The organism is Rhodococcus sp. 06-418-5, assembly GCF_002258285.1.
GTDB lineage: Bacteria > Actinomycetota > Actinomycetes > Mycobacteriales > Mycobacteriaceae > Rhodococcoides.
The window spans coordinates 115,344-173,014 of record NZ_NOYE01000019.1; the positions used below are offsets into that span (position 1 = coordinate 115,344).

Here is a 57,671-nt window from a genome sequence, read left to right on the forward strand (position 1 = left end):
TCGTTCGCGTCGAGCGAATACTGCTGCACCATCCAGGCCATCTCGTTGACGACGGCTCGGTGCGACACCGCAACGCCCTTGGGTCGTCCCGTCGATCCCGAGGTGAAGATGACGTAGGCGGTGTTTCCCGGGCGCACCGGTGCCAGTCGATCGGCGTCGGTCAACGCACCGGTCGCGTGAACGGTGAGGTCGAGAGTGTCGAGTTCGAGAATCGGGAAACGCTCGGGTAGACCCGCCCGATCACCACTGGTGGAGAGGACGACGACCGGCTCCGCGGTGTCGAGGATGTACTCGATTCGATCCGAGGGGTGGTCCGGATCGATGGGCACGTAGGCACCACCGGCTTCGAGGACGGCATAGATGCCGACCATGAGGTCGATCCCGCGCCGCATTCCGAGTGCGACGAGCGATTGCGGCCCGACACCGAGAGACACCAGGTGTCGCGCGAGGCAATTGACTCGATTCGAGAAATCCGCATACGTGACTGTCGTGTCCTCGAACACCACTGCCGGCGCATCCGGATTCGCGACCACTCGGGCCCGGAACTGCTCGGTCAGCATGACGCCTGCGTCGACCTCGTGCGCGGTGTCGTTCCAGGTCTCGATCACGCGGGTTCGTTCTCGAGCCCCGAGTAGATCGATGTCGCCGACCGCGACCGTGGTGTCGGATACGAAGGTCTCGAGTATGCCGACCAGGCGTGCCAGCACGGAGTCGATGTACGCGGGATCGAACAGATCACTGATGTACTTGAGCGTGAACGAGATTCGGTCCTCGGCCACGACGAGCAGCGTCAGCGGGTAGTGGGTGTTGTCGTTGGAGCTCACGCCCTCGACGGTCATGCCGTCGATGGCCGCGGCCTGTTGCGTCAGCTGCGCTTCGTCCACCGGGTAGGACTCGAAGATGGTCAGCGTGTCGAACAGATTGCCGACGCCGATCGCCCGCTGGATGTCGACCAGCCCCATGTGGTGATGGTCGAGAAGATCTGCTTGTTCACCCTGGATCCGGCCGAGGTACGACTCCACCGTCTCCGCCGGGTCGAATCGCACTCGGACCGGAATGGTGTTGATGAACAGCCCGATCATCGACTCCACGCCCGGCAGACCTGCGGGGCGACCGGAAACCGTCGCACCGAACACGACGTCGGTTCGTCCGGTGATGTGAGCGACCAGCAGACCGTACGCCGCCTGCACCAGAGTGTTGACGGTGACGCCGAGCCTGCCACCGAGCGCTACGAGAGCCGCAGTGGTCTCGACATCGGTCGACGACTCCGCCTCGGCCGATCTCGACGAGATCTCTCGTCCGACACTCGGCGGAGCGACGAAGGTCGGTTCCTCGACACCGTCCAGTGCCCGAGTCCACGCGCTCAGAGACGCAGCCGGGTCCTGTTGATCGAGCCACGCCAGGTACGAGCGATACGTCCGCACCCGAGGCAGCGACTCGGTGGAGCTCTGCGCCGCGTACAGGTACAACAGTTCCTTCATCACCAGCGGCAACGACCATCCGTCGAGCAACACGTGATGATTGGTCATCGCGAGCTTGTACGTGGACGGCGTGATCCTGACGAGCAGGAATCGCAACAGCGGCGCGGTGGAGACATCGAAGTGTCGACGCTGATCCGCGGCCAGAGCGTCGGCCACGGCAGCGTCGCGTTCGGGTCCGTCGAGATGGGACAGATCGATCGTGTTCCAGGGCAGCCGAACATTCCGCTGGACGATCTGCACCGTCTCGCCGTCCGCGGTCGCGGTGAAGGACGTCCGTAGATTGTCGTACCGGTCCAGGAGTGTCTGCGCCGCGCGGTGCAGGCGATCGTCGTCGACGTCACCGGCGAGGTCGAGCACCACCTGCATCGTGTAGACGTCGATCGACGCGTCCGCGAACAGTGCGTGGAAGAGCAGTCCCTGCTGCAGCGGCGACAGAGACCAGATGTCCGTCAGCTCCGGGTACCGCGCCTCGAAGGACGAGATGTCGGGTTGTGAGAGCCGAACCAGCGGCACGTCCGACGGCGTCAGGCCACCCGAGCCGGGGGCCTCGGAATGCGCTGCGAGCGCGGTCAACGCGTCCGACCACAGCTGTGCGAGCCGCTCGACGGTCGCCTCGGTCACCGCTCCGGTCGGGAATGCGAACGACGCACTCAGTACGCCGCCGTCGTCGGTGTCGAGGACGATGGCATTGATGTCGACGGTCTTGTTGGCAGCCATGTCGGCGTCACCGGCCGCCGACAGCTCGTTGTCCGCTGCGGGTAGCCATCCGAGCGACTTCATCTCGTCCGGCACCTCGCCGGTGTTGACGCGTCCGAGGTAGTTGAAGCTGATCTGGCCGGTGCCGAGTTCGGAGAGCTCCGCTGCGGTCTCGGGGTTGAGGTACCGCAACAGTCCCCAGCCCATTCCTCGCTCGGGCAGCTCCAGCATCTGCTCCTTGACCGCCTTGACTGCCTCGCTCAATTGCCGGCCACCGGCGAATGCGGCATCGACGTCGATACCGGTGAGGTCGAGGCGCACCGGGAACAGGCTGGTCAGCCAGCCGACGGTGCGTCCCAGATCGGCTCCCGGCACCACTGCTTCCTCGCGGCCGTGCCCTTCGAGCTGCACCAGCGTGGCCGGTGCCGACATTCCGTGCTCCGCACGCAGTTTCGTGACCGCGAGCGCCAACCCGGCGAGCAACCCGTCGGCGACGCCACCGCGGAATATCTCCGGCACGGTCGTCAACAGACTGCGGGTCACCTCGGGTGTCAGTTCGACATCGACCCTGTCGAGGGTGGCAACGACGTCGAGTGCAGGATCGAAGGGACGCTCGCCGAGAACGGGGTCCTCGGTGTCGGCGATCCGACGCCACATCGGCAGTTCCGCCAGGCGCGCCTGGCTCGAGGCCGCATCGACCAACGCATGCGTCCACCGCCGCATCGACGTTCCCACCTCGGGAAGAGCCGGGTTCGCTCCCGCGGACAACTGTGCCCACGCGGAGACGAAGTCGGGAATCAGGATTCGCCAGGACACGCCGTCGATCACGAGGTGATGGGCGATGACGGAGAGCGTGCCTGCTTCGGTGGGGCCGTGATCGACCCATACGAAGGCGAGCATGCGCCCGGCCTCGGGGTCGAGGGTTCCGACAGCGGAATCGAATGCCGTTGCAGCGGAATCCGTGTCGGCCACGGTCAGCAACGAGCCCGCGTCGACACTCCCCGGTGCCGCAGCGTCGAGCCCCCACCCACGGTCGTCGTGGACCAGGGTGGAGCGCACCACGTCGTGTCGATCGATCACGGCGTTCAGCGTCGCGAGAATTCCGGCTCGGTCTATGCCGATCGGCAGTTCGAGCGTGACGGCCTGATGGAACCGCGACCGGCCCCCACTGCGCTCCATCAGTGCGGCACCGAACGGCGGCAACGGCATCCAGCCGATTCCACCGCCGTCGAGTTCCTCGAGCACGACCACGTCGCTGCCTTCGCCGACGGTCACCGCGATCTCGGCGAGACCCGCGACGGTCTTGCGCTCGAACACATCTCGTGGCCCGAATTGGATTCCCCGTGCCTTCGCGCGGGAGACCAGCTGGATGGAGACGATGCTGTCGCCCCCGAGCGCGAAGAACGAATCGTCGACGCCGACGGTGTCGAGTCCGAGCACGTCCGCGAAGACCTCCGCGATGATGCGTTCGGTATCGGTACTGGCGGTGCGGTATTCGGCGTCGCTTCCGAACTCCGGTTCCGGTAGCGCTCGTCGGTCGAGCTTGCCGTTCGGGCCGAGCGGCAAGGCGTCGAGAGTCACGAGACCGGCGGGAACCATGTACTCGGGCACCGATGCGGCGACGGCAGCGGTGACCGCGTCGGCGTCGATCGTCGTCCCGGCAGCGGGCACGAGGTAGCCCACCAGGATTTCACCGGCCGACGGCGTCCGACGCACGAGGACCACGGCCTGGTCGACGGACGGGTGTGCCGTCAGCGCGGCCTCGATCTCGCCCAGCTCTATCCGCAGTCCGCGCAGCTTGACCTGGAAGTCGGTGCGACCGAGGTATTCGAGCTCACCGTCGGCGGTCCACCGAACCAGGTCTCCGGTGCGGTACATCCTCGACCCGGCAGTGCCGTGCGGGTCGGCGACGAACCGGTCCGCGGTGAGGTCCGCACGCCCCAGATATCCACGGGCGAGTTGAACCCCGGCGAGATACAGCTCCCCGGGTACCCCGACCGGAACCGGGTGCAGGCGTGCATCGAGCACGGTGACTCGGGTGTTCCAGACCGGAGCGCCGATGGGGACCGACGCGATGTCGGCCGGCACCACGCGGTGGTAGGTCACGTCGACTGCGGCCTCGGTCGGGCCGTACAGGTTGTGCAGCTCGGTGGTCGGCAGTGCAGCGCGCAGGGCCGAGGCGACCGAGGCAGGCAGCGCCTCGCCGGAGGCGAAGACCGCACGCAAACCGGTGCACTTCGAGACGCCGTCGGCGGCGGCGAACACCGCGAGCAGCGAGGGCACGAAGTGGGCAACGGTGATACCGCGTTGCGCGACGGTGTTCACCAGGTAGATCGGATCCCGATGGCCGTCGGGTTCGGCGATCACGAGCTCGGCACCGATCTGCAACGGCCAGAACAGCTCCCACACCGACACGTCGAACGTGACCGGCGTCTTCTGCAACACCTTGTCGCTCTCGGTGAGTGAGTACTCCGCCTGCATCCACAGCAATCGGTTGACGATCGACTCGTGGCTCACCGCGACACCCTTGGGGCGACCGGTCGATCCGGACGTGAAGATGACGTAGGCGATGTCGGCGGGCCGCAGCGGTGCGATCCGCTCGGCGTCGGTCATCGGTGCAGCGGACACACCTGTGGTGTCGACGGCGTCGACCAGGATTCGGGTGACATCGGATCGGAGTCCGGTGCCGTCTCGCTCGGTCGTGAGCAGGACCACCGGTGCCGCGGTGTCGAGGATGTACCCGATTCGTTCGGCGGGCAGATCCGGATCGACCGGAACGTAGGCACCACCGGCGGTGAGCACCGCATAGATGCCCACCAGCATGTCGACCGATCGCCGCATGGCGGTCGCCACGACGGTTTCCGGGCCCACTCCTTCCGAGACGAGAACTCGCGCCAGTGCGTTCACGCGGTCCGAGAACTCGCGATAGCTCACCCGTTCGTCGCCGAAGCTCGTCGCGATGTTCTCCGGGCTCGCCGCAACCCGGGACTCGAACAGAGACACCAGCGTCGCCGCGGCATCCACCTCGTGCCCGGTCGCGTTCCACTCCTCCAGAACGCGCGAGCGCTCGCCGTCCTCGAGAATGTCGACGTCACCGACCACGCGATCCGGGTCGTCGACGAGAGTGCCGAGGACGCGCACCAAGCGACGCGCGAGCGAACTCATGGTCGACTCGTCGAACAGATCTGTGGCGTAATCGAATTGGACGTCGATACCGGCGGGAGCGCCGGATTCGTCGACGTTCTCCCACAGCGTGACCTGCAGATCGAACTTGGCGAACGCGCTGCCGAGGTCGATCCCCTCGACAACGAGCTCGGGCAGCGTCAACGTCTGCCGTTCGAGGTTCTGGAAGGTCAGCATGACCTGGAAGATCGGATGCCTGGCCTGAGACCTGTCCGGTGCCAGCTCGTCGACGAGCCGCTCGAACGGCACGTCGGCATGCCCGAAGGCACCGAGATCGGCGTCTCGGACGAGCGCCAGTTGCTCGCGCAACGACGCCGCCGGGTTCACCCCGGTACGCAGCGCGAGCGTGTTGACGAACATGCCGACGAGTCCGTCCAGATCGGCGTCGCCTCGGCCTGCCACCGGGGTTCCGATCGTGACGTCGTCGGTTCCCGCCATCGAAGACAGCAACACGGCCAGGGCGGTGTGCACCACCATGAAGTCGGTCGCATTGGCGGATCGAGCGAGGCGGGCGATGTTCGACTGCAGGGCCGCATCGATCGAGAAGTTGTACGCCGCACCACGATACGACGCCACGGCGGGCCGTGGACGGTCGGTGGCCAGATCGAGCTGCGCCGGCGCTCCCGCGAGGACCGCCGTCCAGTACGCCAACTGAGCTGCCAGTGGCGACTCGGGGTCGTCCGCCGAACCGAGGACGTCCCGCTGCCACAGGGTGTAGTCCGCGTACTGCACGGCAAGTGGTGCCCACTGCGGACTCTCCCCCGCTACGCGGGCGGTGTAGGCGAGCATGACGTCCCGGGTCAGCGGCCCCATCGAGAATCCATCCGCGGCGATGTGGTGCGCCACGAACGCCAGTACGTACTCGGACTCGCTCAGCCGCAGAATCCGGACCCGAACCGGAACGGCACGGGTCACGTCGAATCCGGCCGAGACGAAGGTTCGCAGGACCTGCTCCACGGAGCCGGCATCGACGTCGTCGACGGCCACCGTCACGCCCGCCTCGGCGGTACCGAGAACCACCTGACTGCCTCGTCCGTCGACCTCCGGGTAGACGGTGCGCAGAATTTCGTGGCGTGCGATCACATCGAGGACGGCACTCGACAGAGCATCGGCATCGATATTGCCGGACAACCGAATTGCCACCGGAATGTTGTTCACGGCAGAGGTCGGATCGAACTGGCTCAGGAACCACATGCGCTGCTGCGCCATCGACAGCGGAACCACGTCGGGCCGCGGACGTGCCGTGAGGGCCCGTCGTGCACCGGTGCCCACCTTGGATTCGACGGCACGGGCGAGCGAGAGAACGGTCGGCGACTCGAATATCGATCGCACCGGCACCTGAGTGTCGAGCGCGGCTCCCAGTCGGGAGACCACCTGGGTCGCGATCAGCGAGTTGCCGCCGAGCGCGAAGAAGTCGTCGTCCAGACCGACGCGTTCCACCGAGAGCACCTCGGCGAACACCGTCGCCACTGCCTCTTCGACCGGGTTGGTCGGTGCGCGGAACTGTACGGTCTCGAACTGCGGCTCCGGCAACGCTTTTCGGTCCAGCTTCCCGTTGGCGTTGCGAGGCAATGCATCGAGGATCACGAAAGCCGACGGAACCATGTACGACGGCAGCCGGCCGGACAGAGCCGAGCGCAGCCCGTCGGGGTCCACCGTGGCACCGGCAGCGGGCACGACGTAGGCCACGAGCCGGGCGCCGAGTCCGGTGTCGAGTGCAAGCACCGCAACGTCGCCGACCTCGCTCAGCGACCCCAGTGCAGCATCGATGTCACCGAGTTCGATGCGGAATCCACGGATCTTGACCTGGAAGTCGGTTCGGCCGACGTACTCGAGTTGGCCGTCCTTGCGCCAGGTGACGAGGTCGCCGGTGCGGTACAGCCGTCCGCCCGGAGTGAACGGGTCGGCCACGAAGCGCTCCGCGGTCAGGTCCGGCCGAGCGACGTAGCCCTCGGCCAGCTGCACGCCCGCGAGATAGAGCTCGCCTGCCACGCCAACCGGTACCGGTGCCAGGCGCGAGTCCAGGACGTAGACCCGGGTGTTCCATTCGGGTCCACCGATGGGTACGGAGGTGCCGGTCGTCCGGGCGACGCGATGTGCGGTCACCGACACAGCGGCTTCCGTCGGGCCGTACAGGTTGTCCAGTCGCGCGGTGGAGGCACGCAGTGCGCGGTCTGCGGTCGCCACCGGAAGCGCCTCACCGATCGCCAGGATCCTCTTCAGACTCTCGGGAAGTGATCCCGCCGACGCGGCGACGAGGGCGTCGAGCACGGAGGGCACGGTGTGCAGCGTGGTGACCGATCGTTGGGCGATCAGGTCCACCAGATAGGCCGCATCACCCTGTGCACCGGCCTCGGCGATCACGACGGCACCGCCGGAGATCGTCGCCACCCAGAATTCCCAGACGGACAGGTCGAACGTCGCTGCGGTCTTGAGCAGCACCCGGTCGGTGCTGTCGATTCCGTAATGCTCTGCCTGCCAGAGCAACTGGTTGACGATCGCGCGGTGGCTCACCGCGACGCCCTTGGGTCGACCGGTCGATCCGGACGTGAAGATGACGTACGCGGTGTTGGCGGCGCGCAGCGGAGCGATGCGCTCGGCGTCGGTGACGGGCGCATCGGACCACGCCGCATCCGAATCGTGCAGCCTGGGGTCGGTGTCGATCGACACGACCGGCACCGTTGCGGTGTCGATGTCGACACCGGCGGTGCTGAGCACCAGCGCCGGAGCGGCGACCTCGAGGATGTAGGTGTTCCGCTCCGCGGGCTGATCGGGGTCGATCGGCACGTACGCGCCGCCGGCCTTGGTGACTGCGTACATGGCCACCAGCAACTCGACGGACCTGCGGATTGCCAGGGCCACGGTCACCTGGGGGCCGACCCCCGAAGCGATCAGGACCCGCGCAAGCCGGTTGATCCGTGCGTCGAACTCACGGTAGGTCAGCGATAGCCGCGCGTCGATCAGCGCGATCGCGTCCGGGTCCGCCTGCACCCGACGGTCGAACAGTGCCGCCAGGGTCGGATCGGAGTCGACCGGATGCGCGGTGTCGTTCCATTCGTGCACGATGGTGTTGCGTTCGGTCGCTGTGAGGACATCGAGATCCCCGACGACGACCGAGGGGTCGTTCGCCACGGCCCGCAGCACCTCGACGAATCGCTCGACGAAACCGTCGATGGTCGATCGGTCGAACAGGTCTGTGGCGTAACTGAATTCGGCCGCCAACTCGGCCGGTGAACCGTCCGATTCGTACTGGTCCGATATCGACAGCTGCAGATCGGTCTTGGCCGTCGTCGTGTCGGCGTCGACCGCACTGACCGTCAGCCCGGGGAGCTCGAACGTCGAATCGGCGAGGTTCTGGAAACTCAGGCCGATCTGGAACAACGGGTTGCGGGCGGTCGAACGGACCGGGTTGAGCACCTCGACGAGGCGCTCGAACGGCACGTCCGCATGCGCGAATGCGGACAGGTCACGCTCGCGCGACTGCGCGAGCAGCTCCTCGAACGTCATCGACGGCTCGACCGTCGACCGGAACACCAACGTGTTGACGAACATTCCGATCATGGGATCGAGGGCACGCTCGCCGCGGCCGGCGATGGGGCTGCCGATGGCGATGTCCTCGGAACCGGAGAGCTTGGCCAGGAACACCGCGAACGCCGAGTGCACGACCATGAACAACGTGGACCGATGTGCGCGTGCAAGTTCGGCGAGACCCTGGTGCAGTCCCGCGTCGACGGTGAAACGCACCGTGTCGCCACGAAAGCTCTGGCTCGGCGGGCGTGGGCGATCGGCGGGAAGCGCCAGCTGATCCGGCAGCTCGGCCAGAGCCTGCTTCCAGAACGAAACCTGCCGGGCGGCAAGTGAATCGGGATCGGATTCGGAACCGAGTACGTCACGCTGCCACAAGGCGAAGTCGACGTACTGCACGGGGAGCGGTTCCCAGTCCGGCGCGCTACCGGTCGAGCGCGCGGTGTACGCAGTCATGATGTCCACTGCCAACGGGCCCATCGAGGCACCGTCCGCCGAGACGTGGTGGACGACGAATGCCAGAACGTACTCGGCATCGGCGACGCGGAACAGTCGGGCATCGACCGGCACCTCGGCGGTGACGTCGAAGCCGCGTCGGAAGAATTCCCCGACGACCGCCGCGACATCGTCCTGCTCACCGGCGGACAGGTCGCGGACGGTCAGGTCCAAGGAGACCTCGGCGGCCGGAAGTACCTGCTGGTACGGGCCTTCGGGCGAATCGGGGTACTGCGTCCGCAGCGATTCGTGACGTTCGAGAACGTCGAGAACGGCCGAGTGCAACGCCGCGACGTCGAGGTCACCCGACAGCCGCACCGCGAACGGGATGTTGTCCACCGACGACGTGGTGTCGAACCGGTTCAGGAACCAGTAGCGCTGCTGGGCCGACGACAGGGGCGGGCGTTCCGGACGCGGTCTCGGTGCCAGTGTCGCCCTGGAACCGGACCCGACGGCTGTCTCCACGTGCGCCGCCAGCGCCGCAACGGTCGGGCTCTCGAACAGGGCCCGTACCGGCACCACGGTGTCCAGAGCCGCGCCGAGCCGCGAGACGACCTGCGTTGCGATCAACGAGTTTCCGCCGAGTGCGAAGAAGTCGTCGTCGAGCCCCACCCGGTCGATACCGAGCACACCGGCGAACACATCCGCGACGGTCTCCTCGACCGCGGTGGTGGGTGCCCTGAACCGACCGGCCTCGAACACCGGGGCAGGTAGTGCGGTCCGGTCGAGCTTGCCGACCGGGGTCAGCGGGATCGCATCGAGAACCACGATGGACGCCGGAATCATGTACCCCGGCAGTGACTTTCCGACGAAGGCGGCGAGTTCCTCGACATCGATCACGCTGCCGCGCACGGGCAGAACGTAGGACACGAGAGTCGTGACGCCGGAGGGAAGCAGATGACCCACCGTCACTGCGAAATCGACGCTGGGATCGGCTGCGAGCGCCGAGTCGATCTCGCCGAGCTCGATGCGGAATCCGCGCACCTTCACCTGGAAATCGGTGCGTCCCACGAACTGCAGCTGCAGGTCGTCCGTCCACCGCACCACGTCGCCGGTGCGGTACATCCGTGCGCCGTCGATGCCGTACGGGTTGGCCACGAAGCGCTCGGAAGACAGACCGGGCCTTCCGAGATAGCCGCGAGCGAGCGCACCGCCCGACAGATAGAGGTCACCCGCGACACCGGTCGGAACCGGTTCGAGTCGGGAATCGAGGATGAGCACGGACATGCCGTGGATGGGTCGACCGATGGTGATCGGTTCGCCGGGCGTCAACTCGGCGAAGCTCGAGATGATCGTCGTCTCGGTCGGCCCGTATCCGTTGAAGTACTTTCGGCCCGGTGCCCATCGGGCGAGCAGTTCGGGAGTGGTCACATCGCCGCCGACCGAGAGCACTTCGAGCGAGTCGATACCGTGCGGATCCATCGTGCCCAGAACTGCCGGGGTGATGATGGTGTGAGTGACCTTCTCCGCCTTCAGCAGTTCGGACAGCTCGGTGCCGCCGAGAATCGACGCAGGCACGACCACCAACGTCGCACCGACGGAGAACGCTGCCATCCACTCCAGGACCGAAGGATCGAAGTTGGGCGAGCAGACGTGCAGGAACCTCGAGGCCGGTTTCAGGTGGTACAGGTCGGTTGCTGCGTCGAGAACACCGCCGAGTCCGGCGTGCGTGACGACGACGCCCTTCGGCTTACCCGTCGAGCCGGAGGTGTAGATGACGTAGGCCGGGTTCTGGAACGTGACGGGCCGCAGTCGGTCGGCGTCGGTGACCGGCTCGGCGGACCGGGTGCGGACCTCGGCCACGAACTCGTCGTCGTCGAGGCTCGACCACGGAAGACTCGGGTGTCCGGCGGACAGCGCATCCGAATGCGCGCTGGTGGTCAGACCGAGCATGGCACCGGAGTCGGCGATCATGTGCCCGATTCGGTCCTCCGGATACGTGGGATCGACGGGCAGGTGGGCCGCACCCGACTTCGCCACCGCCCACACCGCCAGCACCATGAGGTAGGAGCGTTGAAATGCGAGTGCCACAACGGATTCGGGGCCCGCACCGCGTTCGATGAGAACGCGGGCGAGCTGGGAGGAGGTCGCGTCGAGTTCGGCGTAGGAGATCGATCGTCCCTCGTACCTGATGGCCACGGCCGACGGATCGAGGGCGGCTCCGGCCGTGAGTATCTCGGCCAGGGTGCCGCCGGCCAGCACGTCGTCACCGTGCACGTGTGTGAGGCGGTCGTACTCGTCGTCGTAGAGAATCGACAGGTCGCCGACCGGAACGTCCGGTGTGGTGGCAACCGCGTCGAGCAACCACCGGAATCGGCGCGAGAACACTTCGATCGTCTTCTCGTCGAACAGATCTCGCGCATAGACGAAGCTGGCCGCGAGACCGGCTCCACCGGGCTTCTCGTGCAGGGTCAACGACAGGTCGAACTTGGCGGTGTCGACCTCGACGTCCACTGCGGAGACCGTGAGTCCCGGAAGCTCGAAGTGGCTCGGCGGGAGATTCTCGAAGGCGATCGCCACCTGGAACAGCGGATGGCGCGCCGTCGACCGTTCGGGCTCGAGCAGATCGACCAGTCGCTCGAACGGGATGTCCGCGTGCGCGAACGCCTCGAGGTCCACGTCACGGATCTGTGCCAGCAGTTCGGTGAATCCTCGGCTTCGGTCGACCTTCGTGCGCAGCACCAACGTGTTGACGAACATGCCGATCACGTCGTCGAGTACTGCCTCGCCTCGTCCGGCCACGGCCGTACCGACGGCGACGTCGTCGGAGGTCGACATCCGCGCCAGGAACAGGGCGAGGGCCCCGTGGACGACCATGAACAACGTGGTTCCGGTCGACTTGGCCAGCTCGGTCAGCGACTCGTGCACCTCGGCATCGATGTCGAACTGGAATCGCCCGCCCTCGTACGACTGCACCGCCGGACGTGGCCGGTCGTACGGCAAGGTCAGCTCGCTCGGCAGATCCGCCAGTGCCGTACGCCAGTAGTCGGCCTGCGTTGCCATCAGGCTGCCCGGTTCGGTGTCGTCTCCGAGAACGTCACGCTGCCATACGGCGAAGTCGGCGTACTGCACCGCCAGTGGTGCCCACGCGGGAGAGTCTCCGGCCACTCGGGCCACGTACGCAGTCATGACGTCGCGGGTCAGCGGCCCCATCGACCAACCGTCGGCGCTGATGTGGTGTACCACGAACACGAGCACGTACTCGTCGTCCGAGATTCGGAAGAGCTTGGCGCGCAACGGAGCCGACTCCGTCACGTCGAAGCCCTCGGACGCGAAGGCGACGAGGTCGCCGATCACCTGTTCCGCCGAGGAGGCGATCGGGGTCAGGTCCGGTGCGACGGACGCGGCGGACAGGACCACCTGGTGCCCGGTGCCGTCCACGCTCGGGTACACGGTGCGCAGCGCTTCGTGTCGGTCGAGGACATCGGTGACGGCGGACTGCAGCGCGGAGACGTTCAGCGCCCCGGAGAGCCGGATGGCCACCGGAATGTTGTTGACGGCGGATTCGGGCTCGAAGCGGTTCAGGAACCACATCCGCTGCTGTGCCAGGGAGAGCGGGATCTGCTCGGGGCGCTCCTGCGGCACCAACGGTGCCGAAGTCCCGGTTCCGACATGGCTTTCCAATGCTGCCGCCAGGGCCGCAACGGTACTGGCCTCGAACATCACGCGGACGGGCACGGTCGTGCGCAACTCGGTACCCAGCCGCGAGGCGACCCGGGTTGCGACGAGCGAGTTTCCGCCGAGGGCGAAGAAGTCGTCGTCGACGCCTATGCGGTCGATGCCGAGAACGGCAGCGAACACCTCTCCGACGATCTCCTCCATGGGATTCGTCGGAGCCCGGTACTCGGTCGCCTGGAAGTGCGGATCCGGCAGCGCTTTCCGGTCGAGCTTGCCGCTGGCACCGAGTGGGAACTCGGCCAGTTCGACCAGTGCGGCCGGAACCATGTACTCGGCCAATCGTTCACGCAGCGCCCCGAGGACCTGGCTGTGGTCGACCGGTCCGTCGGCGGGAACGACGTAGCCCACCAGCTGGTCTCGACGGACCAGCACCACCGCTTGTTCGATGCCGGACAGTTCCAGCAATGCCGATTCGATCTCGCCGAGTTCGATGCGCAGGCCGCGCAGCTTCACCTGGAAGTCCGACCGACCGATGTACTCCAGTTCACCATCGGGAAGCCACCGCACCACGTCACCGGTGCGGTACATCCGAGAACCCCCGGGTCCGAACGGATCCGCGACGAAGCGGTCCGCGGTCAGGTCGGGGCGTCCCACGTAGCCGCGGGCCAGCTGAGTGCCTGCGAGATAGAGCTCGCCGGTCACCCCTGCCGGTACCGGAACCAGGTGCGAGTCGAGCACGTAGACAGAGGTGTTCCACACCGGCGCACCGATGGGCATGACTTCCGAGTCCTCGTCCGTGACCGCGTGATAGGTCACGTCGACCGCAGCCTCGGTCGGGCCGTACAGGTTGTGCAGTGACAGTTGTGGCAGGGCAGCGCGCAACGCATGCGCTGTCGTGGGGGGAAGCGCTTCGCCGGAGGCGAAGACCAGGCGGAGCGATTCGGCAGCGTGCGGTGCGCGCCGAGCTTCGGGTACGAACACCGACATCATCGACGGCACGAAGTGCACCACCGACACATGCTCACGAGCAATCACATCGAGCAGATACAACGCATCCCGATGACCATCCGGAACAGCGATGGCCACCGACGCACCGTTCTGCAACGCCCAGAAGAACTCCCACACCGACACATCGAACGTCGACGGAGTCTTCTGCAACACCACATCCCCGGCGCTCAACCCGTACTCGTGCTGCATCCACAACAACCGATTCACGATCGCCTCGTGCGACACCCCCACACCCTTCGGACGACCCGTCGAACCCGACGTGAAGATCACGTACGCGAGATTCGACGCCCGCAACGGTGCCGTGCGCTCGGCATCGGACAACGGCAACGGCGACAGACCCGACACATCGACAGTGTCGATATCGACCGTCTCGACCCCCGCGAACTCCACATGATCACGCGTCGTCGACAACACCCGAACCGGAGCCGCCGTCGCCACGATGTACTCGTTGCGATCCGCCGGCTGCGACGGATCGATCGGCACGTACCCCGCACCGGCCTTCACGATCGCATACATACCCACGAACAGGTCCAGACTCCGCCCGATCGCGAGCCCCACCAGCGAATCAGGACCAACCCCCACCGACACCAGAAGTCGCGCAAGACGATTCGCACGCCCCGCGAACTCCGCATACGTCAACCGCTCACCCTCGAACACCAACGCCTGCGCATCCGGAGTCTCGGCCACCTGACGATCGAACAGGTCGACCAGCGTTGTGCCCGAATCGATTTCGGACGCCTCTCCGGCACCGAGCGCGAGAACAGACGTGCGCTCGGCCGGGTCGATCAGGTGGATGTCACCGATCGTGGCCGTGGGCGAGTCGGTGATCGCTGCCAGAATCCGCTCGAACCGCCGACCGAATTCGGCCATAGTGGATTCGTCGAAGAGGTCGGCGGCGTAGGTCAGCGCCACGGTCAGACCCGACGGCTCGCCTTCTGCGGCAATCGAATTCCACAACGTCACCTGCAGGTCGAACTTCGCCAGATCCGCCTCGTAGTCGAGTGCGGCAACGCGAAGACCCGGGATCTCCACCGAGGTCTGGTCGAGATTCTGGAACGTGAGCATCACCTGGAACAGCGGATGGCGGGCCTGCGATCGCGCCGGAGCCAACGCGTCGACCAGCTTCTCGAACGGCACGTCGGCGTGCGAGAACGCCGCGAGGTCGACGCCTCTCACCTCACGCAGGAAGTCCTCGAACGTCGCGTCCGATTCGACGGCGGTGCGCAGAACCAGGGTGTTGACGAACATACCGATGACGTTGTCGAGCACTGCGTCGCCACGTCCGGCCACCGGTGTTCCGATCGAGATGTCCTCGCTGGCAGAGAGTTTGGCGAGCAGAATCGCCAGTGCGGCGTGCACGACCATGAAGGTGGTCGCACCGTGTGCGCGGCCGAGCTTCTCGAGCGAGAGAACCAGGTCTGCATCGATCTCGAACTTGTACGTGCCACCTCGGGTGGTGGCGACGGCAGGACGGGGCCGGTCGGTCGGCAGTTCCAGTTGGTCGGGCGCTCCGCCGAGGCGTCCGCGCCAATATTCCTGCTGAGCCGAGAGCACCGACTCGGGGTCGTCCTCGTTGCCGAGAACCTTTCTCTGCCACAGCGTGAAGTCGGCGTACTGCACCTCGAGCGGCGTCCACTGCGGGTCGTGGCCGTTCGAGCGGGCAACGTAGGCCGTCACCACGTCGCGAGTGAGCGGACCCATGGAGAATCCGTCGGCGGCGATGTGGTGGACCACGAACGCGAGCACGTGCTCGGTGTCCGACAACGCGAGCAGCAATGTCCGGAAGGGTAGCTGCACCGACAGGTCGAACGGGCGTAGAGCGAACTCGAGCAGGGTGGCGGGAAGCTCCGCCTCGTCCGCCGCCGAGATCTCCAGTTCGACTGTTGCCGAATCGGATGCGAGTACGTGCTGGTAGCCGACGCCGTCGCGGTCCGGGAACACGGTGCGCAGCGACTCGTGCCGATCGAGAACGTCGGCGAGCGCGGCACGCAGCGCCGTGAGGTCGAGTGCACCGGACAGGGTCAGGGCCACCGGGATGTTGTTGACGGCGGATTCGGGCTCGAATCTGTTGAGGAACCACATGCGCTGCTGAGCCAGCGACAGCGGGACGTGGTCGTGATCCGGCTGCGCGGTCAACGGAATGCGGTGGCCGGTCGAATCCGACGCGTCCACGGCCGCGGCGAGTTCGGCAACGGTCGGAGCGTCGAAGAAGGCACGGACGTCGACGGCCGAACCACGTTCGGCGTTGACCCGCGCGATCACGCGGGTGGCGTTGAGGGAGTTGCCGCCGAGTGCGAAGAAGTCGTCGTCGACACCGATGCGTTCGATACCGAGCACGGTCTCGAAGATCGAGACCAACGCGGTCTCGGTCTCGGTGCTCGGTGCGCGGTATTCCTGCACCTGCGATGCGAAATCGGGCGCAGGCAGCGCTTTTCGGTCGAGTTTGCCGCTCGCGTTCAGCGGAAACTCGTCCAGGACGACGAACACCGACGGCACCATGTATTCCGGCATGCGCCGTCGCACCGCGTCCGCGAGGCCGTCGTGATCGAGATCGGGATCGGTGCTGACGACGTATCCGACGAGCTGCTGTTCCGACTGCTCGGACGAATGGAGCAGCACGGCCGCCTGAGTCACCTCGGGCTCGGCGAGCAGCGCCGATTCGATTTCGCCCAGCTCGATGCGCAGGCCGCGCAGCTTGATCTGGAAGTCGGTGCGCCCGATGTACTCGATGAGGCCGTCGCCGCGTCGGCGCACCAGGTCACCGGTGCGGTACATGCGGTCACCCGGCTCACCGAACGGGTCGGCCACGAACCGGTCGGCGGTCAGGTCGGTGCGTCCGAGGTATCCGCGAGCGAGCTGCACGCCCGCGAGATAGAGCTCACCCTCGACTCCGCGGGGCGATCGCCGCAGTCCTTCGTCGAGCACGTACAGGTCGGTGTCGTCGACGGCAGCGCCGATGGGAACCGAGGCTTCTTCCACCTGTTGGGTTCGGTAGTACGTGACATCGACGGCCGCTTCCGTCGGCCCGTACAGATTGTGCAGTTCCGCGTTCGAGATGGAGTGGAACGCGTTGACGGTGCGCGCCGGGAGTGCCTCGCCGGAGGCGAACACCATTCGGAGCGAATCGGCCTGCGCAGCAGTGGGTTCGGCGACGTACACCGAAAGCATGGACGGGACGAAGTGCGTCACGCTCACGCTGCGCTCGCCGATGACGCGGGCGAGGTAGGCGGGGTCGCGGTGGCCCTCGGGCTCGGCAATCACGAGCGTGGCACCGATCTGCAACGGCCAGAAGAACTCCCACACCGATACGTCGAACGTGAACGGTGTCTTCTGCAGCACGACGTCGTCGGTGCTCATCGCATATTCGCGCTGACGCCAGGAGATGTTGGCGACGATGGCCCGGTGGCTCACCGCCACGCCCTTCGGACGTCCCGTCGAACCGGAGGTGAAGATGACGTAGGCGAGGTCGTCCTCGGTCAGGGCTCCGCGCCGGTCGGCATCGGTGATCCGCCCTTCCGGCACCTCGGTCAGGTCGACGTCGTCGACGAGAACGGTGACGGTGCCCTCGGGCAACCGAGGCATGTCCGTCGTGGTCGTCAGAACGAGGACCGGGTTCGCGATGTCGAGAACGTACCCGAGTCGATCGACCGGATGGTCCGGGTCCAGCGGAACGTACGCTCCGCCTGCTGCGGAGATCGCGTACATGCCCACCAGCAGATCGAACGATCGACGGATCGACAGTCCCACCGCTGAATCGGGGCCGACACCCTGTGCGATCAGTACCCTGGCGAGACGCTCGACGGAAGCGGCGAACTCGGCGTAGGTGCGAGTCTCGTCGCCGAAGACCAGCGCAGGTGCGTCCGGGGTGCGCTCGGCCTGATCGGCGAACAGCGCGTACAGCGTGGTGGCTTCGGGATCGGCAGAACTCGACGTCGAATCGTCGGCACCGAGAACGGACACAGCATCGGTGACGACGGTCGACACGACCGAGTCCAGACCACCTTCGGTGGCCTCGATCAGGCCCGCGAGGGTGTTGGACAGCACGACCGGGACCAGCGCGTCGGGGCCGAGGACGCCTCCCATGGCCGCGTCGAGGGTGGTGATCTCCTCGTCCAGGCGGGCGTAGGTCAGTTCCGTACCGAGGTGCGTGAGAGCCACGCGGTCGGGTTCGACCGCTGCAACGCTCCGAACCAAGCGCGGAAGGTCCTCGACCGTCAGAGCTGCATCGCTTCGACGTCCTACCGCCATCTAACTTTTCCTCCTGATCGATCCACGTGCACAACCGGCGAACTCGGCATTCGTCACGACGACGCGATCACCGACTCCGCCCGTTCGATCAACGATGCCAGAGCGGCGGTCAGCCCCTCCGCACCGAGGGCGGGCAAGATACCCGGAATCAGTGCCGACAGCGTGACCGTCACCAGAGCCTGCGGCTTCATCGCAGAGCCCATCGTTGCCGACATCTGCGCCAGTTTGGCGTGCAGAGCAGCGAAATCGACCGTTGTCGATTCGTGTTCGATGGCCACCGCATCGGGTGCGACGGTCGCTGCCCGGGCAACCAGTTCGGGCAGATCGTCCACCGTCTTGGGTTTGGTTCGCGGTGCGAACTCCGCCTTCTCCTCGTCGGAGAGGATGTCGATCGACCGCAGCACCACGTCCGGATCCGAGACGACGGCGTTCAGAATCCGCAGCAACCGATCGGCGAAGGTCGCGATCGACGACTCGTCGAGGATCGCCGTTGCGTAGGTGAACGTCGCCTCGATGTCGCGCAGTGCCCCGGTGTCGTCGAATCGTTCGACGGCGGTCAGCTGCAGATCGAACTTGGCCTGGTCCTCGCCCGCGGGCAAGGCCTGCACCTGCAGACCCGGCAGCTCGAACGTTCCGGTCACGTGGTTCTGGAACGTCAACATCGCCTGGAACAGCGGAGTATAGGCACTCGATCGCGCCCGGCCCAGTGCGTCGACGAGTCGCTCGAAGGGGACGTCAGCGTGACCGAACGCCGCCAGATCCTTGTCCTTGGCCTGCTGCAACAGCTCGACGAACGTACCGCTCTGGTTCAGTCGAGTGCGCAACACGAGCGTGTTGACGAACATGCCGACGAGCTCGTCGAGTTGCTGTTCGCCGCGACCTGCAGTGGGTGTGCCGATGCTGATGTCGGATGAGTTGCTCAGCCTCGAGAGCAGCACGGCGAAGGCGCTGTGCACCACCATGAACGTCGTCGCGGAGTGTTCGCGAGCGATCTTCTCGATCGCCGATGCGATGTCGGTGCCGAACGAGAAATCGTACGAGGCACCCTGCATCGTCGGGCGAGGCGGCCGCGGTCGATCCAGCGGGAGCGCCAACTGTTCCGGTGCTCCCGCCAACTCGGTCGTCCAGTACGCGAGCTGCTTCGCGAGCGGACTGTCGGGATCGCTCTCGCTGCCGAGCACCTCACGCTGCCACAGCGCGAAGTCGGCGTACTGGACCGGTAGTGGCGTCCAGGCCGGCATCTCCCCCGCAACCCGAGCGGTGTAGGCCACCATGACATCCCGGATCAGCGGACCCATCGAGAAGCCGTCGGCGGCGATGTGGTGAGCCACCACGGCCAGTACGTGTTCGTTCTCGCCGACCTGCAGCAGAGCAGCCCGCACCGGAACCGACTTCGTGACGTCGAACCCGGCACCGAGGGTTTCGGTCAGGCGGGAGATCACCGCATCCGGTTCCACCTGCTCGGGCGTCAGCTCGATTCCTACCTCGGCGACGGAACCGATCTGCTGGACCGGCCCGTCCACCGAGTCGGGGTACGCCGTGCGCAGAATCTCGTGGCGTCCGAGAACGTCGTCGAATGCCCCGCGCAGGGAGTCGATGTCGAGCTCGCCGGTCAACCGGACCGCGACCGGGATGTTGTAGGCCGAGGAACCGGGGTCGATCCGGTTGATCGTCCACATTCTTTCCTGAGCGATCGAGAGCGGAAGCAGATCGGGTCGCTCTCTGACGGTCAGTTCTCGGCGCGCACCGCCACCGACGAGCGGGGCGATGTGGGCGGCCAGGCCCGCGACGGTGGACGCCGCGAACACTGCTCGCACCGGAATCTGAGCGTCGAGCGCCTGACCCAACCTCAAGACCAATTGTGTTGCGACCAAGGAGTTTCCACCGAGCGCGAAGAAGTCGTCGTCGAGTCCGGCGCGGTCGAGGCCGAGCAGTTCCGCCACGGTGGACGCGACGATCTCCTCGATCGGAGTGACCGGGGCACGGAACTCGGCAACCTCGAACTGCGGTGCCGGAAGGGCCCGTCGATCCAGTTTGCCGTTGGCGTTGAGCGGCAGGGCATCGAGGACGACGAACGCTGCCGGAACCATGTACGACGGCACGGCGCGAGCGAGTTCGGCTTCGACACTCGCCACGTCGAGTACCGCCCCGGACTGCCCGACGACGTAGGCGACCAGCTGGTCCCCCATCGATTCGCCGTTGTGCACCACGACGGCGGTGTCGGCCACCGTTGCCTGAGCGCGCAGGGCTGCCTCGATCTCACCGAGTTCGATGCGGAATCCGCGGATCTTGACCTGGAAGTCGGCGCGCTCGATGTACTCGAGGCGGGCCGCTGCCGGTTCGCCGTCGACGAGCGGAACCCGCCACCGCACGAGATCGCCCGTGCGATACATCCGCGTTCCGTTCGCGTCGAACGGATTGGCCACGAACCGTTCCGCGGTGAGGTCTGCTCGCCCGAAGTATCCCCGCGCGAGTTGCGTGCCCGCGAGGTAGAGCTCTCCGGTGACCCCGGCCGGAACCGGATGCAGGCGAGAGTCCAGCACGAACACGGCGGTGTTGGCCTCGGGCACGCCGATCGGCACGGCGACGGTGTCGGCATCGGTGACCGGGTGCGAGGTCACCGACACCGCTGCCTCGGTCGGGCCGTAGAGATTGTGCAGCTCGGCAGAACCGTTGTGCCGCCGGAAATCCTGCGCAACCGCCGCGGGTAGTGCTTCGCCGATGGCCAGGACGCGTCGCAGATCGGGTGACAGTTCGCCCGCGGCAACGGTGCCGAGCATCGACAACATCGACGGGACCAGATGCAACGTCGTCACCGAGTGTCGACGGACCAGCGTGAGCAGGTAATCGGGATCGCGATGCCCCTCCGGATTCGCGACGACGAGTCGTCCACCCGAAGTCAGCTGCGACCAGAACTCCCACACCGACAGGTCGAACGTCGCTGCGGTCTTGAGCAGCGCCGCATCGGTCTCGTCGAGGCCGTACTCCGCACGCAACCAGTTCAACTGGTTGACGACGGCACCGTGCGAGACCGCAACGCCCTTGGGGCGTCCGGTGGAGCCGGACGTGAAGATGACGTAAGCGGTGTTGTCGGCGGAAAGCACACCCGAGCGCTCCGAGGCATCCACCGGCGCGGGCGAGAAGCTCGCTAGATCGAGCTGTGTCAGATCGACGACCGTGGCTGCAGAGGAGATCTCCGGACCGACGGCACCGGATGTCAGCACGCACAGCGGAGCTGCGGTCTCCAACACGAGCGCGTTGCGCTCGGCCGGCTGATCCGGATCGATCGGGACGTAGGCACCACCGGCCACGGAGATGGCGTACATGCCCACGAGCAGATCCACCGATCGCCGAATGGCAAGCCCCACCGGCACTTCGGGTCCGACGCCCAGGCCGATCAGGTGGCGGGCCAGACGCGAGACCCGTTCGGAGAACTCACCGTACGTCAGCGTCCCGTCGTCGTGCACGAGTGCAACGGCGTCACCGTTGCGCGCTGCCGAGTCCACGAACAGATCGGCGAGCGTGGTGCCGTCTGCGGAATCGAAGTCGCGGTCGGTGTCGTTCCACTCGTCGACGATGGCGGGCAGCTCACCGTCGAGGAACAGATCGAGATCGCCGACCGGCGTCGACGGGGACGCCGCGACGGCGTCGAGAACGGCCTCGAACCGGGCGACGAGCGAGCGAGCGGTGCGCTCGTCGAACAGATCGGTCGCGTACGTCAACAAGGCATCGAAGCCGCCCGACACCTCGTCCTCGCGCGGGGCGTCCGAGACGATCAGGTGCAGGTCGAACTGCGACGTCCCGGTCTCGGTGTCCAGTGCCGAGATGTCCAGTCCGTCGAGCTCGAATTCTCGGCGAGCGAAGTTCTGGAACGAGAAGCCGACCTGGAACAGCGGGTGACGCGCCGTCGACCGGGTGGGGTTGACCACCTCGACGAGCCGCTCGAACGGTATGTCGGAGTTGGCGAACGCCTGCAGGTCGGTCTCTCGAGCCGCGTCGAGAAGGTCCTCGAAGCTCGCTCCCCCCGCGACGTCGAGCCGCAGCACCAACGTGTTGACGAACATGCCGACGAGGTTTTCGATGGCCGCTTCACCGCGACCCGCGATGGGGGTTCCGACGACGATGTCCGGCGATCCCGATATACGCGAGAGCAGGACGGCGAACGCCGCGTGCACCGCCATGAACACCGTCGCGTTGTGCGCACGTGCCAGTTCGGTCAGTCGAGCGTGCGCGGCTGCGTCGATCCGGAAATCGATACGGCCGCCCCGGAAGGTCTGCTCGGCGGGACGCGGACGATCCAGCGGAAGTTCGATCTGCTCGGGCAGCTCGGCCAGCGCAGCTTCCCAGTACCGAATCTGCTGCGCAGCAATCGATTCCGAGTCCTCCTCGGATCCGAGGACCTGGCGCTGCCACAGTGCGTAATCGGCGTACTGCACCGGCAGCGGCGCCCACGCGGGATCGGAGCCGCGGGTGCGAGCGGCATATGCGGTCATGACGTCTGTGGACAACGGCATCACCGACAGACCGTCGGCGCTGATGTGGTGGATGACCATTCCGAGTACGAACTCGGTGTCCGAGACGCGGAAGAGCGCGGTCTTCAGCGGAACCCGGGTCGTGACGTCGAAGGTCGCCGACAGAAGTTCCAGAACCCGAGCGGTCACCGACGCCGCGTCGGTGTCGATCACCTCGAGTGTGGTCGGCACCTCCGACATCGGCACGATCACCTGGTGTGGGCCTTCGGGTGAATCCGGGTACACCGATCGCAGAGTTTCGTGACGCTCGATCACGTCGGAAACTGCACGCTGCAACGCGTCGACGTCGAGGCGTCCGCTGAGCCGAAGCGCGAACGGGATGTTGTACGCCGTGGACTCGGAGTCGAAGCGGTTGAGGAACCACATCCGCTGCTGTGCGAGCGAGAGCGGCACTCGGCTCGGTCGCGTCGATGCCACCAGCGCCGGACGCGCAGCTGCGCCCGAACCCTGCTCGACCCGCGCTGCCAGAGCAGCGACCGTCGGGGCCTCGAACAGCGCGCGGACGGGAACGGTCGTCTGCGCTGCAGCACCCAGCCTGGACACCACCTGCGTCGCGACCAGCGAGTTGCCGCCGAGCTCGAAGAAGTCGTCGTCGAGACCGACCCGTTCGATGCCGAGAACGTCGGCGAAGACATCGGCGACCATGCCCTCCACCGGAGTGGTCGGTGGCCGGAACTCACGTGTGCGCGCCGCCGGCTCGGGCAGGGCTCGTCGGTCCAGTTTTCCGTTGGCGGTCAAGGGAATCGCGTCGAGAACCACGAACGCCGAGGGCACCATGTACTCGGGAAGATTCTCCCCGACCGCTGCCCTGACGACGTCGATGTCGATCGTCGACTCGGCCGCGGGCACGACGTACGCAACCAGGCGTGCGGCACCGGGAGTGTCCTCGCGCACGATCACCGCTGCCTGCCCGACGGCGGGAGCGGATGCGACGGCGGATTCGACCTCGCCCAGCTCGATGCGGAAACCACGGATCTTGACCTGGTCGTCGGCGCGACCGACGAACTCGAGTTCGCCGTCGGTGGACCACCGTGCCACGTCGCCGGTGCGGTAGAGCACCGATCCGTCGCCTGCGAAAGGATCGGCGACGAACCTCGTCGCGCTCAATCCCGCGCGACCGAGATACCCGCGCGCGACCTGACCACCGGAGACGTACATCTCCCCCGGTACACCTGCGGGTACCAGCGACAGCCGTGAATCCAGTACGTACACCGACAGTCCGGAGATGGCGCGTCCCACAAGGGATCCCGATGCCTGCGCCGCGGACCGCGCGTCCACGACACGGTGCGAGACGTGCACCGTGGTTTCGGTGATGCCGTACATGTTGACCAGTTGCGGGGAATCGTCGCCGTGACGCTCGAACCAACCGGTGAGTCGTCGCAGTTCCAACGCCTCACCACCGAACACGATGTACCGCAACGAATAGTCGTCTGCCGAGCCAGCGGTGCGATCGACCTGATCGAGCTGGTAGAAGGCGGACGGAGTCTGGTTGAGAACGGTGACACGCTCACGAACGAGCAACTCCCGCAATGCTTCCGGCGACCGGGAGGTGAAGTAGTCGACCACGACGACGCTACCGCCGGTGGTCAGCGGGCCCCACAGTTCCCACACCGAGAAGTCGAACGCGAACGAGTGGAACAGCGTCCACACGTCGTGTCGACCGAAATCGAAGTGCCGAGCCGTGTTCGCCAACAACCGTACGACGTTGCGATGCGGGATCAGAACGCCCTTCGGCTTGCCCGTCGAGCCCGAGGTGTAGATGACGTACGCCGTCGATGCCGCGGACGCCGGAACCGGATCGGCCGACGCCCCGTCGCCCTCGGCCGGGGCCGTGTCGATATCGATCCTGGGAAGCGTTGCGGGAAGCGCGACGTCCACACCGGTCCATGTCAGTACGGCAACCGGACGAGAATCGGTGAGCACGAATTCGATCCGGTCGGCCGGGTAGGACGGATCGATCGGGACGTAGGCACCACCGGCTTTGAGCACCGCGAGCAGTGCCACGACGAGATCGGCGGTGCGCGGCAGCACGACGGCCACCAACGACTCCGGCCCTACTCCCTGAGCGGCGAGGACTCTCGCCAACGCAGTCGAGGACTCGTCGATCTCTCGGTAACTTCTGTGAGCACCCTCGAACACCACTGCCGGAGCGTCGGGGTCCTCGGCCACCCGAGCGGCGAACAGATCGACGATCGTGTCGAGCGAATCGGCGACGGCAGGCGCGTCCTGGGCGAGCGCGAGCACCCGGCCGCGTTCGGCTTCGTCCATCACCGGGAGGTCGCCGATTCGCTGACCCGGATCGCCGGCGACGGACTCGAGGACGCGGATCAGGCGTTCACCGAGTGCACGTGCCGTGCTGTCGTCGTACAGGTCGCGGGCGAAGGTGACGTCGATGGTCATGCCGCCGTCGACGTGGTTCTCGGTGAAGGTGAACTGAACGTCGAACTTGGCCGTCTCGACGTCGAGGTCGACTGCGCGCACGCTCAGGCCGGGGAGTTCGAGCTCGGTCTGCTCCATGTTCTGCACGGTGAGCATCACCTGGACGAGCGGGTGACGAGCAGCCGACCGCGGTGGGTCGAGTACCTCGACGAGCCGCTCGAACGGCACCTCGGCGTGGGCGAACGCCGACAGGTCCGTCTCGCGTGCCCGAGCCAGAAGCTCGGTGAACGCGTCGCCGTGATCGATGTCGGTCCGCAGCACCAGTGTGTTGACGAACATTCCGATGACGTCGTCGAGGGCTGCCTCACCGCGCCCTGCGACCGGGGTTCCGATCGCGATGTCGGTCTCACCGGACAGTCGGGCCAGCAGCACGGCGAGCGAGGAGTGCAACACCATGAACAGCGAGCTCTGGTTGGCGCGGGCCACGTCGCCGAGGCGGCCGTGCGTCTCGGCGTCGAGGGCGAGCGTGATGTTGCCGCCGCGGTACGACGACCGGTCCGGGCGGACACGATCGCCGGGGAAGGTGACCTCGTCCGGCAACGCGGACAGCGCACGAGTCCAGTGCCGAATCTGGTTCGAGACCGGTGACGTCGGATCGTCCTCGGAACCGAGGACGGCCTGCTGCCAGAGGGTGTAGTCGACGTAGCGGACGGCGAGTGGAGTCCAACCGGGCTCGGTGCCCGCGCTACGGGCTGCGTACGCAACCATCAGATCCCGAGTCATGGGACCGATCGAGAAGCCGTCCGCAGCGATGTGGTGGGTGACGAACGCGAGAACGTGGCGGTCCGAGTCGAGCTCGAACAACGCCGCACGCAACGGCGGCGCAGCGGTGACGTCGAACCCGCCCATGGCCAGCGCCGCCAGGGCCGACGGCAGTTCGGCGGTGGTGGTCGCAGTCGGCACCAGATCCGGCGTCACCTGTTCCGCAGGAACTATCACCTGAGAGGCGACGCCGTCGACCTCCGGGTAGACCGTTCGCAGGGACTCGTGTCGCTCGACCACGTCGGCCACTGCCGCGCGCAGAGCGGCAATGTCGAGATCGCCGCCGAGCTCGATGGCGACAGGGAGGTTCTCCGTCGCGGATTCGGGGTCGAACCGATTGAGGAACCACATCCGGCGCTGCGCGAGCGAGAGCGGTACCAGGTCCGGTAGATCGGTGCGCACCAGAGGAATTCGACGGCCCGAACCCGAGAGCTCGTCGAGCTTGGCCGCCAGTGCGGACACGGTCGAGGCCTCGAAGATCGTCCGAACGGTCACGGTGGTGTCGAGTGCCGCGCCGATTCTCGACGCGACTCTTGTGGCGACGAGGGAGTTGCCGCCGAGAGCGAAGAACTCGTCGTCGGCACCGACGACATCGATACCGAGAACATCGCGGAACACCTCTGCCACAACGATTTCCGATGTGGTGGACGGCGCGCGGAATGGGCGCTGCTCGATGTTCGGCTCCGGCAGAGCGCGACGATCGAGCTTGCCGTTGGGCGTGAGCGGCAGTGCGTCGAGCACGACGGTCGCGGCCGGAACCATGTAGCTCGCGAGCGAGCGCGACGCGAAGTCGGCCAGCTCGGCGACGTCGACGGTCCCGCCGACCGCGGGTACCACGTAGGCGACCAGCTGGTCGCCCGCGGCAGCGGTCTGCCGAACCAGAACGACGGCGGATTCCACGGACGGGTGTCTGCGCAACACGGTCTCGATCTCGCCGAGTTCGATGCGCAGGCCACGCAGCTTGACCTGGAAGTCGGTGCGGCCCAGGTACTCCAACCGTCCCGAACCCGAGGACACTGCACGCCAGCGCACCAGGTCACCGGTGCGGTACATGCGAGTACCCGGTTCTCCGAACGGGTCGGGAAGGAACCGATCGGCCGTCAGGTCCGTCCGTCCGAGATAGCCGCGCGCCAGCTGAACCCCGGCGAGGTACAGCTCGCCCGCCACCCCGGGAGCGACCGGAGACAGTCGAGCGTCGAGAACATACGTTCTGGTGTTCCACACCGGCACACCGATCGGAACGAGGTCGACGTCCGCCTCCGTCACCGCGTGATAGGTGACGTCGACCGCAGCCTCGGTCGGACCGTAGAGGTTGTGCAGCGCCACGCCCGGCAGGACGCGTCGGAGCCGGTCGCCGACCTCGGCGGGCAGCGCCTCGCCGGACGCGAACAGAGTCCGCAGAGAAGTGGCCGCAGGCGACGGTGCCGCAGCCACGACGGAGACGAAGACCTCGAGCAGCGACGGTACGAAGTGTGCCGTGGTGACCGACTGCGCCTCGATCGTCTCGAGCAGGTACTGCGGGTCGCGATGGCCCTCGGGCTTCGCGATGACCAGTGTGGCTCCGATCTGCAACGGCCAGAACAGTTCCCATACCGACACGTCGAACGTGACAGGGGTCTTCTGCAGCACGACGTCGTCGGCGGCGAGCTCGTACTCCGACTGCATCCACAGCAGGCGGTTGACGATCGCCTCGTGCGTGACGGCCACACCCTTGGGCTGGCCGGTCGAACCCGATGTGAAGATGACGTAGGCGGTGTTCGACGGTGCCAGCGCACTGATTCGGTCCGCGTCGGTGATCGGCGTATCGGAGAAGCCGGACAGATCGAGGGTGTCGATATCGATGACCTCGACGCCGTCGGCCGCCACCTCGTCGCGCGACGTGGTCAGCACGCAGACCGGTGCCGCGGTTCCGAGAATGTGCGCGATCCGCTCGGCCGGCTGGTCCGGATCGATCGGAACGTACGCACCACCGGCGGCGATGATCGCATGAATTCCGACGAGCAGTTCCACCGAGCGACGGGCAGCGATGCCCACCGCGCTCTCGGGTCCGACACCGTGGGCGATCAGGTACCGAGCCAGGCGGGCGACCCGCTCCTGGAATTCGCCGTGAGTGAGCGTGTCGTCTCCGAAAACCAGTGCAGGAGAGGCCGAATCGACCTGCCCGGCGAGCGAGGCCAATGTCTGGGCCCGGTCGAGCTCGTGCTCGGTGTCGTTCCAGTCGACCAGCACCCGCCTGCGTTCGACGGGCTCGAGCAATTCGATGTCGCCGACCACGGTCGAGAGGTTGCCCGCGACGGCTTCGAGAACTGTGATCAGGCGATCGCCGAGCGCGACGACCGTGGCCTCGTCGAAGAGATCGGTGGCGTAGGTGACGTCGACGGTCATGCCCTGCGGAGCGCCGCTGGGTCCGATCGACTCGACGAACGTGAACTGCAGATCGAACAGCGCGACCAGCGTCTCGAAGTCGACACCCGAGACCGACAGTCCGGGCAGTTCGAGATCCTTCTGTCCCAGGTTCTGGAACGCGAGCACCACCTGCACGAGGGGATGACGAGCCGTGGATCGGGCGGGGTTCAGGATTTCGACGAGACGCTCGAACGGTACGTCCACGTGCGCCAGGGCCGACAGGTCGGTTTCGCGGGTGTCGGCGAGCACCTGGTCGAATCGACGCGAGGTGTCGATCTCGGTGCGCAACACCAGGGTGTTGACGAACATGCCGATCAAGTCGTCCAGGGCGGCCTCGCCACGACCGGCGACCGGGGTGCCGATCGCGATGTCGGCTTCGCCGGACAACCGCGACAGCAATACGGCCAACGATGTGTGCACCACCATGAACAGCGATGCGTTCTCTGCTCGGGCGGCATCGATCAGTGCGCGGTGCAGATCCTCGTCGATGGAGAACCGCACAAGCGCACCACTGTTGGATGCCACGACGGGCCTCGGGCGATCGGACGGCACGTCGAGCTGGTCCGGCAGGCCGGCCAGAGCGGTTGTCCAGTAGTCGATCTGCTGCGACACGACCGACTGCGGATCGTCCTCGGAACCGAGTACTTCGCGCTGCCAGAGGCTGTAATCGGCGTAGTCGACCGGCAGCGGAGACCAGAAGGGCTCCTGGTTCAGCGAGCGAGCCGCGTACGCGTTCATCACGTCTCGGGTGAGCGGGCCCAGCGAGAATCCGTCGGCCGCGATGTGGTGGACGACGAAAACCAACAGGTGCTCGGTTGGGCTGACCTCGAAGAGTCTGGTCCGGAAGGGCAGGTCCTTCGACAGGTCGAATCCGGTGGTCGCCAGATCTCGCAACGCGCCCGCGACATCGTGGGCGGCGATCTCGATGGGCGTCAGATCCGGTGTGGCAGATGCTGGGTCGACGATGACCTGATGAGCGGTTCCGTCGGTCTCCGGGAACACCGTGCGCAGGGACTGCTGCCGGGCCACGACGTCCGCGACCGCGATCTGCATGGCGCGACGGTCCAGCAGACCGGACAGTCGCACGGCGATCGGAATGTTGTTGGCCGCGGATTCGACGTCGAACTTGTTGAGGAACCACATACGCTGCTGCGCCAGAGACAACGGAATATGTTGCGGCCGTTGTTGAGGCACCAGCGGTGGACGGCTTCCGGTGGCGACCAGTGTGCCCAACCGCGCGGCCAGATCGGCCACCGTCGAGGTGTCGAAGAGCTCTCGCACCGCGATTCGGGTGTCCATGGCGACACCCAGTCGCGACACCAGTTGCGTTGCGATGAGGGAGTTTCCACCGAGATCGAAGAAGTCGTCGTCCAGACCGACACGCTCGAGTCCGAGGACCTGGGCGAAGACTTCGGCAACGGTCCGTTCGATGTCGTTGGTCGGTTCCCGGTACTCGGTCACCTCGAAAGCGGGATCGGGCAGGGCCTTGCGGTCGAGCTTTCCACTCGCTCCGAGCGGGAATTCCTCGAGCACGATCAGCGTCGACGGCACCATGTACTCCGCCAGTCGAGACCGCAGCGCGCCGAGGACTGCCCCGGTCTCCACCGAGGCACCGGACGGCACGACGTACCCGACGAGTTGCTCGTGGCGGACCACCACGACCGCCTGGGAGATCGAGCGTTGCGCCAACAGTGCCGATTCGATCTCGCCGAGTTCGATGCGCAGGCCGCGCAGCTTCACCTGGAAGTCCGACCGACCGACGTATTCCAGTTCGCCGTTGCGGTTCCACCGCACGACATCGCCGGTGCGATAGAGGCGTCGACCGCCCGTTGCGAACGGATGGGCCACGAAGCGGTCCGCGGTCAGGTCCGACCGTCCCACGTAGCCGCGGGCCAGCTGAGTACCCGCGAGATAGAGCTCACCTGCGACACCGACGGGAGTGGGATTCAGTCGCGAATCGAGCACGTAGACAGAGGTGTTCCACACCGGCGCACCGATGGGCATGACTTCCGAATCCTCGTCCGTGACCGCGTGATAGGTCACGTCGACCGCAGCCTCGGTCGGGCCGTACAGGTTGTGCAACTCCACTCCCGCGATTGCCCGCCGTAGCGCGCGGGCCGTGGTGGGAGCCAACGCCTCACCGGATGCGAACACCAATCGCAGCGAGGCACCCGACGCTCGGCGTCGCTCCACCTCGGGTACGAACACCGACATCATCGACGGCACGAAGTGCACCACCGACACATGCTCACGAGCAATCACATCGAGCAGATACAACGCATCCCGATGACCATCCGGAACAGCGATGGCCACCGACGCACCGTTCTGCAACGCCCAGAAGAACTCCCACACCGACACATCGAACGTCGACGGAGTCTTCTGCAACACCACATCCCCGGCGCTCAACCCGTACTCGTGCTGCATCCACAACAACCGATTCACGATCGCCTCGTGCGAAACCCCCACACCCTTCGGACGACCCGTCGAACCCGACGTGAAGATCACGTACGCGAGATTCGACGCCCGCAATTGTGCCGTGCGCTCGGCATCGGACAACGGCAACGGCGACAGACCCGACACATCGACAGTGTCGATATCGACCGTCTCGACCCCCGCGAACTCCACATGATCACGCGTCGTCGACAACACCCGAACCGGAGCCGCCGTCGCCACGATGTACTCGTTGCGATCCGCCGGCTGCGACGGATCGATCGGAACGTACCCCGCACCGGCCTTCACGATCGCGTACATACCCACGAACAGGTCCAGACTCCGCCCGATCGCGAGCCCCACCAGCGAATCAGGACCAACCCCCACCGACACCAGAAGTCGCGCAAGACGATTCGCACGCCCCGCGAACTCCGCATACGTCAACCGCTCACCCTCGAACACCAACGCCTGCGCATCCGGAGTCTCGGCCACCTGACGATCGAACAGGTCGACCAGCGTCACCTGGTCCGGTACCTCGTGTTCGGTGCGGTTCCACGCTGTCACCACTCGGTCGCGCTCGCCGTCGTCGAGAAGGTCGATGTCTCCCACCGACAGCGAGGGATCTGCCACCACGGCACCGAGTATCCGCACGAAACGTTCGGAGAACCCTCTCACCGTCGCGGCGTCGAACAGGTCGGTCGCGTAGGTCAACTCGGCGGCCATGCCCTGCCCGCGACCGTCCACTCCGATGGACTCGGTGACGGTCAACTGCAGGTCGAACTTCGCCACCTCGGCATCGAGAGCGACGCTGTCCACCGACAGACCCGGTAGGTCCACGTGCGTGCGGGTGAGGTTCTCGAACGAGAGCATCACCTGGAACAGGGGGTGCCGCGCCTGCGATCGGGACGGATTGAGCACCTCGACCAAACGCTCGAACGGCAGATCGGCATGTCCGAACGCGCCGAGCGCCACTTCGCGGGCGCGCCCGATCTGCTCCGAGAACGTCCGACCCGACTCGATGTCGGTGCGCAACACGAGGGTGTTGACGAACATGCCGACCACGTCGTCGAGGGCTGCGTCGCCACGGCCTGCGACCGGGGTACCGATCGCGATGTCCTCGGTACCGGACAGACGCGCGAGCAGCACCGCGAGAGCAGCGTGCACGACCATGAACAGCGAGGCGTTGTGCGTGTGGGCCAGCGAGGACAGTCCCCGATGGACGTCGGCCGGCACGTCGAATCGGATCGACGATCCCTGATAGGACTGGCGATTCGGGCGCGGCCGATCGGTCGGGAGATCGAGCTGATCGGGCAGACCGGCCAGCATGTCGGCCCAGTAATCGACCTGACCGGAGATCAGTGATTGCGGATCGTCCTCGGAGCCGAGTACCGAACGCTGCCACAGGCTGTAGTCGGCGTACTGCACCTCCAGCGGCATCCACGCCGGGTTCTCCCACGCGGTGCGCGAGGCGTACGCGATCATGAGGTCGCGCGCCAGCGGACCCATCGACCAGCCGTCGGCCGAGATGTGGTGCACCACCATGGCGATGACGTGTTCGCGAGGACCGATCTCGAACAGGCGTGCCTGAATGGGAACGTTGACCGTCACGTCGAACGTCGTCGATGCCAGCGAGAAGACCTGCCGCTGGATATCGGCCGCGGACGTAGGAACGGGCATCAGGTTCGGCACCGTCTGAGCGGCGTCGAGGATGGACTGCTGCGGGCCCGCTGCGGTGTCCGGGTAGACGGTGCGCAGCGACTCGTGCCGGTCGATCACGTCCATGATCGCCACCTGCAGCGCCGCGACATCGAGTTCGCCGGTCAGTCTCAGTGCGAACGGAATGTTGTACGCGGTGGAGTCGGCGTCGAATCGATTGAGGAACCACATTCGCTGCTGCGCGAGCGAGAGCGGGATTCGCTCGGGCCGCACGGTCGCGACGAGCGCGATGCGGCCACCCTCACCTGCGGCCTGCTCCACCCGTACTGCGAGCAACGCCACGGTCGATGCCTCGAACAGCATGCGCACCGGCACGGTGGCATCGAGAGCAACTCCCAGACGCGAGACCACCTGCGTGGCGATCAGCGAATTACCGCCGAGCTCGAAGAAGTCGTCGTCCAGACCCACACGCTCGACTCCGAGGACGTCGGCGAAGACGTCGGCGACGATCTCCTCGATCGGTGTCGTCGGAGCACGGAACTCGCGCACCTCGAACACCGGAGCCGGCAGTGCCCGGCGATCGAGCTTGCCGTTGACGGTCAGCGGGATCGCGTCGAGCACCACGAAGGCCGACGGCACCATGTACTCCGGAAGCATCTCTGCGATACCGGTTCTGATGTCCTCGATGTCGACGATCGGCCGACCGTCGACCGCAGCGGACACCACGTAGGCGACGAGCCGAGCTGCACCGGGAGAGTCCTCACGAACGATCACGGCGGCCTGGGTGACGGTCGGCTGCGCGGTCACCGCTGCCTCCACCTCGCCCAGCTCGATGCGGAATCCCCGGACCTTGACCTGATCGTCCGAACGACCGAGGTACTCGAGCTCTCCTGCAGCGTTCCACTGTGCGAGGTCACCGGTCCGGTACAGCAGCGACCCCTCGTCGGCTCCCGACGCGAACGGGTTCGCCACGAAGCGAACCGATGTCAGTTCTCGGCGACCGAGATAACCCCGGGCCAATTGTCCACCGGCAACGTACATTTCGCCGGGAACCCCAACCGGAACCGGATGCAGGCGGGTGTCCAGCACGAACACCCGCAGTCCGGCGATCGGCTTGCCGACCACCGACGCACTGCTCTCGACGGACGCGGCGTCGAGCGCTCGGTAGGACACGTGCACGGTCGTCTCGGTGATGCCGTACATGTTGACGAGCTGGGGCGCACGGTGACCGTGCCGCTCGAACCACCCGGTCAGCCGTCGCTGTTCGAGGGCTTCACCACCGAAGATCACGTAGCGCAGCGACAGTTCGCCGTGCTCGGTTGCCGTGGTGCGATCGGCCTCGGAGAGCTGATAGAACGCCGAGGGTGTCTGGTTGAGCACCGTGACCTGCTCGTCGACGAGCAGCCGGTGGAATGCCTCCGGCGATCGTGAGGTGAAGTAGTCGACGACGACCAACGTGCCGCCGTAGAGCAACGGGCCCCACAGCTCCCACACCGAGAAGTCGAAGGCGTACGAGTGGAACATCGTCCACACGTCGTCGGCACCGAAGCCGTAGACCGACTCGGTGTTGTCGAGCAGCCGAACGACGTTGCGATGCGGAATCATCACGCCCTTGGGCTTGCCCGTCGAACCCGAGGTGTAGATGACGTAGGCGACGTTCTCGGGCCGCAGCGGACTCGTCCGGTCACCGTCGGTGACGGGATCGCCGGACACCGACGACAGATCGACGGTGTCGATGTCGAGCAGTGCTGCGCCGGTGCGAATTTCGACGTCGGACGGAAGTTCCACTCGGTCCGAGCCGGACAGTAGAACGGTTGTCGGCCGCGCGTCGTCGAGCATGTATTCGACTCGGTCGAGTGGGTAGCTGGGGTCGACGGGCAGGTATCCACCGCCGGCTTTGATCACCGCGACGAGCGCGACGACGAGTTCCGCCGAGCGCGGGAGGGCGACGGCGACCAGGCTTTCCGGGCCGACACCGTGGGAGATCAGAACGCGGGCAAGGCGATTGGTGTGCGCGTCGAACTCGGCGTAGGTCATCGACGAGCCGTCGAAGCGAACTGCGACGGCGTCGGGGTGCGCCGCGGCAGCAGCGTCGAGCAGATCCACCAGGGTGAGTTCGCGAGAGACGTCGTCTCCAGAGGCGTTCCACTGTGAGAGCACGGACCGGTGCTCCGCGGCATCGACGATCGTGACGTCGCCGACCGGCACGGTGGCGTCCGTGGTGACCGCATCCAGAATGGCCAGGAAGCGACGCGCGAAACTCTCGACGAGATCTGCGTCGAACAGATCCGTTGCGTACTCGAACACCGCGTCGATACCTGCGGGTGCGCCGTCGTCGAGATGTTCGGTCAGCCACAGCTGTACGTCGAATTTGGCGATGGGTACATCGAATTCGGCGGCTTCGGCGCGCAGGCCACCGACGGTGAGTTCGCGAGACATTGCCGATTCCAGCGAGATCGCGACCTGGAACAGCGGGTGCCGGGACGTCGAACGCACCGGGTTCAGCACCTCGACGAGGCGTTCGAACGGCACGTCTGCGTGCGCGAAGGCGGACAGGTCCGTGTCACGAACGCGCGAGAGGAGTTCCTCGAACGTCAGCGCCGGATCGACTTCGGTGCGCAGTACGAGGGTGTTGACGAACATGCCGACCAGGTCGTCGAGTGCGGGTTCTCCTCGACCGGCCACGGGAGCACCGATGGCGATGTCGGTGGTGCCGCTGAGCCGGGCGAGCAGCAGCGCGTACGCGGACTGCATGACCATGAACAGCGAGGCGTTGTTGGCACGGGCCAGGCTCGCCAGCGAGGCGTGCAGACGAGCCGGAACGTCCACCCGGAGCTTGCTGCCCGCGTTCGAGGACACTGCGGGGCGCGGCCTGCTCGACGGCAAAGTCAGCTGATCGGGTAGATCCTCGAGAGTCGCTCTCCAGTAAGCGATTTCGCGCGACGCCAGCGACAGCGGATCGGTCTCGGGACCGAGTACCGCTCGTTGCCACAATGCGTAGTCGGCGTACTGGACCTCGAGAGGCGTCCACTCGGGGGCGCGTCCCTTGATCCGGCTCGAGTACGCCACCAGCACATCCCGCGCCAGCGGACCGAACGACGCCCCGTCGGCGGCGATGTGGTGCAACACCATCGCGAGTTCGTGCTCGGTCGGTGAGATCTCGAACAGTGCGATGCGGAACGGTGTGTCGACCGTGACGTCGAATCCCTTGCCGACCAGTTCGTGCAGGCGACCGCCCAGTTCGTCGCGTTCGACACGGACCGGCAGAATCGTCGCCGGGGTCCGCGCCGCCGTGAGGACGACCTGTTCGGGAGAACCGTCCACCTCGGGGTAGACGGTACGCAGCGTCTCGTGCCGGTCGACGACGTCGGCGAATGCGGCCGACAGGGCTACCACGTCGAGCGGCCCGGTCAGACGCACGGAGAACGGCAGGTTGTACACCGCCGTGGTGGGGTCGAAGCGGTTGAGGAACCACATGCGCTGTTGCGCAGGTGAGAGCGGGATACGCTCGGGCCGTTCCCGCGACTCCAGCACCGGGGTGTCCGCCCCGAGCCGAGCCGCCGATTCGGCCCTGGCCGCGAGTGCCCCGACGGTGGGAGCCTCGAACAGCTCACGAACGCCGAGGCGAACTCCGAGAGCGCTGCCCACTCGGGTCACCAACTGCGTGGCGATCAGAGAGTTGCCGCCGAGCTCGAAGAAGTCCTCGTCCAGACCGACTTTGGAGGCCCCGAGCAGATCCTCGTAGATACCGGCGACGACGTACTCCGCCCGACTCTGCGGGGCCCGGTACTTCTTCGCACTGCTGAACATCGGTTCCGGCAACGCTTTTCGGTCGAGCTTGCCGCTGGTGTTCAGCGGCAGGGCATCGAGTACGACGACCGCTGCAGGCACCATGTACGACGGTAGGGAGTGACCGGCGAACTCGATCGCCGCGGCGGATTCGATGGATCGTCCCGGGGTCGCCACGACGTACGCCACCAACTGATCACCGGTGACCGTCTGGACCACCAACACCACTGCCTGCGAGATGGATTCGTGGGCGAGCAGAACCGTTTCGATCTCACCGAGCTCGATGCGTTGTCCGCGGAACTTGACCTGGAAATCCGTCCGGCCGATGTAGTCCAGCACGCCGTCGCTGCGCCAGCGCACGAGGTCGCCGGTGCGGTACATCCGTTCGCCGCCGGTGCCGAAAGGGTTGGCGACGAAACGATCCGAGCTCAGATCGGGCCTGCCCACGTAGCCGCGCGCCAACTGGACGCCGGCGAGGTACAGCTCTCCCGATTCGCCGATGGGGGTGGGTCGCAGGCGACCGTCGAGAACGAAGGCTTTCGTGTTCCACTCGGGCACACCGATCGGAACGGTGCGGGTGTCCTGCGGGCCGCTGGGGTGATAGGTGACCGAGACGGCGGCTTCGGTGGGGCCGTAGAGATTGTGCAGACCGGCTCGACACATCGAGCGGAACGCCGCCGCGGTCTCGACCGGCAGTGCCTCGCCGATGACGAACACGTGGCGCAGCGAACTGCAGGTGCCCGCGGGCGCGTTGGCCACGAACACCGTCAGCATCGACGGCACGAAATCGGTGACGGTGACTCGATGTTCGGCGATCTTGTCGGCCACGTAGACCGAGTCTCGATGCCCGTCGGGAGTGGCGAGCACCATCGTCGCGCCGACCCGCAGCGGCAGGAAGAAACCCCAGAGCGAGACGTCGAAGGTGGTGGCCGTCTTCTGCAGGTAGACGTCGGAGGCGTCCATCGGATACTCCGAGAGCATCCATTCCATCTGATTGTGGATCGCCGCGTGCTCGACCGCGACACCCTTCGGACGTCCGGTCGAACCGGAGGTGTAGATCACGTATGCGGTGTTCGAAAGTCGCAGTGGCGCAGTACGTTCGGCATCCCGAACTGGGTCAGCGGACCTGGACGTGCAGTCGACGAGGTCGACCGCAACCGTCTCGGTTCCCTCGGGCAGCGCAACGTCGTCGCGAGAGGAGATCAGCACGCAGCGCGGCTGCGCGGAGTCCAGAATGTACGCGGTGCGATCGGCAGGGTGGTCGGGGTCGATGGGCACCCAGGCACCGCCGGCCGCCACGATCGCGTACATGCCGACGACGAGGTCGAACGAACGGCGGATCGAGAGTCCGACGAGAGTCTCGGGGCCTACCCCCATGTCGATCAGGTGGCGAGCCAGACCGTTCACCCGCGCCGAGAGTGCGCCGTAGGTGAGCGCTTCCCCCTCGTACACCAGGGCCGTCGCGTCGGGGTGCGCGGCCGCGGCGGCCTCGAAGGCGGACAGCAACGTGCGTGGTTCGGTCGGGTGCTCGGTGGCATTCCACTCCGCCACGACGAGTTCGCGTTCGACACCCTCGGTCAGGGCCAGATCCCACACCGCGTCCTTCGGCCCCGATGCCACGAACCGGGCGAAAAAATCGACGAACCTCTCGTGGTTCCGACCGGACTGCTCGGGTCCGTACAGATTGGGATTGGACTCGAAGTCGATGTGGGTGGTCGACCCGGCAACACTGGTGTAGAGGTTGAGCCCGAAATCCTCGATGAGGCCGGTCGAGAGAATGTTGATGCCGCCGACCATCGAACCGAGGCGCACCTCGCCGAAGAACAGCATGATGTTGACCCACGGGCCGAAGAACGAGGCCTGGCCGCTGACCGCTCCGGCATCACGCCGAATGTCCTCGTGCCGGTAGCGCTGGTGACGCAGCGCCCCGGAGACCTCGGCGTTGACGCGCGCGAGCAGCGTCTCGACGGTGGTGTCACCCGAGACGTCGAGACGTAGAGGAACGACGTTGGAGACCATGCCGCCGGAGCGGCGCAACACTGCCGTGGTGCGCGCGGTGACCGGGAGCGAGAGCACGACGTCCTCACGTCCGGTCATCTGCGCGAGGTAGGCGGCGAAGCCGGCGATGACGATGGTCGCCATCGTCGTGTCGGTCTCGACACGCAGGGCTTCGAGTCTGTCCATCGTCTCGGCGGACAGAGCTGTGCTGTCGATCTGGCTCGTCGCCGCAGGGGCAGCGGTGTGACCGGCGAGAGTGGTGACTCCGTCGATGCCGTCGATCCGCGAAGCCCAGTACTCACGGTCGGCCTCGAAGCGGCTCGAGTCACGGTAGGCCACGTCGATGTCGTAGACCTTGGTCAGGTCCGATGCGAGATTCTTGCTCGGTTCGGTGCCCTCGACCGCCGCGGTGTAGAGCTCGGCCGCGCGGTTCATGAACGTGACGGCACCGAATCCGTCGAGCACAACGTGATGCACGCGCTCGTACCAGAACCAGACGTCGTCCTCGAGGCGCAGGACGGTCGCGGCGATCAGTCGGTCGCGGAGAATGTCGATGGGCGCGCTGTAGTCGCCGTGCATCCAGGCCAGGGCCGCTGCCCGCGGATCGGCCTCGCCGCGCAGGTCGAGGTAGTTCAGAGAGTCGTCGAGGGTGGGATCGACGACCTGCCGGGGCTCGGCGTCGATCTCGACGATGCGCACGAATCCGGACTGCAGCTCGAGTGCTGCCTGCGAGGACGCTCGACGAAGCAGATCCACATCGAGGTCGCCGTGCAGCTCGATGTACTGGGCGATGTTCGCGGGTACCGAGGGGTCCACATGCTGCGCGAACCACATTCCCAATTGGGCCGGTGACAGTGGGAACGACGAATGCTCAGGACCGCCGACTCCGTCGTCGCGTCCAGCACCTTCCACACCTAGCGGGTCCAATCGAATCCTCTCTTTCCCACAATCACATGCGCCCCCACCGGCTGCCGAATCGGCAGCGATCGGTGGGCACCGAACACATCGAGCAAATTGCCTACGTCGTTCTTTATTTTCTCACCGGAAACAAGTCGAAGTTACCTTTCAGTACATATCCGTGTGTATGCACCGGGTCGTTACAAGTCGGTACCCGATTCGGAGTCGCCCGACACACTCCGACTCCATTCGGCACCCGGTCAATCTACAGGCCCGACAGCGCGGATCCCGTCGGTCGTCATCCCGTCATGTCGAAAGCGGCGATTACCTTGGTCGGCGTGATCCGAACGATCAATTCGCCCGGTACGCCGTTGCGGATGCCGAACTCCTCGGCTCGCTCGCGGCCCATGTACCTGGCCGCGATCTCGGTCGCTGTGCGGACCAACTCCGCCGGGTCCTCGTCGACCGACGCAATGCCCTGCACCTGGACGAATCCGTACGGCGGCTCCTCGAGATCGACGGTGAGGACGACGCGGGGATCACGGCGGATCGATTTTCCCTTGGCCGTGTCTCCCCCGGTGTTGAACACGATCGCGTCGCCCTCGACGACGAACCAGATGGGTGCCACCAGTGGCCTTCCGTCGGAGGCGAGGTACCCGAGCTTTCCGGTGCGGGTGCCCGCGGACAGAAACTCGCGTACGCGCGGATCGGTGATCGACGTCATCGCTGTCACGCTACGCGGGTGGTCCGACAGAAGCGGCGATCTCGGACACTTCGGCAGGTCTGCGGGGCCGATTCGCACTGCTCGGACACCTCGGCCGGCTCTCGTGCGTCGTACGGACGATGCGCGCGGTCGATTCCGCTCGACCGGTGCCGACTCAGTGGCCCAGGGTCGCTCCGACCAGAATCAATCTCATCGCTCGCTCCGTGGCGTCGGTCAGGAACTCGGCACCCCGTTCGAGCGCTTCGACCAATTCCACCGGAGAGGGCAGGATGCCGGCGAAGGCGTCGATACCCGAGTCGTAGTTGGCGCGGGCGTCGAGACCGATGGTTCCCGCGAGTGCCACCACAGGTTTGCCGTGAAGCTTGGCTCGGCGGGCGACCTCCGTCGGGATCTTCCCCTTGGGCGTCTGCTGGTCGATGGAACCTTCGGCGGTCAACACCAGGTCGGCTGTCGCGATGAGGCTGTCGAGGTCGACGTGATCGAGCATCACCTCGAAGCGTGGTAGCAGCTCGGCCCGCAGGACCGCTGCCACGCCTGCGCCCATTCCGCCGGACGCGCCGGTGCCGGGCCCGGTGCGGAGGTTCAAGCCGGGCGGCCGAGTCGACACATCACGCTCCAACACCTCGGCCCAGCGGTCCATCGCAGCCGACAGGACCTCCACCTGCTCCGAGGTGGCTCCCTTCTGCGGTGCGAAGACCCGTGCGACTCCGCTCGGCCCACAGAGAATGTTGTGTGGGTTGCATGCGACCCTGATCTCCACACCGCTTCCCGGAGACAGACGTGGATCGAGGCCGGACATATCGATGTGGTCGAGCCGAGTCAACTCGCCTCCGCCGTCGCCCAGTTCGAGGCCGTCGGCATCGAGGAGTCGCACACCGAGTGCTTGCAGGAGCCCTGCCCCGCCGTCCGAGGTGCCGGAGTCGCCGCAGCCCAACAGGATTCGTTCGGCACCGTAGTCGAGGGCGGTGCGGATGAGCTCACCGACTCCGCGACTCGTGGTGACAGTGGGGTCGCGCATGTCTCGCGGAACCAGCGACAGACCGGCCGCCGCCGCCATCTCCACGACTGCCGTGACCGGCCCCTCGGTTCCCAGCAGAGCGAAATGGGAATCGACCGGCTTGCCGACAGGTCCTGTCACGACGGTGTCGATCACCTTGCCCAGGGTGGCACCGGCAAGGGCGCGAGCGGACCCCTCACCCCCGTCGACGAGGGGGACCGAGTTGACGATGGCTCCGGGTACCACCCGGCGAATACCTGCGGCGATAGCCGACGCGACCTCGTCGGCACCGAGAGATTCCTTGAACCCGGACGGGGCGACGACGAACCGGAGCGGGGTGGAAGACGGCATGGTGATCGATTCCTTTTCGAGGGTGGGAGATCAGGCGATGGGGGTGCCGAGCAGGGGCCACACGGCCACGGCGAAGAACAGCACGGTCGCTGCGGTCAGCGGCGCGAGAAAGGCGGACAGGCGTAGCAAGTCCTTCGGTGAATACGTCTCCACACCTTCGGCTTTGGCAAAGATTGCCACCGGCTTCGCCGACGACGGCATGGTGTGACAGAAGCCCGCTGCAGCCGTCGAGGCGAATGCCGCGGCCACGGGATCGACTCCGAGCGCCAGAGCCGTGGTCACGACCAGCGGAACGAGGACGGACGAACGCGCCGAGCGAGATTGAATCAGAAGGTGCGAGGCAACCGAGACGACGATCACCACCGCGATGAACACCCAGGGCGAAGCCGACCCGATCGGGACCACCGTGAACAACCCGTCCGAGAGCCACCTTGCCGCACCGGACGTCGTCAACGCGGTCCCGAGGGCCAGCGTCGCCGCCATGAACAGCAGCAGCGACCACGGCACAGTAGCGAGAGCCTTTCCGAACTCGGTCGTACCGAAGCGCGGTGACGTGGAGATCAACGCACCCAGCAGAGCGATGACGGCAGGGTGGACGCCGTGCAACGGTTCGGAGCACCACAGCACCATGACGACGGCCAGCAGGGTCGCGGCCCGGTTCTCTGCGATGGTCAGCGGTCCCGTCACCGGGGTAGGCAGCCGCGACGCCAGATCGGACACGTCGACCGCCAGTGGGATTCGACGATCCTCACGATCGGTGAACAGCAGCAGCACGAGTTCCGCTGCGCAGTGGCTGCTGACCACGGCCAGCGGAACACCGAGCAACAACCACGCGGTGAAGCTGATGCCGGTGCCCGTGGCGCTCTCGAGCACCTGGCTGGTGATCAGATGTGCCCCAGCGCCGATGAGGGTCGCCACGGCGGACAGCAGGATGACGGTAGGAAACAGGATTGCCAACGCCCGCACCACTCGCTTGCGCTCGGTTAGCGCCTGCGCCAGCGCCAGAAATACGGGCAGCGCAAGTGCCGCACGACCTGAGGTGGCGGGGATCGCGAAGGCGGTCACGATCAGTGCGGCCGTCACCAGGTGCGCCAGCTGGCGTACGGTGCCCGCGCCGCTGACGATGAACACTGCTGCGCGCGTTGCCAAACCGGACTCGCGAACTCCAGCGGCAATGATGAACGCCGCGATGAGAAGCCAGATGGTCTCCTCACCGAGGGTGTCGAACAGTCCGTCGGTGCTCACCACACCGGTCAGTACCAGAGCCAGTGCGGCACCGAGAGCGACGTAGGTGTCGTCGATCTTCGTGAACACCCAGAGTGCGAAAGCTGCAGTGAACACCACGAGCGTGGTGCGTCCCGCGGCGGGTAATCCGTCCGCCGCGCCTGCGAGTACGGCCAGGAGCACCAGCAGCGCAACCGAACTCGAGACGACCTGAAGCACCCTGCGGGTCACCAGGTCGCGAAAGCGCCACGACTGCAAGGGTTCCGGGACCGGAGGTGGCTGCGTTCTGAAGCTGACCGTGTTCATGTGAACCAGTCTCGGGCCGACCGATGAAACGTCGATGAACAGTCGATGAGCGTTCTTTCATGAGCGATCCGCTCAGGCCAGTCGATACCCCATGCCGCGCACCGTCTCGATTCGGCCGGAACCGATCTTCTTGCGCAGCATCCGAACGTAGACATCGACGACGTTGGAACCGGGGTCGAAGTCGTATCCCCATACGTGACTGAGGATCTGCTCACGCGAGAGGACCTGCCGCGGGTGACGGAGAAACATCTCGAGCAGAACGAACTCGCGTGAGGTCAACGACACCACCGCATCGTTCACCACGGCACGTCTGGTGAACAGGTCCACTGCCAGAGAGCCCGATTGCAGAACGGAGACCGAGGGCTCTCGGTCACCGCCACGCAGACGCAATCGAATACGTGCGAGTAGCTCCTCGAATCGGAACGGCTTGGTCATGTAGTCGTCCGCTCCGCCTTCGAGGCCGGTCACGGTGTCGTGCACCGAGTCACGGGCCGTCAGGATGATCACGGGAACTCCGACACCGGCGCCGCGCAGTGATGCGATCACCTCGAACCCGTCTTTGCCCGGCAGGCCCAGATCCAGCACGACGAGGTCGAAGTCTCCGGTCGACGCACAGTCGATCGCATTGATACCGTCGGCAACAGTGGTGGTGGTGAAGCCGTTGGCCTTCAATCCCTTTTCGACGAAGGACGAGATGCGCTCGTTGTCCTCGGCGATCAGTATTCGGCTCATCGTCGCTCACTCATCGGGCCGGCAGGTCGAGCCCGAATGTGGCACCCTCACCGGGCCTGCTGTCGAGCGTCGCGGCACCGTGGTGCCCATCGGCGATTGCACGCACGATGGACAGACCGAGACCCGCGCCGCCATTGTCCGAGCGACTCGATCCGGTACTGCCCCGGGCGAACCGCTCGAAGATGGTTCTCGCGTCCTCGCTGGACACACCGGGTCCGGAGTCACTCACCCACAACAGAACTCGATCTTCGGCACGCTCCGATCCCACCACGATCCGGTCACCGGTCCTGGTGTGCGACACTGCGTTCTGCGCCAGCTGAAGCACTGCCTGGGTGACTCGTTGCGGATCGACCCGTACCGAGCCCGTACCGACGTGCCCCAGTATCCAGTCGCGGTCGGCGAGCGCGCGGACCTTCGCGTCGATGTCGCGCGTGAGGGTTTCGAGATCCACCGGCTGCTTGTGGACGAAATCCGGGCGCTCGGCTTTGGCGAGGAGCAACAGGTCCTCCACGATCCGGTTCATTCGGTCCAACTCGTCGGTGACGAGTCGGACCGTCTCTTCGCGCTCACGGGGATCGTCGCCCATCAGTTCGAGATGCCCGAGGACGATCGTGATCGGCGTTCGTAACTCATGGCTCGCGTCGTCGACGAATTGTCGCTGCGCGGCGAACGCGGCCTCCAGTCGATCGAGCATGTCGTTGAACGTGTCGGCGAGCTCGGCAACATCGTCGCGACCGCCCACCTCGATCCGCCTGGACAGGTCGTCGGTGGTGATTTGGGCCGCGGTCCGGCGAACCAGGCGCACGGGCGCAAGGATCTGTCCGGCCACCACCCAGGCGATGCCGCCCGTGAACAGCAATGCCATCAGTGACACTCCGACCACTACGCGAACGGTGTCGGACACGTCGCCGCGCTCGCGGTCGACGAGAATTCCGATCGCGAAAGTTCCGGCCTGGCCCCCGCCGGACGGTTCGGCGACCTGTTTCGCCCAGGCGACTTCGCCTTCCGAAGTCTGCGTGGATCCAACACTGTCGGGTGAGTTCACGATGGCCGACACGACAGCCGCATCGGCGACCAGATCTCCTGGACCGCTGCGTTCCTGACGCAACAGTCGATCGGTGTAGCCGAACAGGATCTCGTCATCGTCCGGGTATTGGCGCTGCAGGTGCAACTGGAGCAGATCGGCGACGTTGCCGAACGGCAACCCGTCGTCCGGGTCGCGACCGGTGGCAGCGAACTCGCTGAACTCGCCGATCTCCTGCTCGAGAGCTACTGCGGTGTCTCGCTCGACCTCCGCGAGGAGGATCGTTCGCACGGCAACCCCGACGGCCAGCATGGCCAGCGCCATGACGAACAACAGCCAGCCGAGAATGCGCACCCGCGCCGGAACCCGCGTCCCTACCCGGGCGCTACGGAGCGCAGGCTCGGGCACCGGCCCCTTCGGCGCGAGCGCCTCGGTGCGAGCCTTCGTGTCGTCGATCAATTCTTCGGTCGAGTTCACCCGTCGTCGTCTTCCGCGTCGTCGCTGTCCGCATCGTCCTGGTCGCCGAAGTCGTCGTCGTCATCCCAGTCCGGTAGGACCTCGACAGGCGGCGGGGCGGGGACGACGATGGACTGCGGCGCCGCTGGAGGGGCCGGTGCGGCCGGAGTCGTCGCGCCCGCTGCGCCCGTGGCGATGGGAGGAGCTGCGGTCATCGATGGGCCCGGGTCGGCCGATGGCGCCGTATCGCCCGGTGGGGCCGGGGCGCTCGATGGGGCCGCCGACGGTGCCGCGTCGGACGGCTGGGGCGACGCGCTCGATGCCGCAACTCCGACGGTGACCCGCGGCTCGAAGCTCGGTGCCTGCGGGGTATCGGCAAGTACGGTGCTCGCCAGCGCTACGCCCACCGGAACGATCACCACGGCTGCCAGGACTGCGATCTTGGGTGCGAACTTCACGCCACCACGGTCTCTGCGGTGTGTGAGACGGCGATGAAGGCGACATGAGTAATTTCTCATGTCCGTGCCGAAGTGGGTGCCTACCCCCCAGCTGCGTGAGTGAGCGCACCGGCGCAGATCGTGGCTCTGATCTCCGTCTCGGCGAGATCGTGCACCGAGCGGTGCACGGGATGCTCGACGAGCACGGCGATGTCCGCCGCATCCCCCACTCGGAGTGGCCCACGGCCACCGCACGCCGCGCGCAGAGCAACCTCGAGGGGTACTGCTTCGTCGAGGTGCCACGGAGGTCGCTCGTCGTCGGTACGGAACACCGCAGCCGCGACTCCCGCCAACGGCTCCGGCGGACTGACCGGGGCGTCGGAACCGAAGAGCAGCCTCGCACCGCTGCGGTGCAACGTTCCGTAGCCGTAGGCCACCGAACGCCGTCCTGCCCACAGATCCTCGGCGATGTCGCGATCGGACATCGCGTGCTGCGGCTGCACCGATGCAGCGACACCCAAGGCGGCGAACCGCGTGATGTCCTCCGGCAGGATCTGCTGAGCATGTTCGATTCGACCGCCGCAGCCGGCGCGCTCGAACGCATCGAGCGCGACGGTGTTGGCGCGATCACCGATCGCGTGGACGGCCGCCGCGATGCCGCCGCGTGACGCCCGCGCGACGAGATCGAAGAGACTGCCCGGGGTCTCGAGCAACAGCCCGTACGCGTCGTCCCCGTCGATCCCCGGGTATCGATCGTGGCAGCACGCGGTTCGGGTGTTGAGCGAACCGTCGAGCATCACCTTGAGCGGGCCGCGTCTGATCAGGTCCGAGTGGGCCGAGACGTCTCCGGTCCGCTCACCACGATCGAGTGCCTCGTCGAGCCATTGGGGCCACACCGTCGTGTCGATGCGGACGGCGGGCGAGCCGGCCGTCAACCGTCGATCCCAGACCGTCTTGTTGTCCGCGAACTCGAAATCCACGACGCCGGTGACACCGCGGACCGCCAGTGCTGCGGTCGCGTCGAGCACGGCCCGATCGAGTTCGGCCGGGTCGTCCTGCTCCTCGAGCGCCATGACCGCTTCGAGGCCGTCGACATCGCGGAGCACACCGGTGGGGTGATCGATACCCAGATCGTCGAGCAACGCCGGGCTGAGCCACAACGTGTGCAGGTCCATGCTCGTCATCGCCACGCGGGCACCGGGCAGCGCATTCTCGAGCAGGTCCTTGTGCGGCTCCTCCGGCCAGTGCGCGTCACGGAAGCCGTTGGCGCGCACCACTGATTCGCCTGCTGTCCGAGCATAGGGATACACCAGTGCGACGGCATCGGCCGCCGATGCCGCGGGCCCGACGTCGATTCGTCGCCGCGCCGCCGCCCACTGTGTCAGGTGCACGTGCGAGTCCACGAACCCGGGCAGCGCCACCCCGCCACCACCGTCGAGTACCTCGTCGCTCGATGCTCGTCGGGTGCCCGCAGGGGTGATCGACGCGATGACCGAGCCCGCGAGTTCGATGTCGACGAGCAGCCCGGAACCATCCAGTGCGACGTTGGCGATAATCACTCCTGGGACTCTAGAGCGTCCTCCGCACGGGCGCGCATGCCATCCTCTAGCGATGAAGCCAGAGCCTGTTGCGATGCGGACAGAGTCGACCGAGCCCGTCGGATATCACGCGAGCGTGACGGTGCGCTGGTCCGATATGGACGCCTTCGCACACATCAACCATGCCCGGATGGTCACCCTGCTCGAAGAAGCGCGCATCGAATGGCTGCTCAGCGAGGGCGAGGCCAACGAGTCTCTGATCAAGAGTGCGTTGATCGCCGATGTCACCATCGCGTACAAGAAGCCGCTTCGGCACTCGGACGGTCCGCTGGACGTCACGCTGTGGTTCGAGAAGGTGCGCGCAGTCGATTTCACCATCGGGTACGAGGTCCGTGCCGCGGGCGCAGCACCCGATTCACCGCCCGCCGTGGTGGCGACGACCCGGATGGCGATGGTCGACGTCGGTGCCGAGACCTTGCGCCGCATCGCGCCGGAGGAAAAGGCCTACCTGGCCCGCTGGACGCGCTGAAACTCGGTCGCCCGATCCAGGAACCACGCCAACGCGGCCGGATCGTCGACGGCACTCGCATCGAGAGTGCCTGCAGCAGTGGCACCCTGGAAGAGGCGTTTGAGTGGCACCTCGAGCTTCTTCCCGGTCCGGGTGTGGGGTACCGCGGGTGCGGCGATGATGTCGTCGGGAACGTGTCGCGGCGATGCCTGTGTTCTGATGACGGATGCGATGCGCTCCCGCAATTCGTCGGTCACACCGTCCGGGACCACCACGAACAGGGGCATCCAGTATCCACCGTCGGATAACTCGATGCCGAGGACGAGCGCCTCGGTCACCTCGTCCAGAGATTCGACGGCCTGGTAGATGTCGGCGCTGCCCATGCGAATTCCGTTGCGGTTGAGCGTCGAATCCGATCTTCCGTGCACGACGACGCTGCCGCGGTCGGTCATCGTGATCCAGTCACCGTGCCGCCAGATGCCCGGATAGGTGTCGAAATAGGCGTCCCGGTATCGAGATCCGTCGGCGTCGTTCCAGAAGTATAGCGGCATCGACGGCATCGGTTCGGTGACGACCAGTTCGCCGACGGTACCGCGGACAGGTTCGCCGTCCTCGTCGTAGGCGTCGAGCGCGACCCCGAGGAACGGCACCGACAGCTCCCCCGCCCAGACCGGGGCGGTCCGCACTCCCCCGGCGAACGCCGACACCACGTCGGTCCCGCCGGAGATGGAGAAGACCGGTAGGTGCGCTCCGATGTTCTCCGACAACCAGATCGACGACGATGCAGGCATCGCGGACCCAGTGATGCCGACGGCCCGCAGCGCCGACAGATCGTGGTCGGTGCCGGGATGCGTGTCGGCCTTGATGCACGAGAGCACGTACCCGGGGCTGGTACCGAGGTACGTCACACCCAACCGAGCGGCGATGTCCCACAGTGTATCCGGTGCCGGAAACGCCGGGTTGCCGTCGGCGCACACGATGGTGGCACCGGTCAGCAGGCCGGCGATCTGGAAGTTCCACATCATCCAGCTGGGGCTGGTGTACCAGAAGAACACGTCTTCGGGGCCCAGATCGGACTGTAGGGCAACGGATTTGAGGTGCTCGAGCACCACACCGCCGTGACCGTGCACGATTCCCTTCGGCAGACCCGTGGTGCCCGAGGAGAACACGACCCACAGCGGGTGGTCGAAAGGCACCGACGCCGGGGCCAGTTCACGACTGTGCTCCGTTGCGGCAGACCAGCTCACTGCGTTTCCCGACGCCTCGCCGACCGTCACCACGACCTGCAGTGTCGGCAGCCCCGACGTGAGCGCGTCGACGTCGGCGGCCTTGTCTCGGAACTTCCCTCCGTACACGTACCCGTCGGCAGTGATCAGTGCCGTTGGTTCGAGCTGGCCCAGACGGTCGAGTGCCGCCGAGGCCGAGTAGTCCTGCCCGCACGCGGACCAGACCGCCCCCAGGCCCGCGGTCGCCAGGAAGCCGATCACCGCCTCGGGGACGTTGGGCAGGTATCCGACGACGCGGTCGCCGCGTCGGACTCCCGCGTCGGCCAGCATGCCTGCCAGCGCCCCGGCCTGATCGATCATCTCCTCCCACGTCACGGTCCGCGTCGAACCGTCTTCGCGGGCGTGGACGATCGCGGCGCGGCCCGATCGAGCGTGTCGAACGACCTGGTCCACGTAGTTCAGTTCGGTACCCGGAAACCAGTGTGCTCCCGGCATACCGTGCTCTGCGAGCACCGTCGTCGGCACGCTGGAGGAGCGAACCTCGAAGAAGTCCCACACCGCTCGCCAGAACAGTTCCAACTCGTTGGTCGACCATCGCCACAGAGACGAGTAGTCCGGTAGCAGCACATCGTGGCGTTTCTCGACGAATCGCGCGAACTCGGTCACCCGAGCCTCGGCGACGTCGGAATCCGTCGGTGTCCACAGCGCACTGGTCATGGCAGCGAGTATGGCAGCCCGAGGGCGATATTCAGATCAATCCGAGCGACCGTTCGCGCATTTCCACCTTGCGCACCTTGCCGGTGACCGTCATCGGGAACTCGTCGACCACGTGCACGTATCGCGGGATCTTGTAGTGCGCCAGCCGTCCGTCGCAGAAGGCGCGCACCGCAGTCGAATCGAGAGGCGCTGCACCGTCTTTCATCTTGATCCACACCATGAGCTCCTCGCCGTACTTCGGGTCGGGCACACCGATCACCTGGGCGTCGAGGATGTCGGGGTGGGTGTAGAGGAACTCCTCCACTTCGCGGGGATAGATGTTCTCGCCGCCGCGGATCACCATGTCCTTGATCCGCCCGGTGATCGCCACGTAGCCGTCTTCGTCCATCACCCCGATGTCGCCGGTGTGCATCCACCCCTCGCCGTCGATCGCCTCCGCGGTCTTGTCTGGCTGCTGCCAGTAACCGAGCATCACCGAATAGCCGCGAGTGCACAGCTCGCCGGCCTCGCCTCGGGGCAGCGTCTCGCCGAGGACGGGGTCGACGATCTTGACCTCGAGGTGCGGACCGACGCGTCCGACGGTCGACACCCTCTGCTCGATGGAGTCCTCGCTTCGAGTCTGCAGCGACACCGGAGACGTCTCGGTCATGCCGTAACAGATCGACACCTCGGCCATCCCCATTCGGTCGATGACCTGCTTCATCACTTCGGTGGGACACGGCGATCCGGCCATGATGCCGGTACGCAGACTGCCGAGGTCGAATTCGTCGAAATTCTCCAGTGCCAGTTCGGCGATGAACATCGTCGGGACTCCGTAGAGCGACGTGCACTTCTCGGTGGCGACGGCCGTCAACGTCGCCACCGGATCGAACGAGGGACCGGGAATCACCATCGCTGCGCCGTGCGAGGTGCACGCGAGATTGCCCATCACCATGCCGAAGCAGTGGTAGAACGGCACCGGAATGCAGACGCGGTCCTCTGCGGTGTAGTGGCAGAGCTCGCCGACGAAGAAGCCGTTGTTGAGGATGTTGCGATGGCTGAGAGTCGCACCCTTGGGGAATCCCGTTGTCCCCGAGGTGTACTGGATGTTGATCGCATCGTCGGGACCAAGTCGCTCGGACACATCGGTGATCATCCGCGGAGTCTTCGCCAACGCTCGATGCCCGCGATCGGTCATCGCCTCCCACTGGATGCTCCCGATGAACAGCACCTCACGCAGGGATTCCACCTCGGGGCGCACGTCGTCGATCATCGCCACGTAGTTCGATCCCTTGAACTCCGTGGCCGACAACAGCACCGACACCCCGGCCTGCTTCAGCACGAACTGCAACTCGTGTGAGCGATAGGCGGGATTGATGTTGACCAACACGGCACCGATCTTGGCCGTCGCGTATTGCGCCAGAACCCATTCCGGGCAGTTGGGAGCCCACATTCCGACACGGTCCCCCACCTCGACTCCGGCCACGAGCAAGCCGGCCGCCAACAGGTCGACGTCGGCGACGAACTCCGAGTAGGTCCACCGCCGCCCGGACGCAACATCGATCAACGCGTCACGATCCGAGTACAGCGCCGCGGTGCGATCCAGATCGGCACCGATCGTGTCGTCCAGAACTGCGGTATCCGACGCGCCGGAAGAATAACTGTCCATGGACCCCACGGTAGTGAGCCCGGTCACGTACAGCCACCCCCGAATAGGGGGACGTCACTCGAGTGTGAGGGCCTCGGCCGCTTCGAGCACATCGGCTCGCGAGGTGTCCTTCAACGCCACACCCGACCGCCCGAGTCTCCTGGCACCGGCCAACAGGCCGGCCACGATTCGTGCCGACTGTGCGTACCCCTGTCCCTCCGGCGGATGGATGTTGGAGATGCAGTTGCGATCGGCGTCGGTGCACCCGGGTTTCGGCAGATGCGTCAAATAGATGCCGAGACTGTCCGCAACCGACAACCCCGGACGCTCCCCGATCAGAACCAGCACTGTCCGAACACCCATCGCCGCGGCGATGTGATCACCGAGCGCCACCCGCGCCTCGGTCGCGATCACCGGAGCCGCGATCGAATAACGATCGGAGAGCTCTGCTTTCAACGCGTCCAGCATCGCCACACCGTGGTCGGCGAGCGCACGCGGGGACAAGCCGTCGCCCAACACGATGCCGATCTCGTCCTCGGAATGCGGCACCGCCGACAGATCCTTCGGCTGCCGACCCAGATCGGGCCGTCGCAGATACTCCGCACGACTGGTCGCCAACGACGTCACCACCGACGGTGCACCGAGACCGACCTGCTCGACCCGGCCCACGAACTCCTCGACCTCGAGCGGCATGTGCACCGCATCGCGCGCGGCGGCATGAGCAGAGCGAAACTCGAGCACCCGCGTGGTCGGCAACGAATCACCGATGCGCCCCAGTCCGATCCGGGCCTGCGTCATCGCCCGCATCTCGCCCCAGAACTCTGTTTCCGGTCGTTCCGCGGGCTCCACTCCTGCACTCCCTGGTCGTTCCGCGGGCTCCACTCCTGCACTCCCTGGTCGTTCCGCGGGCTCCACTCCTGCACTCCCTGGTCGTTCCGCGGGCTCCACTCCTGCCACCTCCGATTCACCGGTCATCGCGCACTCATCAAGGCCCGTAGCGGTGAACCCGCGGCATCGACGTCGAGGACCCGGCCGTCGGCGTCCACCATGCCCAGACGGGAGAGCCACGACTCGAATTCCGGTGCCGGCCGCAGACCCAGAACCTGTCGAACGTAGAGCACGTCGTGAAAGCTCAGCGACTGGTATCCGAGCATGACGTCGTCGGCACCGGGAACCGCGATGACGAACGCGACCCCGGCCGCGCCGAGGAGCGTCAGCAGGGTGTCCATGTCGTCCTGGTCGGCCTCGGCGTGGTTGGTGTAGCAGACGTCCACTCCCATCGGCAGTCCAAGCAGCTTGCCGCAGAAGTGATCTTCCAGGCCCGCCCTGATGATCTGCTTGCCGTCGTACAGGTACTCGGGCCCGATGAATCCGACGACGGTGTTGATCAGTAACGGCTCGAGATCGCGGGCCACGGCGTACGCACGCGTTTCGAGGGTCTGCTGATCGACGGGGCGGTCGCCGGTGCCGATGTGCGCACCCGCCGACAATGCCGAACCCTGACCGGTTTCGAGATACATGACGTTGTTCCCGACGGTTCCGCGGTGCAGCGATCGGCCGGCCTCGTTGGCCTCCCGCAGCAGCGGAACGTTCACTCCGAAGCTCGAATTGGCTCCTTCGGTGCCCGCGATGGATTGGAACACCAGATCGACCGGAACGCCCTTGTCGATCAGTTCCATCGTCGTTGTCACGTGCGAGAGAACGCACGACTGCGTCGGAATCTCGAAGCGTTGCCGAACGTCGTCGAGCAGATGCAGCAGGTCGGCCGTCGCCTGCGGTGAGTCGGTGGCCGGGTTGATACCGATCACCGCGTCGCCCGATCCGAGCAACAGTCCGTCGAGCGTGGCCGCGGCGATTCCGCGGGGGTCGTCCGTCGGGTGATTGGGCTGAAGCCGCGTGGTCAGTGTTCCGGGCAGCCCTATCGTCGTACGGAACGCCGACGTCACCTGCGCGGCCCGCGACACCGCGATCAGATCCTGGTTCCGCATGATCTTGCTGACCGCCGCCACCATCTCCGGGGTCAGTCCGGCTGCCACCGAGCGCAACGTCGCCGCCGCGTTCGGCCCTGCGGTGACCTGCAGCAGCCAGTCCCGCAGACCTCCGACGGTCAGGTGCGAGACCGCCCCGAACGCGATTCGGTCGTGTGAATCGATGATGAGCCGGGTGACCTCGTCGCTCTCGTACGGAACGAGCAGATCGTGCAGGAAGACATCGAGCGAGACCTCCGACAATGCCCACTGCGCTGCAGCTCGTTCGGCATCGGATTCGGCTGCGCAACCGGCCAATTCGTCTCCCGACCGCAGCGGGGTCGCCTTGGCCATCAGGTCCACCAGACCGTCGAAGGTGTAGGTGGTACCCGAGACCTGTTGGGTGTAGATCGTCATTCCAGCTCGGCCTCGGCCTCGGCCAGTGCGGCGAATTCCTCGTCCGGCGAATTCGCAACCAGATGATGCCTGCTGTAGATGCCGAAGTAGGCCATGAACGCGACGAACACGGCCAGGCACCACAGCGCCGCGGTGGAGTCGACGACGAAGGTGGCGACAACGGCGAGGGCTGCGATGACCAACGCGAATCCGGTGGTCACGACGCCGCCGGGGGTTCGGTACGGGCGTTCCATGTTCGGCTCGTTACGACGCAGCACGATGTGGCTGACCATCATCAGAACGTAACTCAGAGCCGCGCCGAACACGGCCATGTTGAGCAACATTCCGCCCTGACCGGTCAACGAGAGCAAGAAGCCGATGACGCCCGGCACGATCAACGCCAGTGTGGGGGCCTTGCGAGAGTTGGTGATGGACAGCGTCTTCGGCAGGTACCCGGCGCGCGAGAGCGCGAACAGCTGGCGTGAGTACGCGTACATGATCGAGAAGAACGACGCGACGAGTCCGGCCAGGCCGATGTAGTTGACGATCTTGCTCGCGGTTCCGTCACCGAGAGCTTCCACCAACGGGTTCCCCGATTCCTTGACGGCGTCGGCACCGCCGGCCCCGGTCACCAGGAACAGCACGACGGCACCGGTGACGAGCAGCACGCCCATGGCGGCGATGATGCCGCGCGGGACGTTCTTCGTCGGATCCTTGGCCTCTTCCGCGGCCAGCGGAACACCTTCGATGGCGAGGAAGAACCAGATGGCGAACGGAACGGCAGCCCAGATTCCGAGGTAGCCGAACGGCAGGAATCCGGAGGCTCCGGCGGCGTCGGTGGGGGCGATGTCGGTCAGGTTGCTCGCGTCGAACTGTCCGATGGCGGCGATGGCGAAGACCACGAGTCCGACCAGTGCGATTCCGGTGATGACGAACATGATCTTGAGGGCTTCGCCTGCGCCGGACAGATGGATCCCGATGAACACGGCGTAGACCACCAGGTAGACCCACCAGCCGTCGGTGATACCGAACAGTCCGAGTGATTCGACGTAGGCACCGATGAACGTGGCGATTGCCGCCGGGGCGATCGCGTACTCGATGAGAATGGCTGTGCCGGTGGCGAATCCACCCCACGGCCCGAGCGCTCGGCGGGCGAAGGTGTAGCCACCGCCCGCTGCAGGCAGCGCCGAGGACATCTCTGCCATGCCGAGGACCATGGCCAGGTACATGCCCGCGATGATGATCGCCGCAATCAGGAGGCCACCGAAACCGCCCTCCGCGAGACCGAGGTTCCACCCCGAGTAATCGCCGGAGATGACGTAGCTGACTCCGAGGCCTGCCAGCAGTACCCAGCCCGCTGTCCCCTTCTTCAGGGTACGTTTGGCCAGGTAGTCACCGCCCTCGACGTGCGACCGAGTGCCCTCGTGAGAGCCGGATTTCGATTGAGACGACTGGGGGTCTACCACGGACATTGCAAGCCTCTCGTAGCAAGTTCGCTCGGAGCGGGGTCACGCCCGAGGGGACGATTCACAACACGTGTGGCGCGCGAATCGGTTCAAGATAGGCCCGTGATGTAAGCGCCGCGTCATCGGTGAGTGACGGGCGAATTACGTCAGGTTCCGACGGCGTTGACGTCGCCGATGTCTCCCTCGTCCGGTTCGGCGACTGTCAGTACCGCGTCCACCACAGCCCTGTTGGTTTCCAACTCACGCTCCAGCCGCCGGAGCGTGTGCGCGATGCGTGATTCTGCGAAATCACCGACGAGATCGACACTCGCCACCACGTAGATCTGTTTGGGACCGACGAACTCGATGCGCACGAATCTGACCGACGCCACCTCGGGAAGTTGCTCGATCCGCTGCACCACCGCGTTCCATAATGCTCTCGATCCTGGTTCGCCGGTCAGGAATCGGCGGTTTCGATCGATCAACACGAAGGCGACGATTCCGAGCAGTACACCCACCAGAATGGATCCGATGGCATCGAAGGCCGCGGACCCCGTCAGTTGATGCAACCCGATTCCCGCACCGGCGATCACGATGCCGATCAATGCGGCGCTGTCCTCCGCGAACACCGCGCGCAGCGTCGGATCCGAGGTCTCGAGTGCGTAGTCGAGGAAGTCCTTGTCGTATTCGGCCGCCTCACCGCGAATCTGCCGAACCGATTGCAGGAACGACACTCCCTCGAGCAGAAATGCGACGGCGAGCACCACATACGCGACGAGGTAGTTCTCGCTGCTCGATTCGCCGGCGAGCAACGAGGTGATGCCGTGCCACACCGATACCGCAGCACCGGCGACGAAGAGACCGATGGCTGCGAGCGTCGACCAGAAGTAGGTCTCGCGCCCGTAGCCGAGCGGCCGCCGATCGTCGGGCCCGCGCGAACCTCGACGATTGGCGACGAGCAGGAAGATCTCGTTACCGGTATCCGCCCACGAATGCGCGGCTTCGGCAACCATCGACGCCGACCCGGTGAACACTGCGGCGAACGTCTTGGCGATCGCGACGCCGAGATTGGCGACGAATGCGATCACCACGGTACGCAGGCTTTCGCCGCCCTCGGCCGCGTCGGATTTCGATGAACTCTTCATCGCTCGCACTGTATGCGCTGCGCGCAGTGGTGCGGTTGTGTGCCACCTGCGGCATCCAACCGCACCACTGCCGCAGGCACTCAGCCCTGAAGCATCCCAGGGACGGGACACGCATCGACGGCCTCGGCGACCACCAAGGGGTCTGCGGGAACCTCCGGCCGTCGACCTTCTTCCCAGTCGACTCCCACCAGTGGTGGATGCTGCGCGAGAATGTCGTTCTCCTCGGCGGTGTATGCACGTCCGCGGCTGAGGAACCGCACTCCCTCGGGCGATTCGAGCGAGAATCCACCGCCGCGGCCGGGAACCACGTCGAGCACGAGCTGGGTGTGCTTCCACGCCTGGAACTGGGATCCCGAGATCCACACCGGCACACCGTCGCTCCCGGTCGGCAGGTCCTGTGGGACCTCACCGACCCCCAGTCGAAGGTCGATGTACCCCAGGAGAACGTCCCGGTCGCCGACGATGAATTCGCCTGCGGGATAACACATCGGCGACGACCCGTCACAGCATCCCCCGGACTGATGCATCATCAGTTCCCCGTGGATACCGCCGAGGCGACGGAGCAGGTCCATCGCCTCGACGGTGGTCTTCAGCCGCGCGGGCTGCGCAGCGCTGTTCATCAGAAGAAGCCCTGGGCCTTCTGGGCGTAGCTGACGAGCAGGTTCTTGGTCTGCTGGTAGTGATCGAGCATCATCTTGTGGTTCTCGCGGCCGATACCCGACTGCTTGTAGCCACCGAACGCGGCGTGCGCGGGGTACTGGTGGTACGTGTTGGTCCACACGCGACCGGCCTTGATGTCGCGTCCGGCTCGGTAGGCGACGCCGCCGTCGCGAGACCAGACGCCTGCACCGAGTCCGTAGAGGGTGTCGTTGGCGATGTCGATGGCATCGTCGTAGTCCTTGAAGGACGTGACCGACACGACCGGGCCGAAGATCTCCTCCTGGAAGATGCGCATGTTGTTCTTGCCGGTGAAGATCGTCGGCTGGACGTAGTAGCCACCGTTCAGATCTCCGCCGAGCTGCGCACGCTCACCGCCGGTGACGACCTGTGCGCCCTCGCCCTTGCCGATCTCGATGTACGAGAGAATCTTCTCGAGCTGATCGTTGGACGCCTGTGCGCCGATCATGGTCTCGGTGTCGAGCGGATCTCCCTGTCGCACAGCCTTGGTGCGGATGGCGGCCAAGGCGAGGAACTCGTCGAAGATGTCAGCCTGGATCAGCGAGCGCGACGGGCAGGTGCACACTTCCCCCTGATTGAGGGCGAACATCGTGAAGCCCTCGAGCGCCTTGTCCTGGTAATCGTCGTTGGCCTGCAGCACGTCGGAGAAGAAGACGTTGGGGCTCTTGCCGCCGAGTTCGAGAGTCACCGGAATCAGGTTCTGCGACGCGTACTGCATGATGAGACGGCCGGTGGTGGTCTCCCCGGTGAAGGCGATCTTGGCGATGCGCGGGCTGGACGCCAGCGGCTTGCCTGCCTCGACTCCGAATCCGTTGACGATGTTGACGACGCCCGGAGGCAGGAGGTCGCCGATGATCGAGATCAGGTGCAGGATCGATGCGGGAGTCTGCTCGGCGGGCTTGAGCACCACGGCGTTTCCGGCCGCGAGAGCGGGCGCGAGCTTCCATACGGCCATGAGGATCGGGAAGTTCCACGGGATGATCTGCCCGACGACTCCGAGCGGCTCGTGG

At 66.0% G+C, this 57,671-nt stretch carries 18 protein-coding genes (2 of these 18 cut by a window edge); 1 reads left to right on the forward strand and 17 read right to left on the reverse strand.

Going from position 1 to position 57,671, the window contains the following annotated elements; genetic code table 11:
• The 9 genes from CH274_RS17550 to CH274_RS17590 form a co-directional block, all read right to left on the reverse strand.
• Positions 1 to 18,254, reverse strand: the 5' portion of a protein-coding gene (locus tag CH274_RS17550; RefSeq protein ID WP_094658323.1) for a non-ribosomal peptide synthetase. It extends 3,517 nt beyond the left edge of the window; only the first 18,254 of its 21,771 coding nucleotides appear in the window; its start codon is at positions 18,252 to 18,254; the stop codon falls past the left edge of the window.
• A 53-nt stretch (positions 18,255 to 18,307) separates the two neighbouring features.
• Positions 18,308 to 39,178, reverse strand: a complete 20,871-nt coding sequence (locus tag CH274_RS17555; RefSeq protein WP_256993619.1) for a non-ribosomal peptide synthase/polyketide synthase — start codon at positions 39,176 to 39,178, stop codon at positions 18,308 to 18,310.
• A gap of 283 nt (positions 39,179 to 39,461) precedes the next feature.
• Entirely contained in the window at positions 39,462 to 39,887 is a 426-nt protein-coding gene (locus CH274_RS17560; RefSeq protein WP_094645389.1) for a PPOX class F420-dependent oxidoreductase, read from the reverse strand.
• A gap of 154 nt (positions 39,888 to 40,041) precedes the next feature.
• Positions 40,042 to 41,235, reverse strand: coding sequence for a glycerate kinase family protein (locus CH274_RS17565; protein WP_094658324.1), 1,194 nt, complete (start codon positions 41,233 to 41,235; stop codon positions 40,042 to 40,044).
• A 30-nt stretch (positions 41,236 to 41,265) separates the two neighbouring features.
• On the reverse strand, positions 41,266 to 42,765 hold the full coding sequence (locus CH274_RS17570) for an SLC13 family permease (RefSeq protein ID WP_094658325.1): 1,500 nt from the start codon (positions 42,763 to 42,765) through the stop codon (positions 41,266 to 41,268).
• Between the two features lie 72 nt (positions 42,766 to 42,837).
• Positions 42,838 to 43,497, reverse strand: coding sequence for a response regulator transcription factor (locus tag CH274_RS17575; RefSeq protein ID WP_094645392.1), 660 nt, complete (start codon positions 43,495 to 43,497; stop codon positions 42,838 to 42,840).
• A gap of 10 nt (positions 43,498 to 43,507) precedes the next feature.
• Positions 43,508 to 44,998, reverse strand: coding sequence for a sensor histidine kinase (locus CH274_RS17580; RefSeq protein WP_094658326.1), 1,491 nt, complete (start codon positions 44,996 to 44,998; stop codon positions 43,508 to 43,510).
• Positions 44,995 to 45,435, reverse strand: coding sequence for a hypothetical protein (locus CH274_RS17585; protein WP_094658327.1), 441 nt, complete (start codon positions 45,433 to 45,435; stop codon positions 44,995 to 44,997). The genes CH274_RS17580 and CH274_RS17585 overlap by 4 nt, the downstream gene beginning before the upstream one ends.
• An 80-nt stretch (positions 45,436 to 45,515) precedes the next feature.
• Complete coding sequence (locus CH274_RS17590; RefSeq protein ID WP_094658328.1) at positions 45,516 to 46,973, reverse strand: amidohydrolase; 1,458 nt, start codon at positions 46,971 to 46,973, stop codon at positions 45,516 to 45,518.
• Between the two features lie 73 nt (positions 46,974 to 47,046).
• On the opposite strand from CH274_RS17590, the gene CH274_RS17595 reads away from it, so the two are divergent.
• The gene (locus CH274_RS17595) at positions 47,047 to 47,481 is read left to right on the forward strand and encodes an acyl-CoA thioesterase (protein ID WP_094632367.1); all 435 of its coding nucleotides are present in this window, start codon (positions 47,047 to 47,049) and stop codon (positions 47,479 to 47,481) included.
• On the opposite strand, the gene CH274_RS17600 is transcribed toward CH274_RS17595, so the two are convergent.
• The 8 genes from CH274_RS17600 to exaC all read right to left on the reverse strand — a co-directional run.
• Positions 47,457 to 49,403, reverse strand: coding sequence for an acetoacetate--CoA ligase (locus tag CH274_RS17600; RefSeq protein ID WP_094658329.1), 1,947 nt, complete (start codon positions 49,401 to 49,403; stop codon positions 47,457 to 47,459). The genes CH274_RS17595 and CH274_RS17600 overlap by 25 nt on opposite strands.
• 31 nt (positions 49,404 to 49,434) lie before the next feature.
• Positions 49,435 to 51,051, reverse strand: coding sequence for an AMP-binding protein (locus CH274_RS17605; protein ID WP_179275791.1), 1,617 nt, complete (start codon positions 51,049 to 51,051; stop codon positions 49,435 to 49,437).
• A 54-nt stretch (positions 51,052 to 51,105) separates the two neighbouring features.
• The gene (gene eutC, locus CH274_RS17610; protein WP_094645398.1) at positions 51,106 to 51,879 is read right to left on the reverse strand and encodes an ethanolamine ammonia-lyase subunit EutC; all 774 of its coding nucleotides are present in this window, start codon (positions 51,877 to 51,879) and stop codon (positions 51,106 to 51,108) included.
• A 122-nt stretch (positions 51,880 to 52,001) separates the two neighbouring features.
• Entirely contained in the window at positions 52,002 to 53,414 is a 1,413-nt protein-coding gene (locus tag CH274_RS17620; RefSeq protein ID WP_094658331.1) for an ethanolamine ammonia-lyase subunit EutB, read from the reverse strand.
• Positions 53,411 to 54,865, reverse strand: coding sequence for an ethanolamine permease (gene eat, locus CH274_RS17625; protein WP_032397557.1), 1,455 nt, complete (start codon positions 54,863 to 54,865; stop codon positions 53,411 to 53,413). The genes CH274_RS17620 and eat overlap by 4 nt, the downstream gene beginning before the upstream one ends.
• 140 nt (positions 54,866 to 55,005) lie before the next feature.
• Positions 55,006 to 55,983: a cation diffusion facilitator family transporter gene (locus tag CH274_RS17630; RefSeq protein ID WP_032397558.1), complete on the reverse strand. Its 978-nt coding sequence runs from the start codon at positions 55,981 to 55,983 to the stop codon at positions 55,006 to 55,008.
• 80 nt (positions 55,984 to 56,063) lie between these two features.
• Complete coding sequence (locus CH274_RS17635) at positions 56,064 to 56,603, reverse strand: DUF779 domain-containing protein (protein WP_045195996.1); 540 nt, start codon at positions 56,601 to 56,603, stop codon at positions 56,064 to 56,066.
• Positions 56,603 to 57,671 carry the 3' portion of an acetaldehyde dehydrogenase ExaC gene (exaC, locus tag CH274_RS17640; RefSeq protein ID WP_032397559.1) on the reverse strand. The gene runs 455 nt beyond the window's last position, so only the last 1,069 of its 1,524 coding nucleotides appear in the window; its start codon lies beyond the right edge, outside the window; its stop codon occupies positions 56,603 to 56,605. Before exaC ends, CH274_RS17635 begins: the two co-directional genes overlap by 1 nt.

Excerpts from the sequence above, each read along its gene's own strand:
- CH274_RS17595 (WP_094632367.1), top strand. The coding sequence starts at position 47,047 with ATGCGGACAGAGTCGACCGAGCCCGTCGGATATCACGCGAGCGTGACG.
- CH274_RS17560 (WP_094645389.1), bottom strand. The coding sequence starts at position 39,887 with ATGACGTCGATCACCGATCCGCGCGTACGCGAGTTTCTGTCCGCGGGC.
- CH274_RS17630 (WP_032397558.1), bottom strand. The coding sequence starts at position 55,983 with ATGAAGAGTTCATCGAAATCCGACGCGGCCGAGGGCGGCGAAAGCCTG.
- CH274_RS17600 (WP_094658329.1), bottom strand. The coding sequence starts at position 49,403 with ATGACCAGTGCGCTGTGGACACCGACGGATTCCGACGTCGCCGAGGCT.
- CH274_RS17605 (WP_179275791.1), bottom strand. The coding sequence starts at position 51,051 with ATGGACAGTTATTCTTCCGGCGCGTCGGATACCGCAGTTCTGGACGAC.
- CH274_RS17620 (WP_094658331.1), bottom strand. The coding sequence starts at position 53,414 with ATGACGATCTACACCCAACAGGTCTCGGGTACCACCTACACCTTCGAC.
- eat (WP_032397557.1), bottom strand. The coding sequence starts at position 54,865 with ATGTCCGTGGTAGACCCCCAGTCGTCTCAATCGAAATCCGGCTCTCAC.
- CH274_RS17570 (WP_094658325.1), bottom strand. The coding sequence starts at position 42,765 with ATGAACACGGTCAGCTTCAGAACGCAGCCACCTCCGGTCCCGGAACCC.
- CH274_RS17635 (WP_045195996.1), bottom strand. The coding sequence starts at position 56,603 with ATGAACAGCGCTGCGCAGCCCGCGCGGCTGAAGACCACCGTCGAGGCG.
- CH274_RS17575 (WP_094645392.1), bottom strand. The coding sequence starts at position 43,497 with ATGAGCCGAATACTGATCGCCGAGGACAACGAGCGCATCTCGTCCTTC.
- CH274_RS17565 (WP_094658324.1), bottom strand. The coding sequence starts at position 41,235 with ATGCCGTCTTCCACCCCGCTCCGGTTCGTCGTCGCCCCGTCCGGGTTC.